Source organism: Paucibacter sp. DJ2R-2 (genome assembly GCF_025717675.1).
Taxonomy (GTDB): domain Bacteria; phylum Pseudomonadota; class Gammaproteobacteria; order Burkholderiales; family Burkholderiaceae_C; genus Paucibacter_A.
Genome location: NZ_JAJIRT010000002.1, coordinates 284055 through 341725 on the forward strand (window position 1 = coordinate 284055; position 57671 = coordinate 341725).

A 57671-nucleotide genomic window follows, 5' to 3' on the forward strand; every position below is an offset into this window, starting at 1 on the left:
GGCCTCGCGGTAGTACATCACCTGGTCCTTGTCGACCGGGGTGTAGTTCTGACCTGCGGGGTTGTAGATGCCGATCTGGCGGAACAGGCCTTCCATGCCGAAGGTGCGGGCCTCGTCGACCAGGATGGGCACGACGCGCGGGCCCAGGTCCTTGTCACGCAGCAGCTGGGTCAGGAAGCGCACATAGGCCTGCGTGGTCGAGATCTCGCGGCCTTCGGCGGTCGGCTCGAGCACGGCCTTGAAGGTGTCCAGCGGCGGTGCGCTGAAGCTCTCGTCGGCCTTGACGCGGCGCTGCGGCAGGTAGCCGCCCAGGGCCTTGCGGCGCTCGTGCAGATAGCGCATCTCGGGCGTGTCGTCGGCCGGCTTGTAGTAAGGCAGCTTGGGCAGCTCGCTGTCGGGAATCGGGATGCCGAAACGGTCGCGGATGTACTTGATGTCCTCGTCGGTCAGCTTCTTGGTCTGGTGGACGGTGTTCTTGCCTTCACCGGCCTTGCCCATGCCGTAGCCCTTGACGGTCTTGACCAGCAACAGCGTCGGCTGCTTGGAGTCGTTGTTGTGGGCGGCATGGAAAGCGGCGAAGACCTTCTCGGGCTGGTGGCCACCACGGCGCAGCTCGAAGATCTCCTCGTCGCTCATGTGCTCGACCAGCTTGGCGGTCTCGGGGTACTTGCCGAAGAAATGCTTGCGGACGTAAGCGCCGTCATTGGCCTTCATGGCCTGGTAGTCGCCGTCCACGGTTTCCATCATCAGCTGCTTGAGCTTGCCGCTCTTGTCGCGCGCCAGCAGCTCGTCCCAGCCCTTGCCCCAAATCAGCTTGATGACCTTCCAGCCGCTGCCGCGGAACTCGCCTTCGAGTTCCTGGATGATCTTGCCGTTGCCGCGCACCGGGCCGTCCAGGCGCTGCAGATTGCAGTTGATGACGAAGACCAGATTGTTCAGGCCTTCGCGTGCGGCCAGGCCGATGGCGCCCAAGGATTCCGGCTCGTCCATCTCGCCGTCGCCCATGAAGGCCCAGACCTTGCGGTTCTCGGTGTTGGCGATGCCGCGTGCATGCAGGTACTTCAGGAAGCGCGCCTGATAAATGGCCATCAAGGGGCCCAGGCCCATAGAGACGGTCGGGAACTGCCAGAACTCGGGCATCAGCTTCGGATGCGGGTAGCTGGACAGGCCCTTGCCGTCGACTTCCTGGCGGAAGTTGTCCAGCTGCGCCTCGTTCAGGCGGCCTTCCAGGAAGGCGCGGGCGTAAATGCCGGGGGCGCTGTGGCCTTGGATGTAGAGCAGGTCGCCGCCGTGCTCTTTGCCTGGTTCGGCGCTCTCGGCATGCCAGAAATGGTTGAAGCCGGCGCCCAGCATGGAGGCCAGCGAGGCGAAGGAGCCGATATGGCCGCCCAGATCGCCACCGTCGGCCGGGTTCAGGCGGTTGGCGCGCACGACCATGGCCATGGCGTTCCAGCGCATATAGGCGCGCAGGCGCTTCTCGATCTCGATATTGCCGGGGCAACGCGCTTCCTGCTCAGCAGGAATGGTGTTCACATAGGCCGTGGTGGCCGAGAAGGGCACGTCGATGCCGGACTGGCGGGCATGCTCGATCAGGGTGTTCAGCAGGAAATGGGCACGTTCACCACCTTCTTCACCAATGACGGCGGACAGAGCGTCCAGCCATTCCTTGGTTTCCAGCGAATCGGTGTCATTGGCGGCTGCGCCTAGAAAGGACTGGGGCTGCGCGGACATGGCTTGTCTCCGAAGATTTGACTCGAGGGGCATGCAGCGGCTGGTTTTGCGCCAGCTTCACTGCCCGTCCCCAGGCTAAAAAACCTTGCCCGGACAATGCTCCGGACAAAGCAACGGCTTGAACGTCGTGTGCGTTTGCGGCGAGTGTCTCACAAGATTTGCCCACTCTCAAATGGTGCGAATGCTTTTCATATTGCGAAAAGAGTTACAGAGGAGTGTCAAACAAAAAGCCCCTGCCGCACCCGGATAATCGCCCGCTATGTCTTTTCTTACCGATCTCCAAGGCGCTGCGCGCCAGATGGTTCAGCCCCTGCGCCGGGTGCTGGTGCGCTGGTGGCTCAGCCAGTCGCCCTCGCGGCAAGACCGCTTCGCCACCCTGGGCCCGCTGATCTCCGTCCTGCTCTTCCTGACCGCCATCATCCTGGCCTTCTGGTACCTGCGAAACGAGGAAATCGAGCGCGAGTCGGAGGCCGTCAAGCGCGACAGCGAGATCGCCCAGCAGCAGATCCGCGTGCGCCTGAATGACAACCAGGAACAGCTGCTGCGCATCGCGCGCGAGATCGTCACCCGCGCGGTCGACACCCAGGAGTTCAGCGCCCAGGCCAAGGCCTTCGCCCGCGACCGGCCCGAAATCACCCACATCACCTGGCTGAGCAATCGCCGCGAGGCACGCGCCAGCGTCAGCGGCGCCGGCTTCCAGGACGACTCCCTGATGTCGGCCGAGGGCCATGACCCCTCCATGCCCCTGGCCAATCAGAGCAACCCGGCCGAGCTGGCCTTCCAGGCGGCGCGCGAACGCCGCCAGCCCAGTTACTCACCGCCCTTTGCCGACAACATCGGCACCCGGGTGTTCCAGATCCATGTGCCTCTGATCGACCGCAGCGGCTTTGCCGGCGTGCTGATCGCCGAGTACTCGATCGAAGCCCTGTTGCGCTACTACGTGCCCAGCGAGGTGACGACCCGCCATGTGGTGGCCATCCTCGACGCTGGCGAGCAGATCGTCGCCAGCACCGTCACGCAAATGCCGGGCACGCGCCCCAAGCGCGCCCTGATCCTGCACGAGGTGCCGCTGGCCCCGGCCATGAACGGCCTGGTGCTGCGCGGCGAGGGCTACCGCACCTCGATCGGACTGATCAGCAACACCTTGTTCTGGATGGTGGTGGCGCTCTCGGTGCTGACCGTCTGGATGCTGCTGGGCACCTGGAAGCACATGCGCCGGCGCCTGCACATCCAGAACGCGCTGTCCAGCGAAACCAATTTCCGCCGCGCCATGGAGAACTCCATGCTGACCGGCATGCGCGCCATGGACATGGAGTCGCGCATCTCCTACGTCAACCCGGCCTTCTGCGCCATGACCGGCTTCTCGGAAGCCGAGCTGATCGGCCGCAAGCCGCCCTTCCCCTTCTGGCCACCCGACCGCCTGGAGGAAAACGCCCGCCTGCTGCAGCAAGAGCTGCAAGGGCGCAGCCCGGCCGGCGGCGTCGAGGTGAAGATCCTGCGCAAGGACCACACCATCTTCGACGGCCGCGTCTACATCTCGCCCCTGGTGGACAGCAAGGGCAAGCAGACTGGCTGGATGACCTCGATGACCAACATCACCGAGGCCAAGCGCGTGCGCGACCAGCTGTCCGCCTCGCATGAGCGCTTCACCACCGTGCTGGAAGGCCTGGACGCCGCCGTGTCCGTGCTCTCGGTGCAGCAGGGTGAGCTGCTGTTCGCCAACCGCAGCTACCGGCTCTGGTTCGGCGCCGACCCGGCCGGCCATGCCCTGCTCTCGGGCAGCCAGCTGGGCCGCAGCAGCGGGCCGGACGCCGACGAAGAGGTGGACGACTACAGCGGCCTGCCCGCCCAGGCCCTGACCGAAATGGGCTCGGACCCGCGCGAGGTGTATGTCGAGTCGCTGGAGATGTGGTTCGACGTGCGCTCGCGCTACCTGCAGTGGACCGACGGCCGCCTGGCGCAGATGTTGATCGCCACCGACATCACCACCCGCCGCCATGCCGAAGCCCAGGCCGCCAACCAGGCCGAGAAGGCACAGATGACCAGCCGCCTGATGACCATGGGCGAAATGGCCTCCAGCGTGGCCCACGAGCTGAACCAACCCCTGACCGCCATCACCAACTACTGCAACGGCATGGTCTCGCGGGTTCGCAATGACAGCATCCAGAAGGACGATCTGCTGGCCGCGCTGGAAAAGACCGCCAAGCAGGCCCAGCGCGCCGGTCAGATCATCCACCGCATCCGCAACTTCGTGAAACGCAGCGAGCCCAAGCGAGAAGCGGCCCAGGCCTTCGACATCGTCGAGGATGCGGTCGAGCTGGCCGGCATCGAGCTGCGCCGCCGCAATGTGGCCATCCACACCTACATCGCGCAGCGCCTGCCGACCCTGATGGTGGACCCCATCTTGATCGAACAGGTCTTGATGAACCTGCTCAAGAACGCGGCCGAGGCGATCGACAACGCAGGCCTGCCGGTGTCGCGCCGCCACATCGAACTGCGTGTGGTGCCCAAGCACACCCCCGAACTCGGGGGCCATATCGACTTCAGCGTCACCGACATGGGCCCGGGCATGCCCGAGGAGGTGATCTCCCGGATGTACGAGGCTTTCTTCTCGACCAAGGCCGATGGATTGGGCATCGGCCTAGGGTTATGCCGGTCTATCGTGGAGTCTCACCAGGGTCGGATCCGTGCTGAGAACTTATACAATGGCGAGGCTGTTGTAGGCTGCAGGTTCGCCTTCAGCATCCCGGTAGACATCTCCCGAGTTGACCCGCCTCTGGCGAATGGGCCACTCGGGCCGACGACAGGATCCGAAGGATCCGCAGTAAACAAACAAGCGACACCATGAGTCTGATTCCGAAGAAGGGCAATGTCTACGTCGTCGATGATGACGAGGCCGTACGCGACTCGCTGCAATGGCTGCTCGAAGGCAAGGACTACCGGGTCAAGTGCTTCGACTCCGCCGAATCCTTCCTCAGCCGCTATGACCCCCGCGAAGTCGCCTGCCTGATCGCCGACATCCGCATGGAAGGCATGAGCGGCCTGGAGCTGCAAGACCGCCTGATCGAGCGCCACAGCCCCCTGCCGGTGGTCTTCATCACTGGCCACGGCGATGTGCCCATGGCGGTGCAGACCATGAAAAAGGGCGCGATGGACTTCATCGAAAAGCCTTTCAAGGAAGAAGAACTGGTGGCCCTGGTCGAGCGCATGCTGGACCAGGCTCGCAACGCCTTCTCCACCCACCAGGAAGCCGCCAGCCGCGACGCCCTGCTCTCGCGCCTGACCACGCGTGAATCCCAGGTGCTGGAGCGCATCGTCGCCGGCCGCCTGAACAAGCAGATCGCCGACGACCTGGGCATCAGCATCAAGACGGTGGAGGCGCACCGCGCCAACATCATGGAAAAGCTGAACGCCAACACGGTGGCCGATCTGCTCAAGATCGCCCTGGGCGCACCGGCCAAGGCCTGATATCGACTCACCCTGACGAGGCCGCTGAATGCGGCCTCGTTGCATTTCTGGAAGCACAAACATGACCGCCCAACTGATCGACGGCAACGCCCTGTCCCAACAAGTCCGCGCCGAAGTGGCGCAACGCGCCGCGGCGCTGACGGCCAAGGGCCTGAAACCGGGCCTGGCCGTGGTGCTGGTGGGCGACAACCCGGCCTCCCAGGTCTATGTGCGCAACAAGGTCAAGGCTTGCGCCGACGCCGGCCTGCACTCGGTGCTGGAAAAGTACGAAGCGACCATGAGCGAGGCCGAACTGCTGGCCCGCGTCGAGGCCCTGAACAATGACCCCGCCATCCACGGCATCCTGGTGCAGCTGCCCCTGCCCAAGCACATCGACGACCACAAGGTCATCGAGGCCATCTCTCCGGCCAAGGACGTGGACGGCTTCGCGATTGAGAGTGCCGGCGCGCTGATGGTGGGCGAGACCGGCTTCAAGGCCTGCACGCCCTACGGCTGCATGAAGATGCTGGAAAGCATCGGCATGAAGGACCTGCGCGGCAAGCATGCCGTGGTGATCGGCCGCTCCAACATCGTCGGCAAGCCCATGGCCATGATGCTGCTGCAGGCCAATGCCACCGTGACGGTCTGCCACAGCGGCACCGCCGACCTGGCCCACCACACCCGCCAGGCCGACATCGTCGTGGCCGCCGTGGGCAAGCGCGATGTGCTGACGGCCGACATGGTCAAGCCGGGCGCGGTGGTCATCGATGTGGGCATGAACCGCAACGATGAAGGCAAGCTCTGCGGCGACGTCGATTTCGCGGGCGTCAAGGACGTGGCCGGCTGGATCACCCCGGTGCCCGGTGGCGTCGGCCCTATGACCATCACCATGCTGCTGGTCAACACGATGGAGTCGGCCGAACGCGCCGCAGCTCAAACCGCAGGCGCCGTATGAGCAATCCGCTTTTGTCCACTGCCGCCCTGCCGGCCTTTGCCAGCATCCGCCCCGAGCACATCGCCCCGGCGGTCGAACAGCTGCTGAACAAGGCCGATGCCGCCCTGGCCCTGGCCACCTCGGAGGCGACGCCGGCCGATTTCGAAGCCTTGTCCGCCAGCCTCGGCGTGGCCACCGAACGTCTGGGTGCGTCCTGGGGCGCCGTCGGCCACCTCAATGCCGTGGCCAACACGCCCGAGCTGCGCGAGGCCTACAACGCCGCCCTGCCGGCTGTCACCGAGTTCTTCACCCGCCAGGGCTCGGACGAGCGGCTCTACGCCAAGTACAAGGCCATCGCCGCCAGCCCGACCGCGGCCACGCTGAACCCGGCGCGCCAGCAGGCACTCAAGCTCTGGCTGCGTGACTTCGTGCTCTCCGGCGCCGAGCTTCATGGCGAGGCCAAGACCCGCTTCGCCGCCATCCAGGAACGCAGCGCCGAGCTGGCCCAGACTTTCTCCGAGCATGTGCTGGACGCCACCGACGGCTATGCCTACTACGCCAGCGCGGACGAGATGGCCGGCGTGCCGGCCGACGCGGTGCAGGCTGCGCGCGCTGCCGCCGAGGCCGAGGGCAAGGAAGGCCACAAGCTCACCCTGCATTTCCCCAGTTACCTACCTGTCATGCAGTACGGCAGCCACCGCGGCCTGCGCCAGCGGCTCTACACCGCCTATGTGACCCGCGCCAGCGAACTGGGCGACAAACCCGAGCAGGACAACAGCGCCGTCATGCAAGAGCTGCTGCAGCTCCGCCAGGAAGAAGCGGAGCTGCTGGGTTTCGCCAATTTCGCGGAAGCTTCGCTGGCCGCCAAGATGGCCGATTCGCCGCAGCAGGTGCTCGATTTCCTGCGAGACCTGGCCCGCCGCGCCCGCCCCTTTGCCGAGAAGGACCTGGCCGAGCTGCGCGAGTTCGCGGCCCGCGAGCTGGGCCTGGCCGAGTTGCAGGCCTGGGACACGGCCTACGCCTCCGAGAAGCTCAAGGAAGCCCGCTACGCCTTCAGCGACGAAGCGGTACGCCAGTATTTCCCGGTGCCACGAGTGCTGGCTGGCCTGTTCAGCATCATCGAGCGCCTGTTCCAGGTGACGATCAGCGAGCAGCCGGCCGAGGTCTGGCACGAGTCCGTCAAGTTTTATCGTTTGGAGCGGAATGGCGCCCTGGTTGGCCAGTTCTATCTCGACCTCTACGCCCGCCCCGGCAAGCGCCCCGGCGCCTGGATGGACGAAGTGCGCAGCCGCTGGGCCCGGCCCGAGGGCACACAGCAGACGCCGGTGGCCCAGCTGGTCTGCAACTTCACGCAGCCTGCGGGTGATCGGCCGGCACTGCTGACCCACGACGACGTCACCACCCTGTTCCACGAATTCGGCCACGGCCTGCACCACCTGCTGACCCAGGTGGACGAGCTGGGCGTCTCCGGCATCTCAGGCGTCGAGTGGGATGCCGTCGAACTGCCCAGTCAGTTCATGGAGAACTTCTGCTGGGAATGGGAGGTGCTTCAGCAGCTGACCGCCCAGGTCGACAGCGGCGAGCCCCTGCCGCGCGAGCTCTTCGACAAGATGCTGGCGGCCAAGAACTTCCAGAGCGGCATGCAGACTCTGCGCCAGATCGAGTTCGCCCTGTTCGACATGCGCCTGCATGCCGAGACCGACAGCGCCGCGCAGATCCAGGCCGTGCTGAACGAGGTGCGCAGCGAAGTGACCCTGATGAAGTCACCCGACTTCAACCGCAGCCAGCACAGCTTCTCGCACATCTTCGCGGGCGGCTATTCGGCCGGCTACTACAGCTACAAATGGGCGGAGCTGCTCAGCGCCGATGCCTGGAGCGCCTTCGAGGTGGAAGGCGTGTTCAACGCCGAGACCGGCCGCCGCTATCTGCAGAACATCCTGGAAGTCGGCGGCTCACGCCCGGCCATGGACAGCTTCAAGGCCTTCCGCGGCCGCGAGCCCCAGATCGATGCCTTGCTGCGGCATCAAGGCATGAGCTGATGTGCTGCTCGGCGGGGCGGGCCGTTTGCGCCGCCCACCCCGCCCTTCATTCAGCGATGCAGCGGCAGGCGCGCCCTGACCTGATGGCGAGGCCCCACTTGCGCGAAAGAGAGCTCGCCGCCCAAACGCACCACCGTCTGCTGCACGATGGCCAGGCCCAGGCCGAAGCCCGGCAGGTTGCGGCTGGCATCACCGCGGGCAAAGGCTTCCAGCAGATGGCCAGCGCCGCCGGGCGGCAAGCCCGGGCCTGCATCCGAAACGATCAGCAGGGCACTGTCATCGCCGACCTGCGATAGCTCGACCTCGACTGGCAAACCGCCATGCTTGATCGCGTTGTCGATCAAGTTGACGATCAGGCGCTCGATCAACAAGCCATGGGCATTCTGGAGCTTCAAGCACTCAGGCACCTTCAAGGCTAAATCGCTCAAAGGCAGCTCAAAGCCAGCCAAAGCGCGCTGCGCCAACTGCACCAGATCCACCTCTTCCGCCAACTCCACAGCGCTGGCCCTCACAAACTCCAGAAAACTGGCTGTGAGTCGATCCGCATGGTCCACATTGCGCGTGATGCTGGCCACACCCTCTGCGTTCTCAACTGACTCGGGCAACATCTCCGCAGCCAGCCGGATGCGACTCAAGGGGCTGCGCAGATCATGCGAAACACCGGCCAGCAACAAAGCCCGCTCCCGCTCGTTGCGCTGCAAGCGATCCGCCAGTGACTGGTATGCGGCAGAGATGGCGATCAACTCGGGCGGCGCCCTGCTGGACTGCCGACTCAGCCTCAAGGCTCCCTGCTGATGGCCACTGTCCGCGTGGGCTTGCATGTGCGCACGCAAATGCGCCAAGGGCCCCGTCAAATCCCGAGCGAAGCTCCGGCTGAGCCAGGCGAGCACCAAGATCATCAGCGCCAGGCCGACGGTCATGCGCGGAGCCCAACGCGGCAGTGCCGCAGCACCCGCACCGCTCATCCAGACCGGAGTCGTGTCAGCCAAGCGGACTTGCGTCAACAGGCGGACCTGACCCTCACTGAAGTTCAGCCACACCTGGTCCGCCGTGATTCCGTGTCGGGCCAATTCCCGCAAAAACTCCACGGGGGCGGGCCAGGCCGTCACATCCAGTCTGAGCCCGTCCGGAGGGGCCGTGTGGATCTGGACACCCGAAATCAAGCCATAGGCCGGCACATCAATCGGGCGGGGCGCGCGCAGCGCCTGTATCAGCTGCGGCGCCAACGATGCCGCGAGGTGAGGCGCCAGCAACTGATTGCGCTCCACGACCAGCAAGCCACCAAAAACCAGCACAAAGCCGGCCAGCAGCAACACCTGGGCCAAGACCAGGCGCAAAAATAAGGAATCAAAGCGCTTGGGGATCATCACCGCCGGGGCTCCGCGAAGGCGCAAGCCTCGGCACAAAAGCATAACCCTCACCCCGAATGGTCTCTATCCAATCACTTCCGGGCATGGCCTGTTCCAGGCGGCGGCGCAGTCGCCCGACCTGCACATCCACCGTGCGGTCCTGCGGCCGGTAGCTGCCCGCCTGCACCGCCTCGCTCAGCTGCTCGCGCGAGACGGCCTGGCCGGGGGTGCGAATCAGCTCAATCAGCAGCCTGAACTCGATACCGGTCAGTGTGATGACTTGCTCGCTGACCGACACCTCGCGGCGCAGCAGGTTCACGTGCAGCGGGCCAAAGCTCCAGGTGGTGACCGGCTGGCTGGCCGGCGGCGCCTGACGTCGGATCAGCGCACGCAGCCGCGCCACCAGCTCGCGCTTCTCGAAGGGCTTGGCCAGGTAGTCATCGGCGCCCAGTTCCAGGCCCAGCACACGGTCGAAAGGGTCGCCTCGGGCGGTCAGCATCAAGATGCCCAGTCCCGGGTAGGCGGCCCGCCAGCGCCGGCACAGATCCATGCCACTGGCATCGGGCAGCATCACATCGAGCAGCACGACTGCCGGCAGCGCACTGGCCAGCGCCTGCTCGGCCTGCGCGGCATTGTGGGCCGCACGCACCGCCCATCCTTCCGCCTGCAAGAGGCGCAGCAGCATGGCGGAAAGCTCGACATCGTCGTCGACAAGCAGCAGGGAGGGCTGGGACATCAGGAGCGCCTTGGCAAGGTCGGGCGCACTCGGCAGCGAGTGCTGTGGGCAAGGCAGTGGATCGTAAGCCAATTCAGCGCGCGCCCTGTATGACATTGCTGCAGCCCATATGACAGCGGTGTCGTGAATCGTCGCGTTATGTCGCACACGCAGAAGGCGAATCTTCGGAAACTGCGATGCGTTGTACCGATGCCTGGATGGCCATACACAAGCCCTGACTTGGGCGATCCCTCGGTGCATGACAGCGACCTCATTCCTCCAACGATACAGAGCCTACAGGGAACATCCATGAACACCAGCACCGCCGCGGCCAAGCGCCCCACAGTTCGCCGAGTCACCAGCCCGATGTCAGGCGCGCCTCGTCCGTCCACGCTCTGCCTGGCCATCGCCACGGCGCTGAGCCTGGGCATCGTCGACACGGCAGAGGCCGCCGTCTGGACCTGGACCGGCGCGACCACCACCCCCGGCGGCCCCACCGCTTTGTGGAGCACGGCCGGCAACTGGAGTGGCGCCTCGGTCGGCGTACCCAAGGACGGCGACTCCCTGGTCTACAACGGCAACAAGGCACCGCTGCAAATCGTTGACATTTCCGGCGCAACGGCTCAGGTCCTGCTGCTGAAAGACATCTCCTTCACCGCCGATGCCACCGACTTCATCCTGACGCCCAAGGCCTCGACACCGACCACCTTGAAGCTGAGCGGCAACGTCAGCAACCTGGGCCAGAGGCAGACCTTCAACGTGGCCGTGGAAGCGATCGGCGGCAGCGCCGAACAGATCTGGAATGGCGGCAGCAACGGCATGCTGCTCAGCAATGCCTGGCTGTCCGGCAGCAGCACCAAGCTGACCTTGAGCAACAACGTGGCCATTCAGAAAGGCGGAACGATTGCCTTGGGCAATCTGGCCAATGAGTCACTGAACTTGAACATCAAGGCCGGCAGCAGCGCGACGCTGGACATCTTGGACATCGCGCGGGGCAAGCTGAGCCAAGGGACGCTCTTGGTGGACGGAAACTCGTCCAAACTGAGCACGAGAGACATCAACATCGGCCACAGCGGCACCGGCGTTTTGACGGTTCAGAACAGCGCCCAGGTCAACATCAGCAACAGCGCCAAGCTTGGCACTGCGCCGGACAGCAAGGGCACTCTCCTGGTCAGCGGTCTCGGCTCGCAATTCAGCAGCGCAGGTTCGCTCTTCCTGGTTGGCGAGCAGGGCTCTGGCAGCTTGACCATTGAGAACGGTGGTTTGGCCAGCAACGTCAATTCGGTGATTGCAGACAGGCTCGGCAGTACCGGCAACGCGGTGGTGACCGGCCAAGGATCGCAATGGGTCAATACCTTGAGCCTCATCGTCGGCCAAAGCGGCCAAGCTTCACTGAGCATTCTGGATGCAGGCAAAGTGACGGCGCAAGACTTGGCGATTGGCGCGCGGGGCGTGCTCACGCTCGATGGCGGCAGCTTGCAGATCGCCAACGCCTCCATGGCCAGCGGTGGCTCCTTCAACTGGATCAAGGGCGTTCTGGCTTACACCGACAAGGCCAGCCTGGGTTCGGCCCTGCTGCCCTCCTTCAGCACCCTGTCCAGCGGCAAGACCTTGAGCGTGGCCAATGCGCTGACGATCGGCGGCGCCAGCGCCCTGAACCTGAGCGGCGGCAACGCCAACGCCGGCAGCCTGGTCCTGCAAGGGCAAGCTGAGGTGGGCAGCTTCAGCGAGCTCAGCGTCGGTGCGGGCGGGATGAACAGCAGCGGCGTCCTGCAGTTGAGCGGCGGCACGTTCCGAACCGCCGGTGCAGCCGTGAGCTCGGGCATCGTGAATGGCTACGGCGTGATCACCGGCAGCGGCGGTTTCAACAACGCCGGCCTGCTGCGGCAGGGCGAAGGCACGCTGGTCTTGAGCAGCACCGGCCTCAATGAGAACTCGGGCACCTGGGACATGCAGGCCGGCCGTACGCTCAGTCTGCAAGGCGCAGACCTGAACAACCGCGGCAGCCTGAACTTGAACGGCGGCTTCATTTCGGGCACGGCCGCCGTCGTGAATGCGGCCCAAGGCAGCATCAGCGGCAGCGGTCGCATCAGTTCGGGCTTCAGCAACAACGGCAGCCTGATCGTCGACGCCGGCCGAACCCAGATCGATGCCAACTTCGTCAACCGGGGTCAGGTCTTGCTGAGCAGCAATGCGGCCAACCTGGCGGGCGGCCAGGTCGACAACCGCGGCCTGATCCAAGGTTTCGGCAAGATCAACAACAACATCACGCAAGCCGACGCGAACGGCCGCATGGAAGCTCAAGGCGGCACGCTGACGATGGCCGGTCAGATGGTCGGTTCCAACCGCGGCATCCTGGCCGCAAGCGACGGCGGCAAGCTGCTGATCAGCCAGGGCCTGGCCAGCAACGCAGGTCAAATCCAGCTGAGTGGCGGCACCGTGGACAACAACGGCCGAGCGCTGGTCAACGAAGTCGGCGCCAGCATCAACGGCTTCGGCACCCTGCGCTCGGGCACGCTGAGCAACAAGGGCCAGATCCTGCTGAGCGGCGGCACCTCGGACGTGCGCGCCGACATCGTGGCCCAGGCCGGCAGCGAGATCATCCTCTCCGGTCAGAGCAACACCAGCTTCTACGGCAGCGTCGAGGTGATGAGTGACGCGGAGCTGCGTGTTTCAGAAGGTTCGGTCGCCACCTTCGCGGGCCTGGTGAAGCAACGCACCGGATCCAATGTCAACGGCGACGGCAAGATGTTCTTCGAGGGAGGCCTGAACATCGGCAACTCGCCGGGCTACGGCTACATCCAAGGCTCGGTGGTCTTCGCTTCCAGCAACTTCTACGAAGCGGAGATCGGCGGCACCGCGGCCTGCACGGCGCAAAGCTGCGCCCTGGGTTCGCCCCTCTTGGACAGCAGCTTCGACAAGCTGGTGATCGGCGGCAACCTGAGGATGGGCGGCACCTTGACCTTGAAATCCTGGAACGGCTTTGTGGCGCAGGCCGGCCAAAGCTTTGACCTGCTCGACTGGGGCAGCAGCAGCGGCACCTTCAAGGCCATCGACGCCTCGGGCTTGAGCCTGGCCGCAGGCACACAGCTGGATTACAGCCAGCTCTACACCAACGGCACGATCACGGTGACGGCAGTGCCGGAACCAGAGAGCTATGCGCTGATGCTGGCCGGGCTGGGCGCCATCGGTTTCATCGCTCGCCGCCGGCGCGCCCAAGCCGGGGTCTGAGCCCGGCGGCCCGGCTGGGCGCCATGACATCGGCTTGACACCGGCTTGACATCGGCTTCACAAGGGGATTTCTAGACTGTGGCTCACACCCACCGTCTGGAACTCCCACATGAAACATCTGCTCCGTCACCGCCTCGTCAGCGCCCTGCTGGCCTCCACCTGCCTGACCCTCGGCATGTCGCCCAGCTGGGCCGTCACACCCACAGCCAGTACGCCGGCCAAAGTCCTGATCGTCGTCAGCGGCGAAGGTCGCGAGCAGGGCAAGACCCGGCCCGGCTTTGAGATGGACGAGTTCGCCCAGGCCTGGCTGCTGCTGCGTGCCAACGGCCTGAACATCGAGGTCGCCAGCCCCAAGGGCGGCGCCGTCGAGGCCGACCGCTACGACCCGGCGGACGATTACAACAGCCGCCTGGCCGCCGACCCGCAAGCCCTGGCCGCCCTGAAGCAAACCCGCAGCACGGCCGAGCTGAAGGCCAGCGACTACCGCGCCGTGCTGGTCATGGGCGGCAAGGGCGCCATGTTCGACCTGCCCAAAGACCCCGGCCTGCACACGCTGCTGCGCGAGATGGACGCCCAGGGCGGCGTGATCGCCGCCGTCTGCCACGGCCCGGCCGCCCTGGCCGAGGTGCGGCGCGCCGATGGCCAGCCCCTGGTCGCCGGCCGCCGCCTCACCGGTTTCAGCAATGAGGAAGAAGCGGCCTTCGGCAAGAAGTGGGCGGCTCAGTTCCCCTGGCTGCTGGAAGACAAGCTCAAGGCCCAGGGCGCGCGCTGGGACGAAGCCTCGCTGATGATGCCCAAAGTGGTGGTGGACGGCCGCCTGATCACCGGCCAGAACCCCTTCTCCACCACCGCCATGACCGAGGCCGTGCTGCGCGCGCTGGGCCAGGAGCCCAAGGCTCGCCAGCCCTTTCGCGATGAAGCCACCATGAGCCTGGCACAGCGCTGGCTGGAGGGCGAACAGGCCGCCGTGCAAGCGCAGCTGGCCGCCGATGCCAAGGCCTACAAAATGGAGCTGATCGCCATGCTGGGCGTCTACCAGTTCAAGAATGCCGGCGATGATGCGAGCCGCCGCCAAGCGCTTTCGCTGATGCGCCTGGCCGAGCCGCACTTCAAGCACGAGCGTCTGAGCCTGAGCATCCAGGAAGCGAAACAATCGCTGGCCACCGTCAATCACCACCAACCCTGATCGAGCAGCAAGGCCCCATGACGACGACACCCAGCCTGCCTCTGCGCATCCTCGTGGTCGAAGACCACGCGCCGCTGCGTGCCCAGATCGTCGAGCTGCTGCAAGCGGCCGGCTGGCGGGTCGAGGAAGCCAGCGACGGCCGCCTGGGCCTGCAGCTGGCCCTGGAGCAGCCGCCCGACGTGCTGCTGCTGGACCTGGGCCTGCCAGGCCTGGACGGGCTGCAAATCTGCCAGCGCCTGCGCCAGCAGGCCGAACGCCACATCCCGGTGCTGATGCTGACCGCGCGCGACAGCCTGGCCGACAAAGGACAGGGCTTCGCCGCCGGCGCCGACGACTACCTGCTCAAGCCCTTTGCCGGCGAGGAACTGCTCTGGCGCTGCCAGGCCCTGTCCCGGCGTGGCGAGCTCGGCCGCAGCCCCCTGCTGGAACGCGGCCCGCTGCAGATCGACCGGCGCAGCGCCGAAGTGCGCATCGAGGGTCAGGTCTTGCCGCCCTTGCCGCGCCAGGCCTACCGCCTGCTGCTGGCCCTGGCCGAGGCGTACCCGCGCACGCTCAGCCGCAGCGAACTGCAGCAGGCGCTCTGGGCCGACGAGCCGCCCGAGTCCGACGCCTTGCGCAGCCATCTCTACACCTTGCGCCAAGCCCTGGGGCCGGCGCAAACCTTGATCAAGACCGTGCACAGCGTGGGTCTGCGCCTGGACCTTCCCGCATGAACCTGAGCATCAACACCACCGGCTACCGTGCGCGCCTGCGGCAGCGCCTGATGCTGGCCTTCACCGGCTACACCGTGCTGGTCAGCGCGCTGTTCGGCCTCTTTGCCATGGCTTTTGTCTACACCGTCGAAGACCAGTTCTTCGACAGCGCCCTGCGCCAGGAAGCCCAAGCCCAAGACATCAGCCTGCGGGCCGGCAGGGGCTGGCGCGAGCCGGCGCAGGACTTCATCCGCCTGTACCGGCCTGGCCAGGCCCTGCCCGAGGACCTGGCGCAGGCGCGCCTGCGCGAGCCCCGGTCCCGCGAACTGAGCGGCGAGCAAGGCCGCCACTACCACCTCTGGCCCCTGCCCGAAGACCACGGCCTGCTGGTGGCCGAGGTCAGCGGCCAGCTGATCGTGCGGCCCATGCGCCGGCAGCTGCTGGTCTGGCTGGGCGCCTGGGGCGGCGGCCTGGCCCTGCTGGCCCTGGGCCTGGGCTGGTGGCTGGCGCGCCGCACCAGCGCGCCTCTGGCCCGGCTGGCGCAAGCGGTCGCGCAGAGTCGACCGGAACAATTTCCCACCGATCTGGCGGCGCGTTATGGCGACGACGAAGTGGGCCTACTGGCAGCCCACCTCGCCCAGCAAAACCAGCGCACGCGGGAGTTCATCGCACGCGAACAGGCCTTCAGCCGCGATGCCAGCCACGAGCTGCGCACGCCGCTGGCGGTGCTGAGCCTGGCCTGCGAGCGCCTGGCCGGCCAGAGCTTGCCGCCTGCGCAGACCGCCACGCTCAACTCCATGAGAGCAGCCCTCTGGCAGCTGCAGCAGACGGTGGAGCTGCTGCTGGCCCTGTCCCGCGAAGCCAGCCCGAACCCGAGCACGGTCGCGGGTCAGGCCCAGCCGCTGGCCCTGCTGCCCCAGATCGAACAGCTGGTGCTGGCCCACGCCCCCTTGCTGGATCAGCAAGGCATCGAGCTGGAGCTCGAGGTGCCGCCCGCCCTCACCCGCTCCTGGCCGCCGGCCCTGACCCAGCTGCTGCTGGCCAATCTGCTCGGCAACGCCCTGGCCCACCGGCAAACGCCGCAGATCCGCATCAGCGCCGATGCGCAGCACCTGAGCATCGCCAATGCCAGTGCCGCCCCGCCCGAGGCCCTGCTGGGCACCGACGCGGCCGGCCGCCAGCCCGGCCTCAAGGGCGAAGGCAGCGCCGGCCTGGGCCTGGGCTTGTCCATCGTGCGCCGCCTGGCCGAGCGCCATGGCCTGCGGCTGGAGCTGCAGCACGCTTCGGGCTGGACCACGGTCTGCCTGATGGACGCGCCGCCACCCGCGGATGGGGCCGGCACCGGCACTATCGTCTGAGCCCCGACAACCATGGTCTTTCTCCTGTTTGCCGCCCTGACCCTGGCCTGCCTGCTGGCCCCCAGCTGGCTGCTGCGCCGCGGCCTGCACCCGCTGGCGGCTTGGTTGTTGGCTGCCGGCATGTGGCCGACCAGCGTGCTGATCCTGGAGCTGCTGCCACGCGCTCCGGGCGGCGGGGACTCCATGCTGCTGGTGGCCCTGATCACCGGCAGCTTGCTGGGCCTGGCCCTGGCGGGGCTGGGCACCCTGCTGGCGCTGTGGCGGCGGCGCGGGCACTGAACCCACCCTGAGCCAAGTCGCTGAGCGGGGGGCCGCTTGCATCGTCCCCCCGCCGAGCTCACAGATGCTTCACACGCGGCCACTTAGCCTTGCCGTCCCGGCCCCGAGAGGCCCTGGCAGGTCACCGCTCATGAAGACACCCATCTGGAAGAAGAAAACTCGCGCCAAGATCATGGTTTCCATCCTCGGCCTCATCGCCGCCACGGCCGCGCTGTGGTGGGGCATCTTTGCACTCAAGCCCTATCAAATCTCGCCCGATCAGATGCAGGCGCGCTACCGCTACAGCGCTCCGGCCGCCTTCACGCCAACGCTGAAAGACCTGGGCCGGCACGGCTACGAGGTCCGCTTCAACAGCTTCGACGGCGCCGCCGTCAACGGCCGCCTCCAGTACCCCAGCGACCCGGCTCAGGCCAAGACGCCGTTCCCGCTGCTGATCGCCATGCATGGGCTGGGCCGCAGCCATATGCGTTGGTGGCAGGCCACGTACAAGGGCCGCGAAACCTTGGAGCACACCCACCTCGTCACCGAGCAAGCCCTGAAGCAAGGCTATGCCGTGCTGGCCCTGGATGCACGCCGCCACGGCGAGCGCAAGAACCTCGAATACAGCGTGATCGATCTGATGCGCGATATGGACCTGTGGGGCCAGCGCGAGCCCTATGAGCAGATGATCATCGACAGCATCAAGGACTACCGCCTGCTGCTGGACTGGCTGCTGCCGCAGCCGCAGATCGACGCCCGCCGCGTGCAGACCACCGGCTACAGCATGGGCGGGCAGATGGCGCTGATCCTGGGCAGCCTGGAGCCGCGCATCACAGCAGTGGCCGCCATCGTGCCGCCGCATGTGGACGACAAAGTGGCCGCCGTGTCGCCGCAGCGCTTCTTTGCCGGCCTCGCGGGCAAGGACAAGCTCTGGCTGCTCAGCGCCGACGATGACGAGTACGCCTCGGCCCAGCAAAACCAAGCCTTGTTCGAGGCCCTGCCAGGCGCCGCGAACCGGCATCTGCGTTTCCCCGGCGGCCACCTCTTGCCGACCAGCTATGCCGAGCAACTGCGTCCCTGGCTGGCACCGATGCCCTGATCGCCTGACATACACTGCCGCCATGGGCATCTTCTGGCGCATCACCTTGGCATGGCTGCTGGCCGTGGCCATGCCGATTCAAGGCATGGCCGCTGTGTCCATGCGCTTCTGCATGGCGCTGCCCCAGCCCAGCCCGGCCTGCCATGAGCAGGCCTTAGAGCAATCCGCCGAGCCCACAGCTCCGGCTGCTTTTGAGGAAGCTGCACCAGACCACGCAGGCAGCTGCAGCGCCTGCGCCGCCTGCTGCCACGCGGTCGCGCCGCCGAGCGTGCTGCCCCTGCTGGAGCCGGTCGCCGGCGAACTGCCCCAGGCCAGCGACTTGATCGCCAGCCACGCCCGCGTGCTGCCGGGCGGGCTCGAACGTCCACCGCGAAGCGCGCCCCGCTGATCGGCCGGGCCGGCACCGCATGTGCCGGACTCTCAGCCCACTGACCCAGCCCGGCTCCGGGGCGCCCGACGCTTGCGTCGACGCCCGGAGCCTCCCTCCGGTCCTTGCTGACTCACGCGAGAACACCATGAAATTTCCTGCACCGGGCAAGGCGCTCCCACGCCACTTGCTGTGCGCCTTGCTGTGCGCGCCACTGACCTTGGCTCTGGCGCCCGCGGCCTCGGCCTCGGCCCAAACGCCACGATCGACCAGCCCAAGCCCAAACACAAGCCTGAGCGCCGACCCGCTGGACCCCAGCGTGCCCCTGCCAGCGCTGCGCTACCGCTCCGCCCTGCAAAGCTACCGCGCCGATCCGGGCACCGAGTTGGGCGATTGGAAGGCCAGCAACGAGCGCGTCCAGCGCATCGGCGGCTGGCGGGCCTATGCACGCGAAGCGAACGCCAGCCCCGCCAACGCAGCGGCGAGCGCACCCGCGAGCCAAGCCAAACCCGAACCCGCCCCCAAGGCCGGCGGCCACAGCCACCACCACTGAGCCGCGCCCATGAATCCCTGCCAAAAAAAACATCATCCCGGCCGGCGCCGCATCGGCAGCCTGCTGACCCTGGCCGCCACCATGGCACTGGCAGGCTGTGCCAGCCTCCAACCTGAGGCCGCCCTGGCGCCAGTCCAGGAAGCCGCGCGCAAGCATCTCGGCGCCAGCGTCCAGCCCAGCCACAGCGACGAGGACTTGCGCGCCGTGGCCGAACGCGTCGGCGAGCTGCTGGCCGCACCCTTGAGCGCCGACGCCGCCGTGCAGATCGCCCTGCTCAACAACCGCGGCTTGCAAGCCAGCCTGGCGGAGCTGGGCATTGCAGAAGCCGAACGCGTGCAAGCCAGCCGCTTGCCCAACCCCGGCTTCAGCCTGGGCCGGACGCGGCGAGGCGACGAACGCGAGATCGAGCGCGGCGCCTCCTTTGACCTGGGCCATTTGATCGGTCTGCCCTGGGCGCGCGAACTGGAGAACCGGCGCCTGACGGCCCGTCAGCAGCAGCTGACGCTGGACGTGCTGAGCCTGGCCGCTGACACCCGCCGGGCCTACCTCCTCGCCGTGGCGGCCCAGCAAAACGCGGCCTATGCGCGCGAAGTCCAGGCGGCCGCCGAGGCCGGCGCCGAGCTCGGCCGGCGCATGGCCCAGGCCGGAAACTGGAATGCATTGCAGCAAGCGCGCGAACATGGCTTCTATGCCGAGGCCGCCTTGCAAACCGCCCGCGCCGAAGCGGCGGGGCTGGCGACTCGCGAGCGCCTGATTCGCCTGCTCGGCCTCTGGGGTGCGCAGACCGCGCGACTCACCTTGCCCGCGCGCCTGCCCGAGCTGCCGGCCGCCGCCCTGGAGCAGCCCGAGATCGAACAGGCGGGTCTGGCCAGCCGGCTCGATGTGCAGGCGGCCCGCAGCCAGGTCGAGGCCAGCGCGCGCAGCCTGGGGCTGAGCCGGGTCCGCGGTTTCATCAACGTGCTGGAGCTGGGCGCGCAGCGCAACAGTTCCAACGAAGCGCCCGTGCAAACCGGCTACGACATCCGCTTCGAGCTGCCCCTGTTCGACTGGGGCGATGCGCGGGTGGCGCGGGCCGAGGCCGTCTATATGCAGAGCGTGCACCGCGCCGCCCAGACTGCCATCGCCGCCCGTTCGGAGCTGCGCGAAGCCTATCTGGGTTACCGCTCGGCCTACGACATCGCCCGCCACCACCGCGACGAGCTGTTGCCAGCCGCCAAGCGCATTTCCGAGCAAAACCTGCTGCGCTACAACGGCATGTTCATCAGCGTGTTCGAGCTGCTGGCGGACACACGCGCCCAGATCGGCGTCGTGCGCGCCTCCATCGATGCCTTGCGTGATTTCTGGCTGGCCCAGGCCGACCTCGAGATGGCACGCCTGGGCAAGCCCGCACTTGACAGCGCGGCCGCCGCCAGCAGCGGCGCAGCGCCCACTGGCGCCGCCGCAGCAGCCCACTGATTTCAGGAGTTATCGATCATGCTTTCCCGACGCAATTTCTTCCAGGGCGCCGGCGCCTTGACCGCCGCCGTCTCGGCCAGCGCCGTCAGCCGCGTGGCCATGGCCGGCCTGCCCGAGCCCGTGCTGCAAGGCGCGGCCGACAGCGCGCCGCCCTTGCAACCGAGCACCGGCCGCCCCTACCGGCCGGTGCTGACCCTGAACGGCTGGACCCTGCCCTGGCGCATGAACCAGGGGGTCAAGGAGTTCCACCTCGTGGCCGAGCCGGTGCTGCGCGAGCTGGCGCCCGGCATGAAGGCCCACCTCTGGGGCTACAACGGCCAGTCACCGGGGCCGACGATCGAGGTCGTCGAGGGCGACCGGGTGCGCATCTTCGTCACCAACAAACTACCCGAGCACACCAGCATCCACTGGCATGGCCAGCGCCTGCCCAATGGCATGGACGGCGTGTCCGGCCTGACGCAGAAGTCGATTCAGCCAGGCAAGACCTTTGTCTATGAGTTCGTCGCGCGCCGGCCCGGCAGCTTCATGTACCACCCCCATGCCGACGAAATGACGCAGATGGCCATGGGCATGATGGGCCTCTGGGTCACCCACCCGGCGCCTGCGGCCAAGAAGCAGCAAGGCTTGATCGAGCCGGTCGACCGCGACTTCTGTTTCCTGCTCAATGCCTTCGACATCGAGCCCGGCGCGGCCACGCCCAAGATCATGACCATGCTGGACTTCAACCTCTGGTGCTGGAACAGCCGGGTCTTCCCCGGCATCGACACGCTCAATGTGCGCAAGGGCGACCGGGTGCGCATCCGCGTCGGCAACCTGACCATGACCAACCACCCCATCCACCTGCATGGCCATGAGTTCACGGTCACAGGCACCGATGGCGGCCCGGTGCCAAAGACGGCACGCTGGCCCGAGGTGACCACCGACGTGGCGGTGGGCCAGATGCGCCAGATCGAGTTCATCGCCGACGAGGAAGGCGACTGGGCCTTCCATTGCCACAAGAGCCACCACACCATGAACGCCATGGGCCACGGCCTGCCGACCATGATCGGCGTCGACCACAGCCAGCTGGCCCGCCAGATCACCCGTCTGGTGCCCGACTACATGGTGATGGGCGAGCGTGGCATGGCCGATATGGCCGAAATGACCATGCCCCTGCCCGACAACACCATGCCCATGATGAGCGGCGACGGCCCCTTCGGTGGCGTCGAGATGGGCGGCATGTTCTCGGTGCTGAAGGTGCGCAAAGACCAGAAAGCCGGCGACTACAGCGACCCGGGCTGGTACCGCCACCCGCCCGGCGAAGTCGCCTTCGAGTGGACCGGCGCCCTGCCCGAACCGGCCCGCTTCGCGGCCGACAGCGCCCTGCCCCGGGCCAAGCCGCCGCAAGCCCCGCGCTCGGCCGCGACCCCGGCCCCGGCCGTCGAGCTGCGGGCGCGCAAGCCCAGTGGTCATGGCGGCCATTGAAACCCCGGGGCCCAGCCCTGACACCGACAAGGGCAGCGAAACAGGAGGCCGAACATGGCTCGCAGCACAAGCACTGACACCCTGATGAACACCTGCAGCGACGCCGGGCTGGCGCGCCGGCGACTGCTGCTGGGCGGCGCCATCGGCCTGCTGCTCGGGCCAGCCGGCTTGGCAGGGGCGGCGCCGGCCGCGCGCAGCGCGCCCCTGATGCAGGTCTGGAAAGGCCCGGCCTGCGGCTGCTGCAAGGACTGGATCGAGCTGCTGCGGGCCCAGGGCCTGCGCGTGGAGGTCCATGAGCAGGGCAATAGCGATGCCCGCGCCCGGCTTGGCATTGCGCTGCAATACGGCTCCTGCCATACCGCCCTGATCGGCGGCTATGCCATCGAAGGCCATGTGCCGGTGCGCGAGATCCTGCGCTTGCTGAAGGAGCGCCCCGAGGCCATAGGCCTGGCGGTGCCCGGCATGCCGCTCGGTTCACCCGGCATGGACGGCCCGGAGTATGGCGGCCGCCGCGATCCCTACCAGGTGCTGCTGCTGAGCCGGGACGGCCGCACCCGCGTCTATCAAAACTACCCTTGAAGGAAGCCCCCATGAAATCTAGTTCCCATTGCGGCCGGGCCGGCCTCCTGGCCGCGGCCCTGCTGTCGACACTTCTGCCTCTGCCGGCGCGCAGCCAAGCCGCCAGTGCGCCTGCACATGGCGCACACAGCACGCATGCGGCCGGCATGATGGAAGGCCAGGGCGAAGGCGAGGTCCGCAAAATCGACCGCGCCGGCAAGAAGCTGACCCTCAAGCATGGCGAGATCAGCGGCATGGACATGCCGCCCATGACCATGGTGTTCGCGGTCAAGGAGGCGGCACTGCTTGATCGATTCAAGGTCGGTGACCAAGTTCGCTTCAAGGTCCAGCAGGTGGGCGCAAGCCTGCTCGTGACCGAGCTGCTGCCGGCCAGGCGCTGAACGGCCGGACACGTCTCACTCAGCGCGAACGAAGCCACCCGGCGAACTCATGGGCATGGCGCTTGGCCAGAACCCTGCAGTCCAAGTAGCACTGGAACCGGGTGCACACGAACAAGGTCACGACGGATGTCAGCGGGTTCCAGGAATACCCGCTGCAGTCCGTCCAGCTGATTCGCGACCTCGGGGCTGCGAGCGTGGCCGACCTCATCGACGTCGTTGGCGGCGCGTCCACGCTGCTTGATGTCGTCAATCAATTCCAGGCCGGCCAGCACACTGGCACCCCATGTGCTTCCATTGCGATGATGGATCACTGCCCAAACTTGGGCCTTGTGCGTGGACCAGAGTGGCGCCGGCTGGCCACTTTCGGCGGTTCAGATCATTCGGGCGCGAAGAATGAACGGCAGCAATATGCCCGAAGCGAAAGCCCGTCGAATCTCGGCAAGCGCTGTATGTGGCCATTCGTTCTGGGTGAGCCAAGGAACGCAGTCGCCGAGACCGGCCGCTGAGCGCTGGGCGCTTCATTGACCGGATGGCCACCTGTTCCGTCTCAAATCAGCCGGACGTTCCGATTCTGAGCGGCCGCCGAACCCAATGTGGCCAAGCCAAGCGAAAGTCACTGCCGACTGTCTGCCTTCAAGGGCTCCGAGTGGTTTCACCGTGTGAGTACTTTTGAAAGCAGCAAGTTTGAAGGCCGAGCGGCTGCTCCTGGCACGCTCCCGATTGCGGTGGCCGGGTGCAAGTGCCCCAGGGCGAGATCGCAACTCTGCTCGAGGCCAGTTGTCCGGGCCAGAGGCTTGCGCCCCTTAGCGCGGTTATGGTCGAATGATCCGATGTCTCGAGCCGTGCTGCTGGTACTACTGATGCTGGGCGGCGGAGCCAAGGGGCAATCCTTGACGGCTTTTGCCGACCCGATGCCCTGCCTGATCAGCAAACCAACCGATGGCCACAGCATTGTGAGGTGGGCTGCCGCCGACATATGGGCTCTGGTGAGAGCGATCGCCTGGAACTTGCGATGAAATCATCCCCGGATTCCTTAGTGGCTGACACCGCCAGTGGCCCCTCGTTACGTCGGCTCGAGCCCGCGATGAGCTTGGGCCTGAGCGATCGATTGATCGATCGGATGGTGTTGATAGCAAGCGCCGCCGCCGCAATCTCTGCTGCGGTTTTGTTTCACGCCCAGGTCTATCCAGTTTCGATGGTGGTCGACGCCTTGGCCGCGCTGCTGCTGGTCTTGCTGTGGCTTGTTCGGCATCGAATTCCTTCGGGGCGACGCCTGGCGTGTCTAGCCCTAAGTGGCATATTGGTAGCTGCGCCGGCGATTGTCTATAACCCGTACGCTCCAGACGGCTACCTGTTGGTGGCTGCGGTGATGGCCTTGTCGTTCACCAATTGGAGCGGCCCGCGTGCCTTGGCCTTACCGATAGCCTGCGTGCTGTTACTTGCGGCGATGGCGGTCGCAGTCAGCCTGGGCTGGATCCATGTGACCACGGATGCCCCTAATTTTGCCGCTCGACCGCAAGCTTGGGTCATCGTCTGCCTGACCTTGGTGGTGCTTGGAACTGCAATGGGCGGAGCGATTTTCGAGTTGAAGCACCGGCTTTTGAGTCAAATTGAACTCCTCGAGTCCGGCAATCGCAAGCTCTTCCGCTTCGCTTATCAGGACGCAGTCACGAGTTTGTGGAACGGTGAATTTCTGAGCCGGGAGCTCGAGCGGCACCGTGCCTCGGGCCAAGTGCACCATTTGATGGTGATTGAACTCACGGGGCTGCGTGAGCTGAGTGCTCTGAATGGACCGCGGCGGGTGGACCAGCTTTGGCGCGAAGGTGTCGAGCTTTTGCGCAAGAACCTCTCCGCCAAATCGTTGCTGCTTTGCCGCCTATCCGGTGATCAGCTGGCGGTGTGGTCGCCCGAGGTGAAGCCACACCGTCTGGTCGAGGCCAGCCAATCCTTCATGGCTCATGCACGGACCGAACTGTCATTAGACCGGCTGGGCATACAGTTCCATGCGGCCTTGGTGAGTTTTCCGGTGCACGGCGCCGAGCTGGACGCCTTGCGACGCAGCGCTCAGGTGGCCTTGAGGCGCGCGGTTGTTCAAGGTCCGGGTGCTTGCGTGGCCTTTGCGGACGAGATGGCGCAGCAATTGAGTGATGAACAACTGCTGAGGGATCGGGTGCGCTTGGCCTTGGATCAAAACGGTTTCTACGCCGTTTATCAGGCCAAAGTCGATCGTGAGCATCAGCAGGTCGTCGGCTTCGAAGGACTTGCGCGTATGCGTCCATTGGGTGATGAGCAGGTTCCCGGACCCGCGACTTTCATTGGCGTGCTTCATGCCGAGGGGTGGATGACCCAGTTCGGTGAGCGTATGTTGCAGCTCATCCTGCAAGACCTGCCGGCCTTGTGTGATCGCTATGGAGTCGACATTCAGGTCGCTGCCAACGTATCGCCTGCCTTGTTTCTTTCTCCTAGCTTTCCCGATCTGCTGCAGCGCCTACTGCTTGAAAGTGGCGTGAAATCCAGCAATCTCATCGTTGAGATCACCGAGGAAGTTTTCGTTGGTGATCTGCAGCGTCTGCGTCTGGCCTGCGGGGCGTTGCGGGACATGGGGGTTCAGGTCTCGCTGGACGATTTCGGCAGCGGCTTCTCCTCACTGAGCTACCTGCGCGAGGTGCACTTCGATGAGATAAAAATCGACCGTTCCTTCGTCCAGCGGATTGAGACGGATCGGCGCAGCCAACTGGTCTTGTCGACCCTGTGCGAACTCGGCCGCGACTTCGACTGTCGGGTCGTCATCGAAGGGGTAGAGACGGCGGGCCAAGTCGAAAGCATCAGCGGGCTCCAAGGCGTATTCCTGCAAGGCTTCTACTTCGCCCGGCCGCAGCCGCTGGACCAACTACTGGGGTCACTGACACTGCCAAACGCTGGCACCTTGAAAGCGACTCCGGCTGCCTGAGCAGAGATTTATCTTGAGGACCAACATAAGTTGATGAATTGGCGGGTTTGTTCCGTTGGCCCTCAGCGCAATGCAGTGCCGTCCTTCAAACCTCTTGTTTCATCGCATCAGCTTTGAGTTCCTGGTTCGGTCGAGCCCTTCGTCGGCATTGCGCTTGCATCATCGGACCGCCGCATGCGACTTGGGCTCCAGCTGTGTGAGACCTTCTTCCTCACTAATTGTCTTCCTCGAAAGAAAAACCGGCGGTATGCTGAGGCGCGCCTTTGCCGCTTTTTGGGCAACGACAGCCAATGGCTAGCGCGATTTTTCCAGGCACCAAAAACCGCACCGTCACGGCGCTGATGAGAACGGAGAAAAGCATGGGATCGGGCAGCAACATCAAAATCGGAGCCCGCCTAGGTTTGGCGTTTGGCGCGGTGTTATTGATCACGGCCTTGATTGCGGGCATTGGCGTCTGGCGGCTCGGCACGCTCAAGGCCGCAGCCAATGATTTGGCCACCATCGAGATGGACCGCAGCACTCTGGCGGCTCGCTGGACGGCCAATATCAATTTGAACTGGGTGCGTACCTCGGCCGCCTTGTTGGCCAGCGACGCCGCCTATGTCAAGTCCTTGCAGGCCGACATGGAGACCACCTCCAAGCTGATCGGTGAGACTCAAAAGCAGTTGGAGCCCTTGATTGCGGATGCCAAAGGAAAGGACTTGCTCGCCGACATCAGCAAGGCGCGAGAAAGCTACCGCGGGCCGCGCAGTGAACTGATGAAAAAGAAACTGGCAGGGGAAGACGTGGCTGAAGCGGTCAAGTCGAATTTGCAACCCTTGGCCACTTCCTATTTGGCCGCGCTCGATAGGCTGGATCAGCATATGGACGAGATGCTGAGAAAGAGTCAGGCCGACACCAATGCCGTGGCGCAGGCCGGCCAATGGATTTTGGGTCTGGGTGCCGTCTTGTCCTTGGGCCTGGGACTGCTGTTCGCCCTGGTTGCAACCAAGTCGATTACGGGCCCCATGAGCCAGGCGGTGGGTTCGGCCCAAGCAATCAGCGACGGCGACCTGACTGTGAGCATTGCCACACAGGGCAGCGACGAGTCCGCGCAGATGCTGCAAGCCCTGCTGGCCATGCGAGACAAATTGGCCCATGTCGTCGGCGAGGTCAGGGAGAACGCCGAGGGCGTCTCCACCGCCAGCGCCGAAATAGCCCAAGGCAACCACGATTTGAGCGCGCGCACGGAGATGCAGGCCAGTGCCATCCAGCAGACGGCGGCTTCGATGGAAGAGTTGGGCGCCACCGTCAAGCAAAACGCAGCGAACGCCCACCAAGCCAATCAAATGGCCGTGGCGGCATCCAAGGTGGCCATCAAAGCCGGCGATGTGGTCAACGAAGTGGTCGAGACGATGAAGGGCATCAACGACAGCTCCAAGCGCATCGCCGACATCATTACCGTGATTGACGGAATCGCCTTTCAGACCAATATCCTCGCCCTCAATGCCGCCGTCGAGGCGGCCCGGGCCGGCGAGCAAGGGCGCGGCTTCGCCGTGGTAGCGTCCGAGGTGCGCAGCCTGGCGGGGCGTTCGGCCGAGGCCGCCAAGGAGATCAAGGCCTTGATCAGCACCAGCGTCGAGCGGGTCGAACTCGGCAGCAGCCTGGTCGACCGGGCCGGTGTCACGATGACCGAGGTGGTGGCTTCGATTCAAAAAGTCACCCACATCATGGGCGAGATCAGCGCCGCCAGCAGCGAGCAAAGTTCCGGCGTGTCGCAGATCGGCGGTGCGGTGCAGAAGATGGACCGAGTGACGCAGCAGAACTCTGCCTTGGTCGAAGAGATGGCAGCGGCGGCCAGCAGTTTGCGCAACCAGGCCCAGGCATTGGTGCAGGTCATGGCGATCTTCAAGTTGGCGGACAGGCGCGCTCAACGCTAAGCTTCGTTCATGCGTACACCTTGGCTCATCAGGCCTGTTTCCGTGGCGTGGTGTGCTGGCCTGTGGGCGTACTTTCTGAAGGCTTTGCTGCTTGCTTTCTGGCTCATTTGCGCAGCCAAGGTCGGGGCGCAACCCTCCTCGCAGGCGAAGGAAATCAAGCCTCCTCAGACTGCGGCTGAGCGCGAGTCAGCATCAGCCGCAAGAGTCATGCTGCTGGTGTCCTACCACGCCGGCATGGCCTGGAGCGACGCGCAAATCGCGGGCTTGCGCAGCGAACTGCTCCGCTATGGCCGCCCGGTCAAGCTGAGCTTGGACTTTCTTGATACCAAGCACGTACAGCCATTGCCAGGCTATCTGGAAAAAGTCGAAGACCTGTTGCTGACCAAGTACGGCCTCTCGCCGCCGCGTCTTATGTTGGCCACCGACGACGATGCGCTGGACTTTGCCCTGCGCATGCGGGCACGCCATTTCCCGACTGTGCCGATCTTGTTCTCAGGAGTCTCTGGCAGTCGCCGGGCCAGTTTGCAGCAGGAGGGCAATATCAGCGGTGTGTTTGATGACACCAACGAGAGCCAAAACCTCGCCTTGATGTTGAAGTTGTTGCCACAAACCAAACGGGTCGTGATCGTGCATGACCAAAGTCGTACCAGCCTGGCTCAAGTGGCCAGCCTCGCACCTGTCTTGGCCCAACACTCCCGCTTGCAGGTCGAACATCTGACGCGGATGTCAGTGCGTGAGGTGCAGACCCGTTTGCGGGCCTTGCGCAACACCGATCTTGTGCTGGCCCTGCCTTTCAATCTTGATGCCCAGGGGCTCGTCATCAGCCATGAGGAAGCCAGCGAACTTTGGGCCAAAGCTGCAGCGGCCCCGTTGACGGTCACGCGCGACGTCAGCATGCGGCCGGACATCCTGGGGGGCTACCTGATCACCGGCCGCATGCAAGGGGAATATCTGGGCCGCTTGGCGGTGCAGGTACTGGAAGGCCGGCGCGCGGGTGATTTGCCAATGCTGGCGGCTCCGGGTGTGCCAACGTTCGAGCATCAACAACTTCGCCTCTGGGGCATTGATGAGGCGGCATTGCCCAACCATGCCATGGTGCTTCATCGCCCCGCCAACTGGTGGGCTGATCTGCGGCCCTATCTGGGCTGGTTGATCAGCCTGTTTGGCAGCTTGCTGATCATCATTGCGCTCTTGATCAACGGAATTCGGCTGCGCCACCGTTCGGAGCAGGCACTGCGTCAAAGCACTCAGAATTATCTGGCGCTTTTCAACGGCAGCAACGACGCCATCCTTGTGCGCGACGGCAAAAGCTTGGCCATCATCGATGTCAATCCGCGCTTTTGCAGTCTCTATGGCTATAGCCCTGCCGAGGCTCAGTTGCTCAGTGCGGCGCAACTCAGCGACGAAGCCAACTTTTACACCGGGGAGAAGATCACAGAGCGAATCAACAAGGCCAGAAACGAAGGTCCCCAGTTTTTTGAGTGGCGTTCGCGCCGCAGAGATGGCAGCCATTTTTGGGCCGATGTGTCGCTGACCTCGTTCAAATTGCCCGAAGGCGAACGCATCATCTCCACGGTGCGCGATATCTCCGACCGTAAACAATTGGAGACCCAAGCCCAGGCCTTCCAACATCAAGTCAAGCAGATTTATCAGAACCTGCCGGTGGCGGTATTTGCCATCGATGCAGGACATCGGGTGACCTTCTGGAATGAGCAGATGACGCGGCTGACCGGAGTTGCGGAGAAGGACATCATCGGCAGTGATGAAGTTTGGCGCGGCATCTACCCTACGGCACGGCCTTGCCTGGTTGATGCAGTGGTGGACGGCTTGGGCCTCGAGAGCCTAACGCACCTGTTTGGCGACCAACTCCGCAGCAGTGATGTGGTGCCGGGGGCATTGGAAGGGGAGGCCTCTATTCCTGCGCAAGGTGAACGGGCCGAGCTTTGGCTGCGCTTCTGCGCGGCGCCCTTGCGTGACGAACAGGGTCAAGTGATCGGAGCAATAGAAACCGTGATCGATGTGACTGCGCTCAAACGCACGCAAGCGAGCCTGCTCACGCTGAATCAACAGTTAGAGGCCCGCGTTGAAGCGCGCAGCCATGAGCTAGAACTGGCCATGGAGCAACTGCTGCAAGCCGACAAGATGGCTGCCCTGGGCAGTTTGGTCGCCGGTGTGGCTCATGAGCTGAACACGCCGCTGGGCAATTTATTGACCGTCGCCACGACGTTCGCAGACGTTAGCAAGACCTTTGGCCAAGAATTGCTCGACGGGCGCCTGCGCCGCACCGACGTGGTGGCTCGCTTGGATCAATTGCACGATGCCAGCCAACTGATCGAGCGCAATGCCAAGCGCGCGGCCAAGCTGGTGACCGACTTCAAACAAATCGCGGTGGATCAAAGTAGCACCCACCGACGCGAATTTGACTTGCGAAGCCTGGTCGATGACACCTTGTCGATGCTGAGCAGCAGCCACCTGTTGGGCCAAGTGCAAGTTGAACTCGACATTGACCCCGGCATTCATTTGCATAGCTTCCCCGGGCCGCTGGAACAGATCCTCAGCCATCTGGTGACAAACTCCGTCAAACATGGCTTTGAATCTCAGGCCGAAGGCCGCATCACCATTCAAGCTCAGGCAAAAGGCTCGGACGTCTTCATCACCTATGCCGACAATGGATGCGGCATAGCGCCGGCTGCGCTGCGACATCTTTTCGAGCCTTTTTACACGACCCGGTTTGGACAAGGCGGCAGCGGCCTGGGCCTCTACATCGTCTACAACCTGGTCACCAGCGTCTTAGGTGGCGGCATTGACGTTAGCAGCGAGCCGGGATGTGGCTGTCGTTTCGATCTGCACCTGCCACGTTATGTGGATTCGCAGCCGCCCGAAATTTAGGCCGATGTGCACATCCCCTGAATATCACGCGCCATGAAAGCGTGGATTGACAGTGTTACAGCGCCAGCAAAACTGCCGGCGGAGGCCCTGTCCATGGCTGACGCACGGTGATCTTCGCGCTCAGCGTTGTCATGATCTGGCTGCCCTTGCAGTTCTCCTGGCCTGTTCCCCTGGAGCGCCGTCGCACAAAGCTCTGGACAGGTCGGTGTTCAAGCAGGCCACATTTGACGCAGCACAGGCTCCCGTAAGCACTGAGCTGACCAACGCCAGCAAGTTCACCGTCTACGCCAGGGGCGGCCTGCGTCTCGCGTCCACTTGGTCCCACACTCCGACTTAGCTGACCAGCAGCTTCGGAAGATTGCACGGCATCCGACCCGTGGAGCTCGCAACGGCAGGTCTTGGCCATTGAGGTCGTTGGCCCACCAAAAACAAATGGACGCAGCCAGCCTCTTGATGAAGCTCAAACAGATTCCGCTTGAGCACATTGCTGCCCTGTATGACTGAAGTCCGACCTGCTCCTTTGGGCTGCCGATTCAAGCTTGAAAAAGGTCGAACGAATTGCAGAACGTATTCATGCGACAGGACACTAGGCGGTAGATGGGTCTTGATTGGCTCGCCGCCATAATCGCAATGCTTCGATGGGTCCCTCGACCAGGCAATCCAAAGGTTAGCCATGCTTGTTGATAAGAAGCTACTCGCTTTGTCAATGCTCCTGCTCACCAGTTACACGGCGATCGCACAGGAAGCTCTGCCCCTGAAGATGGAGGGCTGGTGGAGCAACAGTGGTAGCGGACACTCCAACAAAGTCGAGATCCAACTGGTCCGGATGGATTCGGTCAGCCAGGCAAGGTTGAAAGTTGTGTGGTGGCCCTACTGCCCGTGGGCCGAGACAAGCGCAGAGTTCATTGAAGGGGCCTGGGTTTTCAGCCCGAAAAGCTGTTCAAACCGTTCCGGCCCCATGGATATCACGGCGCGCCTGAAACCGGTTGAAGGCAAGAAGCGGCTGGAAGGTACTTACAACGACGATGATCAAAGAAAGGTCTATCTGACCTGGGAGTAACTGTGGCGGCAGGCTGAGAACCTGCTGATCACCGAGCTCGAAGCGGCCCGCCACTGGGGTCAGGTCCGCTCAAACGCTTGACAGCGCCGGCCGCGGCCAGCCGGGCCCGCCGATCAGGCGCTCGGCCTCGGCCGCTGGCAAGGCCTTGGCGAACAGCCAGCCCTGGGCCACCTGCACGCCCAGCTCCTGCAGCAGGCGCGCCTGTGCTTCTTCTTCCACGCCTTCGGCCAGCACCTGCTTATCCAGCGCCAAGGCCAGGCCGACGATGGTGCGGACAATCTCCTGCGCCTCGCGGCCGGCGCCCAGGCGGATCACAAAGCTGCGGTCGATCTTCAGCGTGTCAAAGGGGAAGCGGTGCAGATAGGCCAGGGAGGAGTAGCCGGTGCCGAAGTCATCGATCGAGATCTTGAAGCCCATCGCCGCCAAGGTCTGCAGCAGCTCGGCACAGCGCTGCGGCTGCGCCATGGCCATGCTCTCCGTGACTTCAAGCTTCAACTGACGCGCAGGCACCTCACCGAGGGCCAGCAAGGTGGCGCGTGCATCGGCCAGCAGCTCCTCGCCGCGCTCCAGCTGCAGGCCCGAGACATTGACGGCAATCTCGCCCTGAAAGCCGAAACCATGCCAGCGCCGCAGCTGCGCCGCCGCCTCCAGCAAGGTCCAGCGGCCGATGGCGGCGATCTGGCCGCTGGCCTCGGCCACCGGGATGAAGTCGCCCGGCATGACCATGCCGCGCTGCGGATGGGGCCAGCGGATCAAGGCCTCGAAACCGAGCAGCTGGCGTGAGGCCAGGTCCACAAAGGGTTGGTAATAGAGCTGGAACTCGCCTTCGCGCAGGGCCCGGTCGATGTGCTCGCGCATCAAGCGCCGGCTGTGCGCCAGCAGTTGCTCGGCCGGGTCAAAGGCGTGGCTGCGGCCGGTGCCCAGATCCTTGGCCTGGGCCAGCGCCGTTTCGGCCGCCACCAGCAATTCCTCGCTGCTGCTCAGGCCCTGGCCGGCCACGGCATGGCCCAGGCTGGCGCTCAAGGGTAGGCCGGCCAGCGCCGTCTGCACCGCAGATTGCAGCCCAGCTGCGGCCATACCGGCCAGACCGAAGACATCGCCGCCCAGGCGCGCCAGTCCGAGCAGACCCGGCTGGGCCTGCAAGCGCCGCGCCAGCTCCTGCAGCAAGGCGTCGCCGGCCAAGCTGCCCTGGCTTTCGTTGTAGGCACGGAATTCATCAAGCCCCAGCACCAGCACGCTCAGCTGCGCCGCGTCCGAGCCCTTGAGCACCTGGGCCAGCTGGGCACTGAACAGGCTGCGATTGGCCAGGCCGGTCAGGCGGTCATGGAGCGCGTCATGGCTGAGCTGCGCCTGCAGGCGGCGCTGTTCGCTGATGTCGGTCAGCGAACCGGCCATGCGCAGAGGCAGGCCATCGCGCAGGCCGCCCTCGCGCTGCACCAGACCGCGCGCCAGCAGCCAACGATCCTGCCCGCCCTGGCGCAGATGCAGCTCATGGCTGAACTGCAGGCTGAGACCCTGCAGATGGGCTTGCAGCTCGGTCTCAAAGGCCTGGCGGCCGGACGCGTCCAGGGCCAGGGTCCAGGCGGCCATCCCGCTGCCGGCCTCGGCCGCGCTGAGGCCCATCAAGGCCAGCCAGCGCTCGGAGTAATAGACCGTGTTTTGCTGAAGATCCCAGTCCCACAAGCCGTCATTGGCGCCCTGGCTGGCCAGGGCATAGCGCGCTTCGCTGGCCTGCAGCGCCGCCCAAGCCTGCTCGCGCCGCGCCTGCTCACGCAGGCCGCGCAAACCCAGTGCAGCCAACACCCCGAGCAAGAAGGCCAGGCCCGGAAAGGCCAGGGCCAGCCAGACCCGCTGCTGCTCGAAACCCCATTGCGCCAGCGCCAGCAGGCCCCCGACCAGCAGCAGGCTGGCCAGCAAGGCTTGCCAGAGGCGCCAGCGGCTCAGGCCCCAGGCGGCCAGGGCCGGCAGGCCCAGCATCAGGCCCAGTTCGGCCGCGCCCGCCCACTGCGGCCGCTGCAGGCTGCGCTCGCTGAGGATGTTGTCCAGCACCGTAGCCAGGCGCTCGACCCCGGGCAGGGCGCCATCAAAGGGCGAGGGGAAATGATCGCCCGAACCCAGCGCCGTGGCGCCCATCAACACAATGCGCCCAGCCAAGCGCTCGGGCGCCACCCGGCCTTCCAGAAGATCCAGAAAGCCGATGTGTTCGAAGCTGCCGCGCGGCCCGTAGTAATTGACCCATTGACGACTCAAGCCGTCGAGCGGCAGACGGAGGCCTCCAGCCAGGTCGATGCCGCGGCCGAAGTCCAGCCGCGTCTGTGCCCAATCCAGGCCACGTGCCGCGGCGGCCGCACGCAGGGCCAGCGAAGGGTAGACCTCGCCCGCCAACAACAAGGCCGGCAGGTCATGGCGCAGAGCGCCGTCGCCGTCGCGCCGGGCGGTGACATGGCCCAGGCCGGCCGCGGCCTCGGCCAGCGTGGGCAAGGGCGCTAACAGGTGCCCGGCTTGCAGCCAGGGCGGGGTCGAGTCGCCACGGTACTGCCGAAAAGCCTGAGCCAGCAACGCCGACCCGGTCCCAGCTTCGCCGGACGGTGCATCGGCTTGCGCCTCCTGCGGCAAGGCAAAGGGAATCAGCACCCGGGGCCAGGCCTTCATGATGGCGGCCAGCTGCACATCGCCCGCGGGCTCATCTCGGCTCGAATCAAGCAGGAGGAGGTCCAACACCGCCAAGCGGGCACCGGCCGCCTGCAAACGCTCCAAGGCCTGGGCCAGTTCGGCGCGGCCCGGCACCACCCGCCCCAGAGCCTGGACGGAAGCCTCATCCAACTCGACCAGCAAGATCGGTTCCCGGCTGGCCGGCTTCAGCGGGCCGCGCCACTGGGTCTGGGCATCAAGGCTCAGGCCATCGAGTCGGTGCAACAGGTCGACCCGGTCACGCGCCACCCAGAGTGCCGTGGCCAAGGCGCTGCAGAGCAAGGCCGCCAGCACAAAGCTCCAACGGCCCGGCCCCGGCAAGGCAGCGGGCGCCGCCATCTCAGAACTCGCCCAGGCGTTGGCGCAGCTCCTTCAGGCGCTGCTCGGCCCAAGGCTTGGGCTCGCTGCACTCGCCGCTGCCGTCACAGCGCGTGCCCAGGGCGGCGCGGCCCATCAGCAGGGGCGGCGGCGAGGGCCGCAGGCTGCGCGTTCTTGGCTGGCTGGACAGCGCCTCAACGGCCACCTCGCCACTCTGCACATGGACCGCCGTGGCCTGGTCGGCACCGACCTCGACCATGAATTCGGTGCCGCGCACGGCCGTCACGGCGGTTGGCGTGCGCACCTCCCAGCGGCCGCCGCCGGGCGCGATGCGCTGGCCGACCAGGCCCAGGCGCAAAAGCAGGCTGACATCGCGTTCGGCAGTGGCGCTGCGCGCCTGCAGGCGCTCCAGGCGCAGCTGGCTGCGGTCGGCCAGCAGCAGGGTCGAACCATCGACGCAGCGCAGGCGCACCCGGCCCTGGGCTCCGGTGCGCAACTCGGCGCCGGCCGCCAGACGCTCGCCCATGCGCAGGGCGCGCGGCGTGCTGCCCTCCAGCCAAGCCTCGCCGGCCACGGCCAGCACTTCACAGCCCGCTTCCTCGGCCCGCGCCGGTGACAGCGCGACCAGCGCCAGCAAAGCGGCGCAGCAGGCCAACTTGGATACATGGAAACAAATCCGCATGGAAACTCCCCAAAGCTGTTTGGAAACAATGGCAAAGGCGGAAGTGATGCTAACGCAGCGGATCGCCGAGCAAGGCATAGGGCGCCCAAATGAAGGCAAGAGGCCAGTGGCGGCCGCCCTGAGGGACGTCGGCCAGGGCCAGGGCGATCTGACGCGCCCACTCCTCCAGGCGCTGTGCGGCTCGCTGCTGGCCTGGCAAGAACTCATAGCTTGCAGCGCCATCGACGGCTTGAGACAGGGCAAGGCCCGATCAGAAATCGCCGGCGGTCGAGATCACAAAGGTCTCGCGCTTGATGTGGCGGGCCCAGGCGGCGTTGACCTGCTCCAGCGTAACGGCGCGGATCTGCGCCTCGCGCTGAGCCACGGCCGGCCAGCCCTCGCCGCGCTCGGCCAAGTGGCTGAGCGTGGCCGTCAGCTGGCCGTCGTCGGCGCGGCCTTGCAGACGGCCTTCCAACACGTCTTTCTTGGCCCGGGCCAGCTCGGCTTCGCTGACGCCGACCGTGGCCATCTTGACCAGTTCCTCGTCGATCAAGGCCAGCACCTTGTCGCGGTTCTGCGGCGCGAAGCTGCCGCCGATCGACAAGGTGGCGTCATTGCCCCAGCGCGGCACGCCGAGCGAGGCACCGACACCATAGCTCAGGCCTTCCTGCTGGCGCACGCGGCTGGCCAGGCGGCTCTCCATGCCGCCGGCGCCGAAGATCTGGCTGGCCAGGACCAGGGGGAAGTAGTCGGGGTCCAGCTCATTGAGCGGGAACTCCAGGCGCATGCGCAGAATGGCATTGGCCTTGTCTTTGGCCGGCACATCAAAGCGCGCCGGAGGAATGCTGATGTGCTTCGCTTCATAGCGCACAAAGCGCGGCGCTGCCGGCTTCTTCCAGGCACCGAACAGGGCCTCGATTCGCTCCGCCAGGCCGGCGGGCAAGGGGCCCACGGCACTGACACGTGCTTCATTGGCCGACCAGTAATCGGCGTGGAAGCTGCGCAAATCATCAAGCCGAATGGCCCGCAGCTCGGCCAGGCGCTGCGCGATGCTGAGCTGGTAATCGGGCTGGCCCTGGACCACGCCGAGGGCGAAGTTGTAATGCTCGCGCACCGCCTCCTGGCGCAGGGTCTCCAGCTCCGAGCGCGCACCCTCAAGGCGGGCGATGCCCTTCTTGACGATGCGGTCGAAGGCATCGGCCGGCACCAGCGGCTGCTGCAGCAGGCCAGCGACGATGTCCAAGGTCTCCAGCAGGCTGTCGGACTCGGCCGTGATGTTGACCACGGCGCCCTGGTCCGCGCCCGAGATCGACAGCCCGGCCTTGAGCCGGATCAGCCGGTCCTGCAGCGCCTGCTTGTCCAGGCTGCGGCTGCCTTCCAGCATCAGCTCGCTGATCAGGCCGGTGCCGCGGCGGGCAAAGGTGGCCTCGCGTTCGCCCCAGCGCAGCTGCAGCTGCAGGTGCACGCTGTTGCCGCGCGTGCGCTTGCTCAAGGTGTGCAGCTCGATGCCGCTGGGCAGGGTCTGGCTGCGCGTACGCTCGGCCAGATGCTCGGGCGTCGGGTCAAAACGCTCGCCGTCCTCGACCTTGGGCGGGCCCTTGAGCTCGGCCAGGCGCTGATCGAGCGGCGGTGCGGCAGGGATCTCCACCCGCGCTACCTCCTTGGCCGGCACATAGCGGCCCAGGGTGCGGTTGGCCGGCTGCAAGTAGGCCTTGCGCACCCGCTCGACATCGGCCAAGGTCACGCGCGGCAGGTCTTCCATCAGCTGGAACAGCAGGCGCCAGTCGCCGGCGCCAAGCAAGCCCGAGATCTGCTGGATCAAGGCCTCGGGGTTTTTCATCTGCTGGCGGTAGGAGTTCAGCGCCACCTCGCGCACGCGTTGCAGCTCGCTGTCCTCAAAGGGCTTGGCGCTGCGGCCCTCGACCAGGTCGAGCAGCAGTTTTTCAACCTTGTCGAAGTCCTCCTGTTTGGCCGGAATCGCCAGCGCCGAGATGCCACCCGGCGCCGCATTGCCAAGGCCGAACAGACCGGCGTTGATGGCCAGCTTGCTCTCGACCAGCTCCTTGTAGAGCTGGCCGCTGGGCGGCATGGACATCAAGAGGCTCAGCACCAGCAGCGGCGCCGAGTCGGCATGGGCGATCGCCGGCACATGGTAGTAGGCCAGCAGGGTCGGCTGGCCGCCGACGCGGCGCACCGTCACCGTGCGCTCGCCGTCCTGGGCCGGCTCCTCGGTGTAGAGCGCGGGCAAGGCCTGCGTTGGTCGGGCCAGGGGGCCGAACTGGCTGGCGATGCGCTTCAGCACGGCCGCCTTGTCGAAGCGCCCGGCCACCAGCACGGTGGCGTTGTCGGGCCGGTAGAAGCGCTTGTAGAAGGCTTGCAGGCGCTCGATCGGCACGTTCTCGATATCGCTCTTGGGGCCGATGGTCGAGTTGCCATAAGGGTGCCAGTCGTAGGCCACCGACTGCACGCGCTTGAACAAGACCTGCATGGGCTCGGTCTCTCCGCGCTCGAACTCATTGCGCACCACGCTCATCTCCTTGTCCAGGTCGGACTTGGCGATGAAGCTGTTGACCATGCGGTCGGCCTCCAGGCCCAGCACATAGGCCAGGGTGTCCTCGCTGGCATTGAAGGAGGCGAAGTAGTTGGTGCGATCGGCCGTGGTCGTGCCGTTGAAGCGCACGCCGCGCTCGGCGAAGGCGCCGGGAATGTCGCGGTGCGTGGGCGTGCCCTTGAAGACCAGGTGCTCCAGCAGATGGGCCATGCCGAACTCGCCCTGGCTTTCGTGGCGGCTGCCGACGCGGTAGGTGATGTTGACCGTGGTCGTGCTCTGCGCCTCGTCGGGGAAGAGCAGGATCTGCAGGCCATTGGGCAAGCGGTACTCCTCGATGCCGCCGAGCTCGCGCACGAACTCGGCGCGCGCCGGCGCGGTCACCGCAGTCATGGCAGGCGCTGCGACCGGCGCCACCGGCTTGGCCTTGCCGGGCACCGCCTTGGCCGGGCGTGCGCTGGGCGGCGCCGTGGCGGCTTGCACCGGCGCAAAGGCCAGGCTGCAGGCCAGCAGCACGAGAGAGAGTCGGAAGGGAGCGGGCAGAAACATGGTGGGGCAACCGATCAGCCAGGGGCACAAACACACGGAAGACACGCCGCCGACGGCGGCAAACTTCGGCATTCTGCGGCAGAGCTCGGCCGGGGCTGGGACAATCGGCCCATGAAAACACCCAAGCGCCTGCAAATCCTGCTCGAAGAAGGCCTGATCGACGGCGTCGCTCGCCAGCTGATGAGCGGCAAGGAGGCGCAGGTCTTTGTCGTGCGCTGCGGCGAGGAAACCCGCTGCGCCAAGGTCTACAAGGAAGCGACCCAGCGCAGCTTCCGCCAGGCCGTGGACTACACCGAGAACCGCAAGGTCAAGAACAGCCGCTCGGCCCGGGCCATGGCCAAGGGCAGCCGCTTCGGCCGCGAGCAGCAGGAAGCCGCGTGGCAGAGCGCCGAGGTCGACGCGCTCTACCGCCTGGCCGCCGCCGGCGTGCGCGTGCCCAAGCCCTACAACTTCTTCGAAGGCGTGCTCCTGATGGAGCTGGTGGCCGATGCCAATGGCGACGCAGCCCCGCGCCTCAACGATGTGCAGTTCACGCCGGAAGCGGCGCGGCGCCACCACGCCACCCTGGTGCGCGAGGTGGTGCGCATGCTGTGCGCCGGCATCGTCCACGGCGATTTGTCCGAGTTCAACATCCTGCTGGCCGAGGACGGCCCGGTGATCATCGACCTGCCGCAAGCCGTCGACGCCGCCGGCAACAACCACGCCAAGCGCATGCTGTTGCGTGACGTCGAGAATCTGCGCAACTTCTTCGGCCGCTTTGCCCCCGAATTGCTGGCCAGCGACTTCGGCAACGAACTCTGGGCCTTGTTCGAGCGCGGCAATCTGACGCCCGACAGCCCACTCAGCGGCCGCTTCCAGCAGCAGCACCGTCCGGTCGACCTGCGCGGCGTGCTGCGCGAGATCGACGACGCGCGCGACGAGGACGCCGCCCGGCGCCTGCGCATGCAGCAAGCCCCCTGAAGGCCTATTGAATCAGGCCCACCGAGCGCGTTTCACTGAACTTTTTCGTGACAGTTTTTATTTAGGGCGCGTTTTGCGCGACCTCAGCGACACTGCGGCCCTCACACCCGAACGGCCCCTCGCACCATGAAGAAGCTCTGCACCCCGCCCTCCGCCCGCCTGCAGCGCCGCTGGCTCGCTCTGCCCATGATGGGCCTGCTGGCCCTGGCGGGCTGCGTCACCGCGCCCACCCGCATGGCCGCGCCCGGCGATCTGGGCCAGACGGCCGAGGTGCTCGATGTGGGCACCCGCGCCAAGGGTACCGGGCTGTTCGCCGCCGAGGACTTCCAGGTGGGGTCCTACCAGGTCAGCCATGTCAAACGCGGCTGGGGCAGCAGCGAGGGCCTGTCACTGGGGATCTTCAGCAACAAGACCCACAAGCAAGGCTTCCAGTACCGCTTCAAGGGGCAGCGCGACTGGGACGCCAGCTGCGAATACCGCTCCAAGGAGCAGGGCCTGAAGATCGGCGTCCTGCTGGAGAACAACAAGGCCACGCTGTCCTGCAGCTGCCAGCACGGCGACCAGGAAGCGCGCCTGGAGCTCAAGGACGAATGGAAGCCACTGGAAGGCCGCATGCATGTCGGCGGCGCCGAGTACCGCATGAGCCAGATCGCCGAGCGCCGCAGCCAGAACGGCATGGCCGTGGAGCAAAGCCTGCAATCCCCGGCCCTGGGCTACCGGGTCGACAGCCTGCGCGGCGGCGGCCTGGCCGCGGTCGAAGTGCTGCACCCGGGTCGGATCTGGCAGCACCGCCAGCTGCCGACCGAACAGCGTGAACCCATGGCCTGCTTGCTGGCCGGCCTCATGCTCTACGGCCCGCAAGACGGGCGCTGACTTTGCCGTCAAACCACCTGGCAGGCGTTAGCATTTGAGCGTGCAGTGACTCAACTCTCAAGGGGATGCCATGAGCGCGAGCAAACTCAGATCCATGGTGGTGCATGTCAATGACCAGCCTCACTCGGCCCAAGTCATCGCCCTGGCGCAGCGCTTTGCTGCGACCCTGGGCGCCGAACTCTCAGCCGTCCATGCGGTGGCGCCGAGCAACACCGGGGCCTATATCTCGCCGGAAGGCGCCAGCCTGGCACTGGACCTGCACGAAGGCAGCGACCACCGCCGTGCGCAGCGCGCGCAAACGCTGGTCCAGGCGGCCGGCGGCGACATCAGCTTCAGCAGCGAAATGGCGGACTCCGTCGAAGCCATGGTGCAGCGTGCCCGCAATTGCGATCTCCTGGTGATGAGCCAGCAAGACCCGCAAGTGCCCGACGGCTCGGCCGATGGCTTGATCGGTCGCCTGCTGGTTTCGGCCGCCTGCCCCATCCTGTTTGTGCCCTATGTGAACGACACGCCCTTGGAGCGTTGCGGCGAGCGCGTGCTGGTGGCCTGGTGCGACAAGCGCGAAAGCGCACGTGCCCTGCGCGATGCCCTGCCCTTTCTACAGCGCGCCCGCCATGTCGAGCTGGTTCGTTTTGCCGAAAAGGCCGAGCTCGGCCCCGAACCGCTGCTGCAGCCGCAGGCCTATCTGCGTCTGCACGGCATCGATTGCACGCTGAAGGTGCTGCACCAACGCGACCCTTCAATGAGCGAGCGACTGATGTCATCCTTCATGCCCGACGCGTCCGTGGCCGAAGCCTTGCTGTCACACGCCGCCGACAGCGACAGCGATCTGATCGTCATGGGCGGCTACGGCCAGACCCGGCTCTGGGAGCTGGTCCTGGGCGGCGTCACCCGCTCGATGCTGCAGTCGATGACGGTGCCGGTGCTGATGTCGCACTGAAGCCGGTGACGCTCAGGCTGCGCCGTCTTGATGGCGAGTCAGGCGTGCGGCGGGCCACTGTGCCAGCAGCAGCAAACCCGCCATCAGCCACATGGGCGCGGCCGCCACGCTGGCCGCCGCCAGCAGGCCGAAGCCCACGGGCATGGCCACGGTCGCACCATTGGTGGCCAGCATGCGCAGGCCGAGGGCCTGGCCGTGGCGCTCATGCGGCGTGACCTGGTGCAGCATGGACAACACCATGGGCTGCACCGAACCCAAGGCCAGGCCCAGCAGGGCCGAGCCCACCATCAGGCCGGCCGTGCCCGGCAGCCAGTAGTAGCCGAACAAAACCACGGTGGCCAGCAGCATGGCGCTGCGCAAGGCCTTGAGCTCATCGAGATGCTGCGAGAAGCGCACGATGGCCAGGCGCACCACCGTGGCCGCCACCGCAAAGCTGCCCAGCACCACGCCGATGCTGGAAGCACTCAGGCCACGCGCATGGCCGACCACGGGCACGACAAAGCTGTGCGCATCCCAGCAGGCGGCCAGCACCACATTGAGCAGCAGCAGTTGGCGCAAGGCCGGCTGGCGCAGCAAGTCCCAGGCCGGGCGGGCACGCTGGGCCGCGCTCTGCGGCTTGGGCGGGTGGCGCGGCACGCGCCGCGCCATGAGCCAGCACAGCAGAGGCAGCAAAGCGGCCAGGGCAAAGGCCGCGCGGAAGCTGACATGGTCGATCAGCAGGCCTGCCACCACGGGGGCCAGGGCGTTGGACAGCGCCGGGCCCAGAGCCACCCAGCTGAACACGCGCTTGAGTTGCGAGGGGTCGTCAGCCATCAGCCCGGCCTCGCGCTGGATGGCCACGGCCGCCACGCTGAGCGCACCGCCGCTGAGCAGGCAGCTGAAGGCAATCGTCCAGACGCCCTGCCAGGCCAGGGCCACACAGGCGCCGAACAAGGCCATGCTGACGCCGATGCCCACCGGGCGGTGGAAGCCATAGCGGTCGGCCTGGCGCCCGGCCCACAAGGCCAGGGCCATGGGCGCCACGGCGAAGAGGCTGAGCAAGAGACCCACGGTCCACTCGCCATAGCCCTGGTGCAGCACCCAGAGGCTGGCGGCCACACGGGTGCTGGCCATGCAGGCATGCAGGGTGATCAGGGTGGCGATCAGCCAGGGAAAGGCGCGGCGCAGAGCGGCCGCGCTGGCGCGGTGGGCCTGGGTGTCTGGATCGGTGGGGTCAGCTTCGTGGGTCAAAGGAACATGCTTTCGAAGAGTCCCGCCTTCAAACAGCTGAAGGCGGTCGTTCTCCTCCTCCGCGCGGCGCCTCATCGGCACCGTCCCCGCCGCCATGGAGCGGCTCCTCGTCCCCCGGCAGGCTCAAACGCAGCAGCTGCTGGGCGGCATCGTCCGGCAGCGCTTCCACGCTCTTGAGCTTGCGTGTCATCACCCGCGTGCGGATCTCGGCCGCATCGATGGTGTGGCTGGCTTCATCCAGCTTTTTCTTGGTCTTGGCCAGCACCTCGCCGAACTTGCCGAACTCGGTCTTGACGGCGCCCAGCACCTCCCAGACCTCGGCCGAACGCTTCTCCAGCGCCAAGGTGCGGAAGCCCATCTGCAGGCTGTTCAGCGTGGCCAGCAGCGTGGTCGGGCCGGCCAGCATGACCTTGTGTTCGCGCTGCAGCGCCTCCATCAGGCCAGGCCGGCGCAAGGCCTCGGCATACAGGCCCTCGGTGGGCAGGAACAGGATGCCGAAATCGGTGGTGTGCGGCGGGGCGATGTATTTCTCGCGGATGCTGCGCGCCTCGGTGCGCAGGCGCTGCTCGATGGCCTTAGCAGCGGTCTCGGCGGCGGGCGCGTCGGCGCGGTCCTGGGCATCGAGCAGGCGCTCGTAGTCCTCGCGTGGAAATTTCGCGTCGATGGGCAGCCAGAGGGGCTGGCCGTCCTGGCGCTGGCCCGGCAGGCGGATCGCAAACTCCACCCGCTCGGCGCTGCCCGGCAGCGTGGCCACATTGGCCGCGTACTGCTCGGGCGTGAACACCTGCTCCAGCAGCCCGGCCAGTTGCACCTCGCCAAAGATGCCGCGCGTTTTGACATTGCCCAGCACCCGGCTCAGCGAGCCGACATCGCGCGCCAGGCCCTGCATCTCACCCAGGCCCTGGTGCACCTGCTCCAGGCGCTCGGCCACCTGCTTGAAGCTCTCGCCCAGGCGCTGCTCCAGCGTGGCGTGCAGCTTCTCGTCCACGGTGGCGCGCATTTGTTCGAGCTTTTTCTCGTTGTCCTGCTGAATCAGGCCCAGGCGCTGGTCCACGGTCTGGGCCAGGGCGCGCAGCTGCTGGCCCAGCTGCTCGGCCAGGCGCTGGCCGGCGGCGTCCTGCGCTTCGCGAGCCGCAATCGCCTGCAGGCCCAGGGACTGGTTGCTTTGCTGCAAGCCCTGGCTCAGCGCCTGCTGGAAGCGGCCCAGGCTTTGCTGCAGCTCCTGGCGGGTGGCGGCGCTGCTGCGGCTGAGCTCGTCACGCAGCTCGCGCTCCAGGCGCTCATTGCCCTGGCTGAGCTGCTGCTGCAGGAGCAGCAGGGTCGGGTCTTGCTCGCCCACCTGACTGGCCTGCCCCTGACGCCAGAGCAGGAACAGCGCCAGCAGCATCAAGACCAACAAAGACAGCAAGAGCAACTCGACAAGACTCATGCCCCGCATTGTCTCAGCCATGGCGGCAGCGGCTCGTGCTACGGGCGGTGGCCGCACATGCGCCTGGGTTTCTACGTTCTGGCATGCCGTGGGACCGGGCAGTTAAGCTGCGCGATCTGATGGAGCCCAGGAGCACTGGCATGAGCCTTGAATCCCAAACCTTGCAAGTCCAAGGCCGCATGAAGCAGCGCCTGCTGGGCCTGCTCCTGCTCGGCAGCAGCGCCTGGGCCGCCGCGGCCGGCGCCCTGAGCCCGCAGGAGCTGCCGCCCGCACTGCGCGACTGGTTGCCCTGGGCCATGCAAGGCCAGGAGAGCCAGCTCTGCCCGCTGCAACCGGGCCGCCCCGGTGACGCCGAGCTGCGCAACTGCCTCTGGCCGGCTCGGCTGGAGCTGCGCGCCGGGCCCAGCGGCGCCAGCTTCCGACTGGAGGTGCAGGTCTACGGCGCGGCCAGCCTGCTGCCCCTGCCCGGCGAAGCGGCCGACGATGCGCCAGGCTCGGGCAACAGCAAGCCCAGCCTCTGGCCGCAGGACGTGAAAAGCGCCGGCAAGCCCTTGGCCGTGGTGCTGGCCCAGGGCCGGCCCAGCGTGCGCCTGGAGCCGGGCCGCCATGTCATCGAGGGCCAGATCCCTTGGACCAGCACACCCCAAGGCCTGCTGCTGCCGCCCAATCTGGGCTTGCTCAATTTCTGGCTCGACGGCCAGGCGCAAAAGCGCACGCCCGATGCCCAGGGCCGGCTCTGGCTGAAGGCCAGCCGCGAGGACAGCGCCAGCAGCGAGGCCTTGAGTGTGCGCACCGCGCGCCTGATCGACGACCAGGTGCCCCTGCGCATCAACACCCACATCGAGCTGGCCGTCTCGGGCCGCGCCCGTGAGCTGGTGCTGCCGCAAGCCCTGCTGCCGGGCCTGGTGGCCGAGGCGCTGAGCAGCGCCCTGCCGGCCCGGCTGCGCGAGGACGGCGCCCTGCTGGTGCAGGCGCGCCCGGGCCGCTGGACCGTGGAGCTGCTGGCCCGCGGCATGGCGCCCACGCAAGCACTGACCCTTCCCGCCGCCACTGCCAAGCCCGGCGAGAGCCCGCTGGGCGAGGAGGTCTGGGCCTTCTCGGCACACAACGAGCTGCGCGTCGTCAGCGTCGAAGGCGCGCCCGCCGTGGATCCCAAGCAAACCGTCATGCCCGAGAGCTGGCAGAGCTTTCCGGCCTACCGCATGGCGCCCGGCGCCACCCTGCAAATCAAGCAAAGCCGGCGCGGCAACCCCGAGCCAGCGCCCGATCAGCTGCGCCTCACGCGCCAGCTCTGGCTCGATTTCGACGGCCAGGGCTACACCGCGCAAGACCGCATCGAGGGCGAGCTGAGTCGCTCCACCCGCCTGGAGCTGGCCGCGCCGGGCGCCCTGGGCCGGGCCGAGCTCGATGGCCAGGACCAACTGATCACGCGGCGAGGGCCCAGCGCCGCATCGGCGCCGTCCCAGCCCGACGGCATCGAGGTGCGCCAAGGCACGGCCAACATCACGGCAGAGAGCCGCTGGGCTCGCAATGCGCCGCTTCCGGCCAGCGGCTGGAGCGGTGATTTCCAATCGGCCCGCAGCGCCCTGCACCTGCCACCCGGCTGGCGCCTGCTGCACGCCAGCGGGCCTGACCGGGTGGCCGGTTCCTGGCTGGGCGCCTGGTCGCTCTGGGACTTTTTCTTCGTGCTGCTCAGCGCCCTGGCCGCCGGCCGTCTGCTGGGCTGGCCGCGCGGTCTGCTGCTGGGCGCGGCCCTGGTGTGCAGCTGGCATCTGCGCGATGCGCCGCAGTTCCTCTGGTTGTTCTGGCTGGGCCTGATGGCCATCAACCGCGCTCTGGGCAGCATGACCGAAAAGTTCGCCCGCCTGGCTCTGCTGCTGCGCCGCGCCGAGCAGGCCTGCATGGTGGCCATCGCCTTGCTGCTGCTGCCCTATGGCGTGGCCCAGTTGCGTTATGCCATGTACCCGGCGCTGGACCAACCGCTTGCACAGGTCTCCAAACACCAAGAGTTGGCAATCGTGGAGGAACGCGTTGCGCCTCCACCACCTGCACCCTTCATCCCACCGCCCGAAATGGCCGTGCCCGCGCCTGCAGGCTCCAGCTACAGCCGGCTCAAGGAAGCCGTCAGTGATGCCGCGCCCGCGCCGCAGAAAGAGTTGCGGCGGCTGGATCAAGCCGACCCCAGCGCCCGCGTGCAGACCGGCCCCGGCCTGCCCAGCTGGCATTGGCAGCAACATGCCTTGATCTGGCAAGGCCCGGTGCAGGCCGATCAAGCGCTGCAGCTCTACCTGCTGCCGCCGGCCGGCACGGCGTTGCTGCGCGTGGCCAGCCTGCTGCTGATGCTGGCGGCCTTGCTGGCCCTGGCCAGCGGCCGCACGGGTCAGCCCTGGTGGCCGCGGCGGGCAGGAACCGGCGCTGGCACCAGCGCTGCACTGGCCTTGACACTCGCCCTGGGCTTGAGCCTGCCTGCCGACCCGGCCCATGCCGAGAATGAGCCGGCCAAGACTGTGCCCGCAGAGAAGCCCCAGAAGTCCGGCGGCCTGCAGCCGCCGTCGGACGCCTTGCTGGCCGAGATGCGCCAGCGCCTGCGCCCTGCCCCGGATTGCCTGCCGCGCTGCGCCGAACTGGCCCGCCTGAACCTGCAGGCCGAAGGCTCGCGCGTGCTCTTGCGCCTGGAAGCCCATGCGCAGGCCGATGTGGCCCTGCCCCTGCCCGGCCAGGCCGGCGCCTGGCAACCGAGCCAGGTGCTGCTGGACGGCCAGCCCGCGCCGCTGCGCCGCGATGCCCAGGGCCAGCTCTGGATCGCCCTGAAAGCCGGCATCAGCCAGATCAGCATGGAAGCCGATCTGGGCGCCACGCCGGTGCAGGAGCTGGACATCAGCCTGCCCCTGCCGGTGCGCGAGCTGAAGAGCCAGCTGCGCGGCTGGCGCTTGCAAGGCCTCAATGCCCAGGGCCTGCCCGGCGCCGCGCTGAGCCTGCTGCGCGAGCAGAGCGCGGGCGAGGACAAGGCCAGCGCCGGCGGTGCCGATGCGCAGAACAACCCGCGCGATGCCCTGCCCGCTTTTGTGCGCATCCAGCGCCAGCTGGAGCTGGGCCTGCGCTGGACCGTGCACACCCGCATCGAGCGCATCGCCCCCAGCCGCGCGCCGCTGCGTGTGCAGTGGCAGCTGCTGCCCGGCGAGGCGGTGCAGGACAACAGCGTGCAGATCAGCGAGGGCCTGGCCAGCGTGCAACTGGGCGCGGCCGAGGTGCTGGAGTTCGACAGCGAGCTGCGCCCGCAGGCGCAGCTGACGCTGAAGAGCCATCCGGCCACCCAGCAGATCGAGCAGTGGACGCTGGATGCCTCGACGCTTTGGCATGTGGAACACCAGGGCCTGGCCCCGGTGGTGCACCAGCAAGGCGGGCGCTGGCAGCCGCTGTGGCGGCCCTGGCCTGGCGAGCAGCTGACGCTGAATTTGAGCAGACCGGCCGGCGTGGCCGGCCCCACCCTGACCTGGGACCAGGTGCTGACCGAGGTGACGCCCGGCGCGCGCAGCAGCGACTTCAAGCTCAGCGCCACCCTGCGCTCCAGCCTGGGCGGCCAGCAGACCCTGCAGCTGCCCGCCGGCGCGGCCCTGCAAGGCCTGAGCCTGGACGGCGCCGAGCTGCCCCTGCAAGCCAAGAACGGCGCCCTGCAGCTGCCCATCACCCCGGGCGAGCACCGGCTGGAGCTGCGCTGGCGCGCCGATGATGGCGGCATGGGCTGGTGGTTCCGCAGCCCCAGCGTGCAGCTGGGCGCGGCCGGCGTGAACGACAGCCTGCAGATCCATGTGCCGGGCGACCGCATCGTGCTGGCCCTGGGCGGGCCGCTGCTGGGCCCGGCCGTGCTGTTCTGGGGCGCGCTGCTGGCCGTGGCGATTGTGGCTCTGGGCTTGAGCCGCGTGCCGGGCCTGCCACTCCAGCTCTCGGCTTGGCTGCTGCTGGGCCTGGGTCTGGCGCCGGTGAGCCTGGCCGGCCTGGCCTGGGTGGTGGCGGGCTTTCTGCTGCTCTTGCTGCGCAAGCGCCATGGCCCCGGCCTGGCGCGTGGCCCCTTCATCGGCCTGCAGCTGTTGCTGGGCTTCTGGGCACTGGGCTGTGTGGCCGTGCTGCTGCAGGCGCTGCAGGTCGGCCTGCTGGGCCTGCCGGATCTGATGATCACCGGCCACGACTCGCATGCCAGTCTGCTCAGCTGGTACGCCGACCGCTTCAGCGCTGGCGCCGGCACGGCCCAAGCCTGGGTGATCAGCGCGCCGCTGTGGCTGTACCGCCTGGCCATGCTGTTCTGGGCCCTGTGGCTGGCCGCCTCGCTGCTGCGCTGGCTGAAATGGGGCTGGGAGTGTTTCAGCGAAGGCGGGCTGTGGCGCGAAGGCCCGCCTCGCAAGACCGCGAGCCCCAGGGGCGGCGCTGACACCTGAACCCCGCGCAAACCGCAACAACACCACAAGGCACACCTCTTGATGAATCCAAGCACACAGCAGCCCCGCCAAGGCCAGGCCCTTTTGGGTCTGCTGGCGGCCTGCTCGGCCGGCATGCTCTGGGGCACCGGCGCCTTGGTGGTCGATGTGCTGGTCAGCCGGCACGGCTTTTCGCCCGAGAACATTTCCTTCTGGCGCTTCAGCGTCGGCGCCCTGGTCTTGCTGGCCGTGTACGGCCGGCAGATCGACTGGGCCGTTCTGAAAAGCCTGTGGCTGACCATGGTGGCGGCCGGCGCCGCCATGGCCGGTTATGTGCTGTGCTGGTTCTTAGGGATAGAGCGCATCGGCCCTGCCGTGCCCACCTTGATTGCGCTGTGCCTGCCGCCCGTGCTGGTGACGCTGATCGGCCTGGCCCGGGGCACGGAGGCGCCGGGCCTGGGCCTGTTTGCCGCCCTGTGGGCCGCCCTGGCCGGCACGGTGATGCTGGTGCTCGGCCATGGCGCCGGCATCGATGTCGGGCACACACAAAACCTGTGGATCGGCGTTGCTTTCTCGGTGGCATCGGCCCTGCTGTACACCGGCTTCACGCTGGTGAGCTCGCGCCTCTCGGTGAGCATGGGCCCAGGCCCATCGAGCGCCTGTCTCACCGTCATCGCGGCAGTGAGCACCAGCCTGTTCGCGCTGATCCGCCCTTTTCACTGGCCCGACTCGATTCCGCCGCAAGCCTGGTTCTTGTACCTGGGCCTGGTGACCGCCGCGCTGGCCTTGCTGGCCTTCAGCTGGGGCGCGGCACGCTTGAGCCCCAGCACCCTGACCGTGGCCACCTTGATGGAGCCGCTGACCGCCGTGCTGCTCTCGGCCTTGCTCCTGAACCAGAGCTTGAGGTCCAGCCAATGGCTGGGCGGCGCTTTGCTGCTGCTCAGCATCTGGGTGCTTGGGCGGCGGCAGGCCGCCGTCACGGGCAAGTAGGCCGGGCAAACCCCGCCGTCCTGCGACACTTCGGCCCCATGAGCCCCAGTCAACGCCGCGTCCTTCAAGCTGTTCTCTACGAAGCCTTTGCCGTGGCCATGGTGGGCCCGACCGTGGCCTGGATGTTCGCCGCTTCCCTGCAATCCTCGGCCCTGCTGGCCCTGGCCATGTCCAGCATCGCCCTGGCCTGGAACTACGTCTTCAACGCCCTGTTCGAGCGCTGGGAGGCGCGTCAAACGGTCAAGGGCCGGTCCTTGGGCCGACGGCTGCTGCACGGCATCGGCTTTGAAGGCGGGCTGGTGCTGTTCCTCGTGCCGCTGATGGCCTGGTGGCTGGACATCAGCCTGCTCGAAGCCCTGATCGCGGACCTGGCCATCCTGGCGTTTTTCTTTGTCTACGCCATCGCCTTCACCTGGGCCTTTGACCGGGTGTTTGGTTTGCCGGCATCGGCCCAGGTGGCTGCGGAGTGATGGCGCAGGATCATTCATCCTCGCTGTTGGAGCTGTTGCGTCAGCAGGAGCAGGCGCTGCATGAGCCCGGCGTGCGCCGCGACGTCACGGCTTTGCGCTGCTTGCTGCACGCGGAATTCATCGAAATCGGCCGATCAGGCCGGCGATACGACTTGCAGCAGATGCTCTCGCTCCTGCTCAGCGACGAGCCCGATGGCGCACCGGCGCCACCTCGCAGCCATGCGCAAGACTTCGAGCTGCAAATCCTGGCGCCCGACCTGGCCTTGCTGCTTTACCGCTCGGCCTATATCGACGCGCAAGACCAGGTCCACCGCCACAGCCGACGAAGCTCGCTGTGGCAACACGTGGGCCAGGTCTGGCAGATGCGTTTCCACCAAGGCACGGCCTGCGAGCCCTTCGACCTCATGGCTTGAAGCTCAAGCCGTCAACGACAGCCTGCCCCAATCCAAGACTTGCTTGCTCGCTTCATGGCCTGAAACGTCGCAGCCATGCAAGCTTGGCTGTCGCTGACTTTGCCCGCGGTTCGTGCAGACCGTCCCTGGCCTCACATTTGCTTGAACAAATGGGTGTAGCTCTCGGCCACCAGCAGCGACTCGGGCCTGTCCTTGAGCTTCAACTGCAGGCGGCCGCGAAAGTCTCGGCTGGCGCCGGCAATGGCCGCCACATTGACCAAGGTCGAGCGATGGATTTGCCAGAACTGATGGCCGTCGAGTTCCTCGGCCAACTCTTTGAGCGGCTTGCGAATCAAGGCCTCGGTCTCTAGCGTCACCACGCGGGTGTATTTGGTGTCGGCCTGAAAATACAAAACTTCGTCAACAGTCAGCAGCTTCAAGGTCTGCCCGACCGAAGCATTGATCCAGCGCAGCGGCGCCCGTGCTTGCAGGGTGGCTTGCGGATTTGATTGCTGGCTTGCTCGCAGGCTCGGCGGCGCCTCAAGCGGATCTCGCAACAGCTTTTTCAACACGCTGCCGATGTCGGCGGGCGGCTCTTGCAGGCGCTCTTTAAGGCGGCGGATGGTGGTGAACAGGCGCGGCACCGACAAGGGCTTGAGCAGATAGTCCACCGCGCCGGCGTCAAAGGCCTCGATCGCGTATTGGTCGTAGGCGGTCACAAAAACGATGTGCGTGCGTCCCTGCCCGGCCGATTGCGCGGTCAATTGAGCAGCCACCTCCAGCCCGGTGGCACCCGGCATCTGAATGTCCAAGAACACCACATCCGGTTGGAGCTCCGCCACCAGACGCAGCGCCGCAATGCCGTCGGCGGCCTCGCCCAGAATGCACAGCTCGGGCCAGACTTGGCCCAAAGCCTCGATCAACTCCTGCCTGAGCGTGGCCTCGTCTTCGGCCACCACGGCGGTGTAAGTTCTGCTCATCCATCATCTCCATCCGAGCCAGGGCTCATCGCACGGCGCAAGCGCGCAATCAAGCGATCCAATTGCGCCGGCGCTTGGGGCTCGCCTTGCGCGTAGGCTTGTTCAATCAGTTGCAGAGCATCAAACAACTGCTGCGGGTCAACTTGAGCAATCTTGGCGCGAAGCCGGGCGGCCATGGCCTGCTCGGCGTAGCGACTCTGCTCATCCAGCAAGCGCTGCAGCGCCAAGGCCCTGCCCCGGCGGCGCCGATTCATCTCGGCCAGCGCCACCACCAAGCCGCCCACGACCCAGACGTTCAAGGCCGCGCCCAGCACATGGAGCCAGGATCTATGCAAAGGGTTTTGGGCCTGGCAGGCCCCGCAGGCCAATCGCAAAGCTTCGGGGTCCAGCAGCAAAGGAAGCAGCAGGGAGAAAACCAGGTTGGACAGAAACGCTGCAGCGCCGGCCCCGACCCCGACCGCCAAGACCAGGCGTCGGGCGCGAACCGTCGGGTCAGCAGATTCGCTGCGATCGGCTGGCAACCAACACAACAAAAAGACCAGCGCTTGAAACAAGAGCTGAGCCGTGGCGAGGGCCAGCGGAGCCCAAGGCCGGGCCTGCGGCGCGAAGTCCAGCATCGGCCCCAATCTCTCGGTCCCCAGGTAGAGCGCCACCAACACCGCGCAAGCCAACTCACGGCCACGCAAGGAGCGCCAACTGCCGAGCAGGTGCGTCACCGCCAAGGGCAAGGCCAAGGACGGGTTCACCGCATATCCCCTTGCGGCAAAGGCAGACGAATCCGCGCCAGCACACCGCGGGGCTGCAGCGCCTCCAGTTCCAATTTGGCACTCGGGCCAAAGCAGGCCAGCAATCGGGCCCGGGTGTTGGCCAGGCCGACACCGCTGCCGCCGAGGCCGGAGTTGCTGCCAAAGCCGGCCCCGTTGTCACGCACTTCCAGGACCGCCTCGCTGCGATCAGCGCTGCTCACTGTTTGAGCGCTGATTTGCAGATGCCCACCCTCGGTCAGCGCCGCCAGCCCATGCTTGATGGCGTTCTCGACCAAGGTGGCCAGAATCAAGGGTGGCAGGCGCAGGTCCAGCAAGCCGGGTTCGGCCTTGATCTCAAAGCTCAGCCGATCACCCATGCGCATTTGCAAGATATGCAGGTAGTTCCGCAGCAGTTCCAGCTCCTGCCCCAAGCTCGACATCTGCTCGCGCATGCCGGGCAGCGCCGCGCGCAAATAGGCGATCAAGCTGCCCAGCATGTCGCGCCCCCGATCGGGCGTCGTGGCGTACAAGCGGCGTGTGGTCGCCAAGGTATTGAAAAGGAAATGCGGCTCGATCTGCGCGTTCAAGGCCAGCATCTGCGCTTCCATCTGCTGCGTGCGCAAGGCTTCGCTCTGGCGCTGGGCCAAAGCCAATTGCTGCTCGAGCTGACTGTCTTTGATGCGCAAGACCAGCACCGCATAGGCCATGCAGCCCAACAAGCTGTAGAGCGCCAGGCGCGTCAAGAAGAAGCCCCAGTAAACCGGCACATCAGGGGCCTTGTAGTTGACCCAGGCCAAGCGCAGCAGCATGGCCAGCGCAAGACCCGACACCACCAGCCCGATGCGAACCAGCCATTCACCACGCGGCCCGAGGGGATGCCGCTGGCGCCAAGCCGCCAAGCCGGCCTCGGCCAAAGCGGCGCTCAGCAGAACGAACACACCCGGCAACAGCGCCAGGCCCGCATAGGAGGCGGTCTCGAGCAGCCATCGCCGCGCCCCTTCGCCCTGGCCATCGTCCGAGTACCAGCTCAGCGCCCGCGCCAAGGCCAAGAGCACGCTCAGCGCCAGCATGATGGCAATCACGCGCAAATTGAAGATCGACAGGAACGCGTTTTTCATCGATGCCGGGCAAGGCAAAACTTCATTATGGGAGCGAGCGTTGGCTTGACCGATGCCAGCGCCCCCTCAAGCAAGACCATGGCGCATCAATCAGCCAGATCCACTGCGAACCAGTTGAGCTTCCAGCCGAGGTCGATGGCCCGGAGGCGCAGCACATGGCGGCCGGCCTCCAGACGGACCGGGCCAGCTCCGGCCACGGTCTGCCAGCTCTTGAAGCCGCCTGTTGCGGGCACGGCCTGTTCCAGCACGGACTGCCCATTCAGACTCAAGGCCAGGCCTTTGCTACCGGCCAAGCTGGCCACGCGAAAGCTGAATCGGTAGTTGCCGGCGCGCTGGACCTCGACGCTGTATTCGGTCCAACTGTCCTTGGCGATACCGGGGGCGGAACCCGTCAAGTTCAAGCCGGCTTGGCCGCCAGCATCTTCCACATCCTCTTGCGGTGCGACCTTGCCGACCGAGGCCTGGTCCATCCGGTTGAAGTCTTCCGCCTGGATGCGGCCAGGCAGCGCATGGACCTGGTCGGCCGTCAGCACCGGCGCACTGAAGTCGCTGAAGCGATCGCGGTTGACGGCCACCACCACATAGCTGTGCTTGCGCGCCGGGGAGGCCAAGTCCACATAACTCGGTACCTTGACGTCTGAAGCAATCCGCGCAAGGTTGCCCCCGACGCTGTCACTGCGGTAGACGTGATAGCCGAACACCTGGGGATCGGGGCTGGCCTGCCAGCTCAGCCGAACGGCCGCTTGGCCGCCAGCCTGGCTCAGCTGCAAGCCCAGCGGCGGCTGCGGAAAGGCCTGCAAGTTCGCGCGGCGCTTCCGCTCCACGGCCTGCGCCTGCGCCAGCTCTTTCTCAAAGGCCAGGGCGGTCGGCGCCGGACGCTGGTCGGCCGGCCTGTCCAGGCTCTGGGCCAGGCGGAAGCCCTCAATCACGCCGATCCAATCGAGCGGCATCGCGCCGCGCTGGGTGGCTGTGTTGCCGCGCCAATGCCAGGCGCCGCCGCGACCGGCGCGCTGCTTGCAGTCACCGTCCAGCCGCGCGCTGCCATCCACCGGTGCGCCTTCATAGTTCTCGCTCCAGCAGTCTTGCAAGAACTCGGCCACATTGCCGATCAAGTCATGGATGCCCAGCGGATTGGCCTTGTACATACCGACGATGCTGGCAAACCCCGCACCATCATCGCAGGGCGAAATGCCGCCCATAAAGCCTTTGTAGCTGGCGCCGAAGCGCTCCAGGCCGGCATGTTCGGCCGATTGGTCGGACACATTGGCGAACTCGCAGATGCGCTTCTGGTCGAGGTCGTCACCGAAGGGGAAGCCAGCCTTGCCTTTGCCCGCGCTGACCGCGTATTCCCACTCGGCCTCGCTGGCCAGGCGATAGCTTTTACCGGTTTGCTGGGACAGCCACTTGGCATAGGCGTCGGCGCCGGCCCAGCCTATGCAGACCGCCGGTTGGAACTCGCTGGTGGTCAGCTCGTTCTTGGCCCAGGAGCCGGGGGTGGGCCCTTGGCTGAACCAGCCCTGATTCGGCTGATGTATGCATTGCTCGGGCGCCTTGTAGCCGGTCGCTTCGATAAAGCGGCGGAACTCGGCCACGGTCACTTCGTATTTGGCCAGCTTGAAGGCTTTGATCTTGACCTTGTGGATGGGCAGGGCCTTGGCGTCTTGCGCCGCATCGCCCATATAGGGTTTGCCGCCACCCATTTGGAACTCGCCGCTGGGGACGGTCACCATCGGGGGTTCGATGTAGGCAGCGCTTGCAGCAACAGGTGCCGCAAGAGTGGATTGGATGCTCAGGCCAAGGAGCGATAGGGCCAGGATGCGGGGTGTGTTCATGCCTTCATTCTGCGAATTCAGCTGCCGGCCCGCTGCGCCAGGCGACGGAAGTGCCCTAGGCGCGGCTGAAACCGTTTAGGCGGCGACGAATTCGGCCCGATGTCGGCGCGGCAAGCGGGCAATGAACTCGGTGGAAGACACTTCACTTGGACCGGCGCTTGGCCTGTCGATCCCTTCCACCTCCGCACAGATGGACCGAGCGCCATCCACGGCGAGTCGAGAGATCGAGCACTGGCATCGCGCCAAGTACTTCCGCCCAGCGAGAAGCCGGCCCTGCCAAGGGGAATTCCGGATGAGTCGACCGTTCCAGGTTCGTCAAACTTGCAGTGGGGCCGTTGAGTTTCCTGTCCATGTGCCGGCAGGAGTTGCTGCACGGCGGTGTTGAGACCGGGGGCGAACCCGGCGCAATTCAGAGGGAGTAAGCAGTCATGAACATCTGTGCTTTGAGGATAGAGAGGCGGCCAGCCTTGAGCTTGGGCGGCCGATGGCGTGGCTCTCGCCTGCGCTCTGCGCTTGCTGCATCGCTCGTGCTTGTGGCCGGCGCGCTGGCCTGCCAAGGGGTCCAGGCCCAGCAGGCCGCGCCCGCAGAAGCCTCGAGCCTGCTGCGCAAGGACGCGCGGCTGATGCTCGACTACCAGACTGTGCGCGTGCAGGGAGACAGTCCCATTGATCTGGTGGGCTTTCATGTCTACGTGCCGGTGACCGAAGGGGTCTCGGTTGGGGCTGGACTGATGGGGCCGCTGATCGCCGGACAGTACGGAGGCTTCATGGGGGCCAGCGTCGGCATCCAGGGGCGTTTCCGCCTGAGCGGCCCCGTCGTGGCTCTGGCGGCACTGGCGGCCGGGGGTGGCGCCGGTGGACGCAGCCCCGAGCATGCGAAGAAGCTGTCCGGCACGGGCAGCTTCGTGCGCGGACAGCTCGCACTGGGCTACGACGCCGGCGACTTCATGGTCGGCGCCGGCATGTCCAGCATCAAGTTCCGTCGCTCGCTCATCGACAGCAGCCAGCTCAATCTCTTCCTGGACATCCCCTTCAGCTACCTCAGCGGCTCCTACGCACAGCGTGGCCAGCCGCTGTCGGGCGCGGACGACCAGCGCGCCGCCCAGGAGATGGGCGAAACCATGCTGAGCGTCTCGCTGGACAACTACCGCCAGCTCCGCGCACAGGGCAGCTACACCGGCACGGTGCGCACGGGGGAGTTCCAGTTCTCGCATTTCCTGACGCCGGACATGTTCTGGTTCGCCAATTTCGCCAGCGCCTACGCCGGCCTGCCCACCTACAACCAGCTGCTCGGCGGCGTCGGCTGGCGTTGGCGCCTGGCGCCGTCCTGGCGGCTCTACGCCCAACTCGGCCTGGGCTCTGGCGGCTACGCGCCAGAGCAGATCGATACCGGCCCGGGCCTGCTGGTCTATCCCAAGCTCTCGGCCGAATTTGCCCTGAGCAAGAACCTGGGCCTGGCGTTTTCGGCGGGTTACCTCAGTGCGCCCAAGGGCAGCTCACGCAACCCGACCTATGGCCTGACGCTGACCCGGCACCTGCGCTCCGGCCAGGGCGGCGACGCCGCACCGGCCCCGGCCAGTTATGAGGGCATGCGCATCACATTGCTGCACCAGTCGGACACCCAGCTGCGCTTCCGCGATGTCGACCGGCCCGCCCTGCACATGCTGGGCTTGCAGATCGACATGCCCGTGAGCGAGCGCTGGTACCTGCCGCTGCAGGCCTCGGCGGCCTACACGTCCTACCTCGGCTATCCCGGCTACGCCGAGATCTTTGCGGGCCTGGGTGTACAGACCAAGCTGGCGCCCGGGGAACGCGTGCAGGCATTTGGACAAGTGATGGCGGGCGCCAATGTGCATGGCAAGGGCGCCAAGATCAACGCCGGCCTGCGCTACCTGCTGGACGAGCGCCTGGCCCTCAGCCTCAGCGGCGGCCGCATCCAGGCCCGCAGTGCCAGCGGCGGGCGCTACAGCGCCAACAACCTGGTGATCGGGCTGGACTATCGGTTTTCGGTGCCGACCCGCTGAGGCGACCACGGGAATTCGCAGTCCAGTGGCCCAGCTTGCGGGCCCAGGATCGAGTTCAGCTTTGAGGAGATGGCGGCCACCGGCCACTGAAGTCCACCCAGTTCTTTGGGGTGAAGCCAGCCATAGAAGCCAGATCGCTTCCGCGGCTTGCGCAGCGGCTGTAGGGCGCTTGCAGGCCAGCCCCAGTCACTGTGACGTGCAGCGGACTTCGCCCGAAGCGCCGACATCCGGGTCAACAATGCAGCGGCACCTGTCCATGGCAACTGAGAGACGGACTGACGGCGTCGGCCACTCAACAGTCACTGCCTCGCAGCAGAGTTGGCGGTGTCGATGGCAGGTCTCCCATGCGCAGCGCTCATTCAGGCACGTAGTTCGCGAAAGCTTCATGCCCATCACGCCCGGCAAATGATCGGCGAAGAACTCTGCCTCGCTTGGGTGCATGCACGCTCATGGCTTTCACGGACTGCGGGCGCAGCATGCACAATCCCGGCCAAGCCCACGCTTTCATACACCGCCATGCCGATCCATGATTGACGAGACGCGCCTGCAGGCCCTGGTCCGAATGGACGTGGCGCAGCGCCTGCGCAGCAATGATCTGAGCTTGACCGTGGGCAATTTTGTGCTGGCGCTGCTGATTGCGGGCAGCCTGTACCAGGCAGCGCCACCGGCCTGGGTGGCCTGCTGGCTGGGCTTGCAGTTCGTCAGCGCGGGCTTTCATTTGTGGCTGGGCTTGCGCTGGTTGCGCAGTTCCTTGACGCAGGCCAACGCGCCCATCTGGCTGCGCCGGGTGACGCGCACCTCGGCCATCAACGGTTTCCTGTGGCTGATGGCCGTACAGGTCTTCTGGCCGGGC

43 protein-coding genes (2 of these 43 cut by a window edge) are annotated in these 57671 nt (G+C 66.2%); 30 read left to right on the plus strand and 13 right to left on the minus strand.

The window, feature by feature from the left end; genetic code table 11:
* Positions 1 to 1731, minus strand: partial view of a pyruvate dehydrogenase (acetyl-transferring), homodimeric type gene (gene aceE, locus LNV28_RS08390; protein WP_263518483.1) — the 5' portion only. The gene continues 993 nt to the left of window position 1, outside the view; the window shows 1731 of its 2724 coding nt (coding positions 1-1731); the start codon lies at positions 1729 to 1731; the stop codon falls past the left edge of the window.
* Between the two features lie 259 nt (positions 1732 to 1990).
* On the opposite strand from aceE, the gene LNV28_RS08395 reads away from it, so the two are divergent.
* The 4 genes from LNV28_RS08395 to LNV28_RS08410 all read left to right on the plus strand — a co-directional run bounded on the left by LNV28_RS08395 (position 1991) and on the right by LNV28_RS08410 (position 8151).
* Complete coding sequence (locus LNV28_RS08395) at positions 1991 to 4579, plus strand: PAS domain-containing sensor histidine kinase (RefSeq protein ID WP_263518484.1); 2589 nt, start codon at positions 1991 to 1993, stop codon at positions 4577 to 4579.
* Positions 4576 to 5199, plus strand: a complete 624-nt coding sequence (locus LNV28_RS08400; protein ID WP_263518486.1) for a response regulator transcription factor — start codon at positions 4576 to 4578, stop codon at positions 5197 to 5199. The genes LNV28_RS08395 and LNV28_RS08400 overlap by 4 nt, the downstream gene beginning before the upstream one ends.
* A 61-nt stretch (positions 5200 to 5260) precedes the next feature.
* A complete protein-coding gene (gene folD, locus LNV28_RS08405) occupies positions 5261 to 6133 on the plus strand; it encodes a bifunctional methylenetetrahydrofolate dehydrogenase/methenyltetrahydrofolate cyclohydrolase FolD (RefSeq protein ID WP_263518488.1) in 873 nt (290 codons plus the stop codon).
* Positions 6130 to 8151, plus strand: coding sequence for a M3 family metallopeptidase (locus LNV28_RS08410; RefSeq protein ID WP_263518490.1), 2022 nt, complete (start codon positions 6130 to 6132; stop codon positions 8149 to 8151). Before folD ends, LNV28_RS08410 begins: the two co-directional genes overlap by 4 nt.
* A gap of 50 nt (positions 8152 to 8201) precedes the next feature.
* Here the strand turns inward: LNV28_RS08410 and LNV28_RS08415 are convergent, their stop codons facing one another.
* Positions 8202 to 9518 (minus strand): sensor histidine kinase, encoded by a 1317-nt coding sequence (locus LNV28_RS08415; RefSeq protein ID WP_263518796.1) that lies wholly within the window; start codon positions 9516 to 9518, stop codon positions 8202 to 8204.
* Positions 9499 to 10236 (minus strand): response regulator transcription factor, encoded by a 738-nt coding sequence (locus LNV28_RS08420; protein ID WP_263518492.1) that lies wholly within the window; start codon positions 10234 to 10236, stop codon positions 9499 to 9501. Before LNV28_RS08420 ends, LNV28_RS08415 begins: the two co-directional genes overlap by 20 nt.
* 288 nt (positions 10237 to 10524) lie before the next feature.
* Here LNV28_RS08420 and LNV28_RS08425 point away from each other — a divergent pair, with 288 nt between their 5' ends.
* The 17 genes from LNV28_RS08425 (at position 10525) to LNV28_RS08505 (ending at position 31655) form a co-directional block, all read left to right on the plus strand.
* Positions 10525 to 13446 (plus strand): beta strand repeat-containing protein, encoded by a 2922-nt coding sequence (locus tag LNV28_RS08425; protein WP_263518494.1) that lies wholly within the window; start codon positions 10525 to 10527, stop codon positions 13444 to 13446.
* 109 nt (positions 13447 to 13555) lie between these two features.
* Positions 13556 to 14632: a type 1 glutamine amidotransferase domain-containing protein gene (locus LNV28_RS08430; RefSeq protein WP_263518496.1), complete on the plus strand. Its 1077-nt coding sequence runs from the start codon at positions 13556 to 13558 to the stop codon at positions 14630 to 14632.
* Positions 14633 to 14649: 17 nt separating this feature from the next.
* On the plus strand, positions 14650 to 15345 hold the full coding sequence (locus tag LNV28_RS08435) for a response regulator transcription factor (protein WP_263518498.1): 696 nt from the start codon (positions 14650 to 14652) through the stop codon (positions 15343 to 15345).
* Positions 15342 to 16682 (plus strand): histidine kinase dimerization/phospho-acceptor domain-containing protein, encoded by a 1341-nt coding sequence (locus LNV28_RS08440; protein ID WP_263518500.1) that lies wholly within the window; start codon positions 15342 to 15344, stop codon positions 16680 to 16682. Before LNV28_RS08435 ends, LNV28_RS08440 begins: the two co-directional genes overlap by 4 nt.
* Before the next feature lie 12 nt (positions 16683 to 16694).
* A complete protein-coding gene (locus tag LNV28_RS08445) occupies positions 16695 to 16961 on the plus strand; it encodes a hypothetical protein (protein WP_263518502.1) in 267 nt (88 codons plus the stop codon).
* A 130-nt stretch (positions 16962 to 17091) separates the two neighbouring features.
* A complete protein-coding gene (locus tag LNV28_RS08450; protein ID WP_263518503.1) occupies positions 17092 to 18039 on the plus strand; it encodes a dienelactone hydrolase family protein in 948 nt (315 codons plus the stop codon).
* 22 nt (positions 18040 to 18061) lie between these two features.
* Positions 18062 to 18427: a hypothetical protein gene (locus LNV28_RS08455; RefSeq protein ID WP_263518505.1), complete on the plus strand. Its 366-nt coding sequence runs from the start codon at positions 18062 to 18064 to the stop codon at positions 18425 to 18427.
* Between the two features lie 127 nt (positions 18428 to 18554).
* Positions 18555 to 18959, plus strand: a complete 405-nt coding sequence (locus tag LNV28_RS08460) for a hypothetical protein (protein WP_263518507.1) — start codon at positions 18555 to 18557, stop codon at positions 18957 to 18959.
* A gap of 9 nt (positions 18960 to 18968) precedes the next feature.
* Positions 18969 to 20414 (plus strand): TolC family protein, encoded by a 1446-nt coding sequence (locus LNV28_RS08465; RefSeq protein WP_263518509.1) that lies wholly within the window; start codon positions 18969 to 18971, stop codon positions 20412 to 20414.
* A gap of 18 nt (positions 20415 to 20432) precedes the next feature.
* Positions 20433 to 21878 (plus strand): copper oxidase, encoded by a 1446-nt coding sequence (locus LNV28_RS08470; RefSeq protein ID WP_263518511.1) that lies wholly within the window; start codon positions 20433 to 20435, stop codon positions 21876 to 21878.
* A gap of 54 nt (positions 21879 to 21932) precedes the next feature.
* Entirely contained in the window at positions 21933 to 22457 is a 525-nt protein-coding gene (locus tag LNV28_RS08475; protein ID WP_263518513.1) for a DUF411 domain-containing protein, read from the plus strand.
* 11 nt (positions 22458 to 22468) lie between these two features.
* Positions 22469 to 22837 carry a copper-binding protein gene (locus LNV28_RS08480; protein WP_263518515.1) on the plus strand — a complete coding sequence of 123 codons (369 nt, stop codon included), beginning with the start codon at positions 22469 to 22471 and terminating at the stop codon, positions 22835 to 22837.
* Between the two features lie 101 nt (positions 22838 to 22938).
* Entirely contained in the window at positions 22939 to 23343 is a 405-nt protein-coding gene (locus LNV28_RS08485) for a hypothetical protein (protein ID WP_263518517.1), read from the plus strand.
* Positions 23344 to 23849: 506 nt separating this feature from the next.
* On the plus strand, positions 23850 to 25787 hold the full coding sequence (locus LNV28_RS08490) for a GGDEF domain-containing phosphodiesterase (protein WP_263518520.1): 1938 nt from the start codon (positions 23850 to 23852) through the stop codon (positions 25785 to 25787).
* 359 nt (positions 25788 to 26146) lie between these two features.
* Complete coding sequence (locus LNV28_RS08495) at positions 26147 to 27706, plus strand: methyl-accepting chemotaxis protein (protein WP_263518521.1); 1560 nt, start codon at positions 26147 to 26149, stop codon at positions 27704 to 27706.
* Positions 27707 to 27715: 9 nt separating this feature from the next.
* Positions 27716 to 30595, plus strand: a complete 2880-nt coding sequence (locus LNV28_RS08500; protein ID WP_263518523.1) for a sensor histidine kinase — start codon at positions 27716 to 27718, stop codon at positions 30593 to 30595.
* A 673-nt stretch (positions 30596 to 31268) separates the two neighbouring features.
* Entirely contained in the window at positions 31269 to 31655 is a 387-nt protein-coding gene (locus LNV28_RS08505; protein WP_263518524.1) for a hypothetical protein, read from the plus strand.
* A gap of 69 nt (positions 31656 to 31724) precedes the next feature.
* Here LNV28_RS08505 and LNV28_RS08510 read toward each other — a convergent pair whose 3' ends face one another.
* The 4 genes from LNV28_RS08510 to LNV28_RS08525 are packed head-to-tail and all read right to left on the minus strand — an operon-like array spanning position 31725 to position 38422.
* Positions 31725 to 34685 carry an EAL domain-containing protein gene (locus LNV28_RS08510; RefSeq protein WP_263518525.1) on the minus strand — a complete coding sequence of 987 codons (2961 nt, stop codon included), beginning with the start codon at positions 34683 to 34685 and terminating at the stop codon, positions 31725 to 31727.
* Between the two features lies 1 nt (position 34686).
* A complete protein-coding gene (locus LNV28_RS08515; RefSeq protein ID WP_263518526.1) occupies positions 34687 to 35346 on the minus strand; it encodes a FecR family protein in 660 nt (219 codons plus the stop codon).
* Positions 35347 to 35395: 49 nt separating this feature from the next.
* Positions 35396 to 35545: a hypothetical protein gene (locus LNV28_RS08520; protein ID WP_263518528.1), complete on the minus strand. Its 150-nt coding sequence runs from the start codon at positions 35543 to 35545 to the stop codon at positions 35396 to 35398.
* Positions 35546 to 35596: 51 nt separating this feature from the next.
* Positions 35597 to 38422 carry a M16 family metallopeptidase gene (locus LNV28_RS08525; protein WP_263518529.1) on the minus strand — a complete coding sequence of 942 codons (2826 nt, stop codon included), beginning with the start codon at positions 38420 to 38422 and terminating at the stop codon, positions 35597 to 35599.
* A gap of 111 nt (positions 38423 to 38533) precedes the next feature.
* On the opposite strand from LNV28_RS08525, the gene LNV28_RS08530 reads away from it, so the two are divergent.
* The 3 genes from LNV28_RS08530 (at position 38534) to LNV28_RS08540 (ending at position 41195) form a co-directional block, all read left to right on the plus strand.
* Positions 38534 to 39382, plus strand: coding sequence for a PA4780 family RIO1-like protein kinase (locus tag LNV28_RS08530; protein WP_263518530.1), 849 nt, complete (start codon positions 38534 to 38536; stop codon positions 39380 to 39382).
* A gap of 126 nt (positions 39383 to 39508) precedes the next feature.
* The gene (locus LNV28_RS08535) at positions 39509 to 40255 is read left to right on the plus strand and encodes a hypothetical protein (RefSeq protein WP_263518531.1); all 747 of its coding nucleotides are present in this window, start codon (positions 39509 to 39511) and stop codon (positions 40253 to 40255) included.
* Positions 40256 to 40325: 70 nt separating this feature from the next.
* A complete protein-coding gene (locus LNV28_RS08540) occupies positions 40326 to 41195 on the plus strand; it encodes a universal stress protein (protein ID WP_263518532.1) in 870 nt (289 codons plus the stop codon).
* 12 nt (positions 41196 to 41207) lie between these two features.
* Here the strand turns inward: LNV28_RS08540 and LNV28_RS08545 are convergent, their stop codons facing one another.
* Together LNV28_RS08545 and LNV28_RS08550 are read right to left on the minus strand one after the other, a co-directional pair.
* Positions 41208 to 42425, minus strand: coding sequence for an MFS transporter (locus LNV28_RS08545; RefSeq protein ID WP_263518533.1), 1218 nt, complete (start codon positions 42423 to 42425; stop codon positions 41208 to 41210).
* A gap of 28 nt (positions 42426 to 42453) precedes the next feature.
* Positions 42454 to 43875 (minus strand): DNA recombination protein RmuC, encoded by a 1422-nt coding sequence (locus LNV28_RS08550; RefSeq protein WP_263568790.1) that lies wholly within the window; start codon positions 43873 to 43875, stop codon positions 42454 to 42456.
* Between the two features lie 119 nt (positions 43876 to 43994).
* Between LNV28_RS08550 and LNV28_RS08555 the strand changes: the two genes are divergently transcribed.
* Genes LNV28_RS08555 through LNV28_RS08570 form a run of 4 tightly spaced genes read left to right on the plus strand, consistent with a single transcriptional unit; the run spans position 43995 to position 50139 of the window.
* Positions 43995 to 48287 carry a hypothetical protein gene (locus tag LNV28_RS08555; protein ID WP_263518537.1) on the plus strand — a complete coding sequence of 1431 codons (4293 nt, stop codon included), beginning with the start codon at positions 43995 to 43997 and terminating at the stop codon, positions 48285 to 48287.
* Between the two features lie 42 nt (positions 48288 to 48329).
* On the plus strand, positions 48330 to 49256 hold the full coding sequence (locus tag LNV28_RS08560; RefSeq protein WP_263518539.1) for a DMT family transporter: 927 nt from the start codon (positions 48330 to 48332) through the stop codon (positions 49254 to 49256).
* 38 nt (positions 49257 to 49294) lie between these two features.
* On the plus strand, positions 49295 to 49726 hold the full coding sequence (locus tag LNV28_RS08565) for a PACE efflux transporter (protein ID WP_263518541.1): 432 nt from the start codon (positions 49295 to 49297) through the stop codon (positions 49724 to 49726).
* On the plus strand, positions 49726 to 50139 hold the full coding sequence (locus tag LNV28_RS08570) for a nuclear transport factor 2 family protein (protein ID WP_263518543.1): 414 nt from the start codon (positions 49726 to 49728) through the stop codon (positions 50137 to 50139). Before LNV28_RS08565 ends, LNV28_RS08570 begins: the two co-directional genes overlap by 1 nt.
* A 131-nt stretch (positions 50140 to 50270) precedes the next feature.
* On the opposite strand, the gene LNV28_RS08575 is transcribed toward LNV28_RS08570, so the two are convergent.
* The 4 genes from LNV28_RS08575 to LNV28_RS08590 form a co-directional block, all read right to left on the minus strand.
* Positions 50271 to 51098 carry a LytR/AlgR family response regulator transcription factor gene (locus tag LNV28_RS08575; protein ID WP_263518544.1) on the minus strand — a complete coding sequence of 276 codons (828 nt, stop codon included), beginning with the start codon at positions 51096 to 51098 and terminating at the stop codon, positions 50271 to 50273.
* Positions 51095 to 51844 carry a hypothetical protein gene (locus LNV28_RS08580; RefSeq protein ID WP_263518545.1) on the minus strand — a complete coding sequence of 250 codons (750 nt, stop codon included), beginning with the start codon at positions 51842 to 51844 and terminating at the stop codon, positions 51095 to 51097. Before LNV28_RS08580 ends, LNV28_RS08575 begins: the two co-directional genes overlap by 4 nt.
* A complete protein-coding gene (locus tag LNV28_RS08585) occupies positions 51841 to 52962 on the minus strand; it encodes a sensor histidine kinase (RefSeq protein ID WP_263518546.1) in 1122 nt (373 codons plus the stop codon). The genes LNV28_RS08580 and LNV28_RS08585 overlap by 4 nt, the downstream gene beginning before the upstream one ends.
* Before the next feature lie 86 nt (positions 52963 to 53048).
* Positions 53049 to 54692 carry an SUMF1/EgtB/PvdO family nonheme iron enzyme gene (locus tag LNV28_RS08590; RefSeq protein ID WP_263518547.1) on the minus strand — a complete coding sequence of 548 codons (1644 nt, stop codon included), beginning with the start codon at positions 54690 to 54692 and terminating at the stop codon, positions 53049 to 53051.
* Positions 54693 to 55321: 629 nt separating this feature from the next.
* Between LNV28_RS08590 and LNV28_RS08595 the strand changes: the two genes are divergently transcribed.
* Positions 55322 to 56818: a hypothetical protein gene (locus LNV28_RS08595; protein WP_263518549.1), complete on the plus strand. Its 1497-nt coding sequence runs from the start codon at positions 55322 to 55324 to the stop codon at positions 56816 to 56818.
* A 526-nt stretch (positions 56819 to 57344) separates the two neighbouring features.
* Positions 57345 to 57671: the 5' end (the start) of an ATP-binding response regulator gene (locus tag LNV28_RS08600; protein WP_263518551.1), read on the plus strand. The gene runs 1434 nt beyond the window's last position; 327 of the gene's 1761 nt are visible here — the first part of the coding sequence; its start codon is at positions 57345 to 57347; the stop codon falls past the right edge of the window.

What these genes read in the sequence shown, in the direction of transcription:
- LNV28_RS08470 (WP_263518511.1), top strand. Translation starts at nt 20,433, where the DNA reads ATGCTTTCCCGACGCAATTTCTTCCAGGGCGCCGGCGCCTTGACCGCC.
- LNV28_RS08420 (WP_263518492.1), bottom strand. Translation starts at nt 10,236, where the DNA reads ATGTCCCAGCCCTCCCTGCTGCTTGTCGACGACGATGTCGAGCTTTCC.
- LNV28_RS08515 (WP_263518526.1), bottom strand. Translation starts at nt 35,346, where the DNA reads ATGCGGATTTGTTTCCATGTATCCAAGTTGGCCTGCTGCGCCGCTTTG.
- LNV28_RS08460 (WP_263518507.1), top strand. Translation starts at nt 18,555, where the DNA reads ATGAAATTTCCTGCACCGGGCAAGGCGCTCCCACGCCACTTGCTGTGC.
- LNV28_RS08445 (WP_263518502.1), top strand. Translation starts at nt 16,695, where the DNA reads ATGGTCTTTCTCCTGTTTGCCGCCCTGACCCTGGCCTGCCTGCTGGCC.
- LNV28_RS08480 (WP_263518515.1), top strand. Translation starts at nt 22,469, where the DNA reads ATGAAATCTAGTTCCCATTGCGGCCGGGCCGGCCTCCTGGCCGCGGCC.
- folD (WP_263518488.1), top strand. Translation starts at nt 5,261, where the DNA reads ATGACCGCCCAACTGATCGACGGCAACGCCCTGTCCCAACAAGTCCGC.
- LNV28_RS08585 (WP_263518546.1), bottom strand. Translation starts at nt 52,962, where the DNA reads ATGAAAAACGCGTTCCTGTCGATCTTCAATTTGCGCGTGATTGCCATC.
- LNV28_RS08540 (WP_263518532.1), top strand. Translation starts at nt 40,326, where the DNA reads ATGAGCGCGAGCAAACTCAGATCCATGGTGGTGCATGTCAATGACCAG.
- LNV28_RS08430 (WP_263518496.1), top strand. Translation starts at nt 13,556, where the DNA reads ATGAAACATCTGCTCCGTCACCGCCTCGTCAGCGCCCTGCTGGCCTCC.
- LNV28_RS08415 (WP_263518796.1), bottom strand. Translation starts at nt 9,518, where the DNA reads ATGATCCCCAAGCGCTTTGATTCCTTATTTTTGCGCCTGGTCTTGGCC.
- LNV28_RS08435 (WP_263518498.1), top strand. Translation starts at nt 14,650, where the DNA reads ATGACGACGACACCCAGCCTGCCTCTGCGCATCCTCGTGGTCGAAGAC.
- LNV28_RS08510 (WP_263518525.1), bottom strand. Translation starts at nt 34,685, where the DNA reads ATGGCGGCGCCCGCTGCCTTGCCGGGGCCGGGCCGTTGGAGCTTTGTG.
- LNV28_RS08530 (WP_263518530.1), top strand. Translation starts at nt 38,534, where the DNA reads ATGAAAACACCCAAGCGCCTGCAAATCCTGCTCGAAGAAGGCCTGATC.
- LNV28_RS08500 (WP_263518523.1), top strand. Translation starts at nt 27,716, where the DNA reads ATGCGTACACCTTGGCTCATCAGGCCTGTTTCCGTGGCGTGGTGTGCT.
- LNV28_RS08590 (WP_263518547.1), bottom strand. Translation starts at nt 54,692, where the DNA reads ATGGTGACCGTCCCCAGCGGCGAGTTCCAAATGGGTGGCGGCAAACCC.
- LNV28_RS08565 (WP_263518541.1), top strand. Translation starts at nt 49,295, where the DNA reads ATGAGCCCCAGTCAACGCCGCGTCCTTCAAGCTGTTCTCTACGAAGCC.
- LNV28_RS08525 (WP_263518529.1), bottom strand. Translation starts at nt 38,422, where the DNA reads ATGTTTCTGCCCGCTCCCTTCCGACTCTCTCTCGTGCTGCTGGCCTGC.
- LNV28_RS08570 (WP_263518543.1), top strand. Translation starts at nt 49,726, where the DNA reads ATGGCGCAGGATCATTCATCCTCGCTGTTGGAGCTGTTGCGTCAGCAG.
- LNV28_RS08450 (WP_263518503.1), top strand. Translation starts at nt 17,092, where the DNA reads ATGAAGACACCCATCTGGAAGAAGAAAACTCGCGCCAAGATCATGGTT.
- LNV28_RS08575 (WP_263518544.1), bottom strand. Translation starts at nt 51,098, where the DNA reads ATGAGCAGAACTTACACCGCCGTGGTGGCCGAAGACGAGGCCACGCTC.
- LNV28_RS08535 (WP_263518531.1), top strand. Translation starts at nt 39,509, where the DNA reads ATGAAGAAGCTCTGCACCCCGCCCTCCGCCCGCCTGCAGCGCCGCTGG.
- LNV28_RS08400 (WP_263518486.1), top strand. Translation starts at nt 4,576, where the DNA reads ATGAGTCTGATTCCGAAGAAGGGCAATGTCTACGTCGTCGATGATGAC.
- LNV28_RS08465 (WP_263518509.1), top strand. Translation starts at nt 18,969, where the DNA reads ATGAATCCCTGCCAAAAAAAACATCATCCCGGCCGGCGCCGCATCGGC.
- LNV28_RS08455 (WP_263518505.1), top strand. Translation starts at nt 18,062, where the DNA reads ATGGGCATCTTCTGGCGCATCACCTTGGCATGGCTGCTGGCCGTGGCC.
- LNV28_RS08505 (WP_263518524.1), top strand. Translation starts at nt 31,269, where the DNA reads ATGCTTGTTGATAAGAAGCTACTCGCTTTGTCAATGCTCCTGCTCACC.
- LNV28_RS08495 (WP_263518521.1), top strand. Translation starts at nt 26,147, where the DNA reads ATGGGATCGGGCAGCAACATCAAAATCGGAGCCCGCCTAGGTTTGGCG.
- LNV28_RS08395 (WP_263518484.1), top strand. Translation starts at nt 1,991, where the DNA reads ATGTCTTTTCTTACCGATCTCCAAGGCGCTGCGCGCCAGATGGTTCAG.
- LNV28_RS08440 (WP_263518500.1), top strand. Translation starts at nt 15,342, where the DNA reads ATGAACCTGAGCATCAACACCACCGGCTACCGTGCGCGCCTGCGGCAG.
- LNV28_RS08475 (WP_263518513.1), top strand. Translation starts at nt 21,933, where the DNA reads ATGGCTCGCAGCACAAGCACTGACACCCTGATGAACACCTGCAGCGAC.
- LNV28_RS08425 (WP_263518494.1), top strand. Translation starts at nt 10,525, where the DNA reads ATGAACACCAGCACCGCCGCGGCCAAGCGCCCCACAGTTCGCCGAGTC.
- LNV28_RS08560 (WP_263518539.1), top strand. Translation starts at nt 48,330, where the DNA reads ATGAATCCAAGCACACAGCAGCCCCGCCAAGGCCAGGCCCTTTTGGGT.
- LNV28_RS08410 (WP_263518490.1), top strand. Translation starts at nt 6,130, where the DNA reads ATGAGCAATCCGCTTTTGTCCACTGCCGCCCTGCCGGCCTTTGCCAGC.
- LNV28_RS08555 (WP_263518537.1), top strand. Translation starts at nt 43,995, where the DNA reads ATGAGCCTTGAATCCCAAACCTTGCAAGTCCAAGGCCGCATGAAGCAG.
- LNV28_RS08490 (WP_263518520.1), top strand. Translation starts at nt 23,850, where the DNA reads ATGAAATCATCCCCGGATTCCTTAGTGGCTGACACCGCCAGTGGCCCC.
- LNV28_RS08550 (WP_263568790.1), bottom strand. Translation starts at nt 43,875, where the DNA reads ATGGCTGAGACAATGCGGGGCATGAGTCTTGTCGAGTTGCTCTTGCTG.